Origin of the sequence: Plesiocystis pacifica SIR-1 (assembly GCF_000170895.1) — a bacterium.
GTDB classification, from domain to species: domain Bacteria; phylum Myxococcota_A; class Polyangia; order Nannocystales; family Nannocystaceae; genus Plesiocystis; species Plesiocystis pacifica.
Genome location: NZ_ABCS01000006.1, coordinates 1 through 57,318, shown reverse-complemented (window position 1 = coordinate 57,318; position 57,318 = coordinate 1). Strand labels below are relative to the sequence as shown.

Sequence of the window (57,318 nt, the reverse complement as noted above, 5' to 3'; positions counted from 1 at the left end):
GATCTGGTCCGGGCTGGCCTCGCCGAGTTCTTCGTAGACCGTCTGCGCCACCAGGTGTCGGATCTGGGGGGTCTCCAGCTTGGCCAGGGCGACGCATAGGACGTCGACGATGGCTTCGGAGAGGTGATACCAGAGGGCGCCGATGACCTTGGCGCGGGCCGGCGACTTCTCCCGAACCTGGTCCCGGAATGCTTCGAAGATCTGGTCGGGCGCACAGAGATCGTTGAAGAAGTCGACATACTTCTCCACGGGATCAATGCTCGACGACCGCACAGTGTCGGTAGCTGAGTCAAACATGGGGGCCTGTTGATGTCACAGGCCGCATAACATTAAAACGAGAGAACTACACAGATTAAATGTGCTCAAGATTTGTTGTTGGTTTTTTGGATCCGTTTTCTTCGCCTCGACACTTCTTCAGATCGTGCGGCTCGACTTCTCGCTAGAACCCGTTTTGGGGCCGGCCTGCGCGGCAGACCAAAGAGTCGGCACGCGATGCCCGTCGTCGCCGTCGCCGTGTTTCATCGACGTCTCCACTTCGCCTCACTCACGACCCATGGCGCGATTGCGCCCTATCTAGCGAGTCGCTTGCTAGCTAGCCAGCTAGTGCTTCGCGGGGGTCATCGCACCAGCCGGGATTGCGACCTCGAGCTTGTTGACCTTCGGCGGAAAAGGACAGTTGTAGTGCTCGCTATAGGCACACAGCGGATTGGTCGCGCGGTTGAAGTCGAGGCGCAGATCGTGGGCCTCGGCGCCCAGCTCGAGCTCGAGGTAGCGGCCGGCCGCGTAGCTGGTGCTGCCCGTGGTCCCGTCGCGAAAGGGGATCAGCACGGGCTCGAGCTCCCCGGGCGCGGGGGGCTCGGGGGCGTAGCCAAAGGCGACGAGCTCGAGGGCCTCGTCGCCGGTGAGCTCGGGCAGGCGAAAGCGCAGGGTCCCGGCGGTGTAGAGGGTCTTGGCCTCGCCCCGGGAGGTCTGCAGCTGCTGGGGCTCGCGGCTGGGCGCGGGCTCGAAGCGCGCGTCGGCGACGTAGGCCGCGTCCACGGGGTACCAGTCGATGCCGATAAACTCGAGGTGGGCCGGGGCGTCGCGGTCGTGGACGAGCACGCGCCAGCGTCCGCCCTGGGTCGAGAGCTCGAAGTGCCAGCGCCCGGAGAAGGTCGGGGTGATGTCCTCGAGGCCCTCGGGCTCGTGGACTTCGAGGATCGCGTGGGCCTCGAAGCGCTGCTGCGGACGCTCGCCGATGGTCACGAGCATGCCGTCTTCGGTGGCCTCGAAGCGGGCCCAGGGCGCCTTTTCGGCGTCCTCGAGCCAGCCCTCACCGCCCGGGGCGAGGCTCAGGCCCAGGCCCTCGCCGGGGCGCAGGTAGGTCCCGGACACGGCGGTCAGCATGGAGTGGGGCGAGGCCTTCAGCTCGGCGTCGAACTCGGTCTGGAAGGCGCTCGACTCGGGGCTGGGCCGGGCCGGGCTCGAGGCTTGGGGCTCGGGGGCGAGGGCGGGGCTCGGCTCGGCCGCGGTGCAGGCCGAGCACGCGAGGGCGAGGCTGAGGGCGTGGGCGAGCCTCGAGCTCACGGGGCCACCCGGATGTAGCGGGTGGTCGAGCCCGTGGCCGTCGGGGGGCGGTCGTAGACGGCCAGGTGCACGCGCCCGGCCGCGTCCACGGCGACGGTGCCCGCGTAGGCGAAGCTCGGCCCGAGCTCGGCGCTCTCGTAGCCCTCGACGCCCGCGTCGACGGCCCAGGCGACCCACAGCGCGCCCGTGGAGGTGTCTTCGAGGAGTTGCCAGTCGCAAAAGGGCAGGCCCATCATGGCGCACTCGGACACGTAGGTGCCGGTGTGGTGGATGCGGGTCCAGAACATGCGGACCTCGCCGCTCTCGCTCGCCGCGATCGCGATGGGGTGGTGGGTGACGTAGTCGTAGGCGCACTCGAGGTCGGGGCCGTCGGGCTGGAAGAGGGCGCAGTGGTCGGAGCCCTCGTTGGCGGCCAGGGGGAGGACGCCCCACACGTTCGCGCTGGGCGAGCTCGAGTAGGCGAGGCGCTCGCCCTCGTCGGTGGACTGGGTGTGCAGGATGTGCGGGCGGCCCTGGCTGAGGGCGAGGGCGAGGGCGCTGTTCTCGAGGGCGCCGGAGCCGTAGTCGGCCGCGACCTCGACGAGGCCCCCGGGCTGCTGGGCGACGACCTGCCACCCCGAGTCCGTGCCCCACGCGGCCAGCCACGGCGCGCCGTCGGTGACGGCGAGGGCGACGTGGGGGCCGGCGGGGCCCGTGGCCTCCCCGGGGATGAAGCTCTGCCCGTCCCACACGCCGTAGCGCGCCTGCTCGTCCGCGGTGCGGTAGCCGGCGTGGATCAGGCCGCCGGTGTCGCGGGCCAGGCCGTGGTTGAAGTGGTGCTGGCCGGGGATGCTCTCGAGCTCGGACCAGCTGCCGTCGCGGCTCCAGATCGACAGGCCGAAGCCGCCGTCGTCGATGAGCGCCGTGGGCTGCTGGCTCGCGGGCTCGACGACCAGGCCGCCCTGGGCCATGGGCATGGGCGTGTCTTCGACGGTCCAGCCCATGCCGTCGTCCGTGGCGTAGTGCCCGGTGTACTCCCCGACGGCGCGGCTGAACAGGACGTGGGGCTGGCAGTCCCCGCCCAGGGCGATGGCGGGGGCGCCGTTGCGGAACGAGGGCGCGTCGAGCTGGGTCTCCTCGGCGATGGCGCAGGGCGTGGGCTCGGGGCCGCACAGCGAGCCGGCGAAGGGCAGCTCGCCGTCGAGGCACTCGTCCTCGGTGGCGCCGGTGGAGGTGCCGGTCTCGGTCTCGCCGGCGCCGGTCTCGGTCTCGGTCTCGGTCTCGGTCTCGCCGGCGTCAGTCTCGGTGCCGGCGTCGGTCTCGGTGCCGGCGTCGGTCTCGGTTCCCGTCTCGGTGCTGGTCTCCGTGCCCGTCTCACCAGACTCGGACTCCGATTCGGACTCGGACTCTGTGCCCGCCTCGCCGACCTCGTCGTCCCCGCGATCGTCGGCGCAGGCGGGGGCGAGCGCCAGCGCGGTGAGGGCCAAGAGGGTGCTGAGGGTGACGCGGGCGCTGTCGGTGGTCATGGCAAGCTCGGTATGGCGCGAGCTTAGCAAGCCCGCGCCACACCGGCACGGTCACGAACGAGGCACGGGCCCCGGGGTCGACTCACAGGCGAACGGTCAAGCGGTCGCCCTCCACCTCGATGGTGTGGCGAGCTCCGCCCGAGAAGCTGCGCACGCCGGCCGGCGCCGAGAAGCGCACCCGACCGCGGTCGGGGGACAAGTTGTGGGCGGTGCAGCCCGGGCGCATCGACAGGTAGAGGTGCAGCGCGTCGTGGTTGTCGGAGACCTGGAGGTAGACCTGGTCGCCGCCGCGGATCGCCTCGCCGGTGGCGTGGGAGAGCTCCTCGAAGGCGCGCCGGGGCACGCACAGGCGCCCGTCGCCGTGGACGCTGGCGACCATCTCCGCGTTGGCCTGGGCGGCGGCGGCGGCGAAGCGCTGGCGCTCGAGGGCCGTGGGCGTGAACCCGGGGCGCGGGATGTCGACCTCGAAGTCGTGGCCGTTGCCGGCGCTGAGCGTGGGCGCGTAGACGAACACCTCCGTGTTCACCGGGGTGCGGCTGCGGCCGGTGGTCCGCCGGGGCACCTGGGCCGCGGGGCTGACCCGCCCGTGGGGGCCGTAGAAGTCGATCGAGCCGGCGTGGAACAGGTCCTTGACGAACTCGCCGAGCTCGGCGACCGCGAAGCGAAAGTCGGGCCGATCGTCGCGCAGGGCCTTGGCCAGCTCGCCCGAAGAAAAGGGCGTGTCGGTGCTGGTCTTGAGGTCGATCATCGTGCACACGGCGTCTTGCCAGGTGCGGTCGTTGGCGATGGGGGAGGGGGTCTGGGCTGCGGCTGCGGTGGTCATGGCGGTCCTGCGGTGGTTGGAGAAGCTCGGGGCGTGGGGCGGCGTGTGCACGGGGCTCACCGGAGGTTGCCCTCGACGACGTAGCGGATGCGCTGGTAGTTGGGGTTGAAGATGATGTGCTCGTCGTTGGCCAGGCTCGACACGTAGGTGTCGTAGGCCGCGACGCTGTCCTTGCCCTTGGGCGGGCTCGACCACGAGCCGCAGCCCCGGGCCATGAACGCGTCGCCCATGACGACGTCGCACAGGAACATGAAGAAGCCGCGGTCGCGGATGCTGCCGCCCTTGCACCAATAGCTGTTGCCGTGGCCGGTGTAGCCGTAGGACTTGCGCCAGTCCGTGGCGAAGTAGATGCCGTGGCCGAAGGCGGCGCCGGTGATCTGCGCGCCCGGGAGCGAGCGGGGCAGGCGGAGGTTGGAGCCGAGGATGGGGTGGATGTTCACGGCCCGGGTGCCGTGGATGCCGAGGAACACGTTGGCCTTCTTGGCGTGCGGCCCCAGGTCGGCCAGGTCGCTGCGCTTGTTGGGCTGGAGCCGGGCGTAGTCCTTGATCTTCGCGCGCGTGCGGCTCTTGGCGACGGCCTCGACGGCCTCGACGAAGCGCTGGTCCCGGTCGTCGCGGCGGACCTCGAAGATGTTCTCGATGACCAGCTTGCCCTTCATGTAGCCGTGGCGGTTGTTGGACATCGAGCGGTAGGTCGCGGCGATCCACTTGCCCTTGGTCGACTTGGGGTCGATCCAGGTCAGCTCGGCGTTGAGCAGCTTGTCGGGGTCGATGGCGTCCTGGTCCTTCTTGGACTTGGGGTCCACGCTGAAGTCCTCGTTCTCGAGGGAGCTGGCGAAGGCGTCGAGGTCGTTTTGGATCGACAGCACGTTGGCCGAGGACAAGATCGTGGCCACGGCCCGGCTGCGCGCGTTGCCGTTGCGCGGGATGACCCGGGGCACGAGGGCGGCGACGAGCTTGGACAGGGCGATGAGCTGGTCATCCTCGAGCTGGGCGTCGAGCAGGCGGGTCTCCCACTTGGTCTGGGACTCGCGCTTGCGCTGGGGGTGCTTTTTGGTCAGCGCGGCGATGCGCTCGAGGGCCGCGGGCAGGAGCTCGTCGCGGACCTCCTCGATGGACTTCATGGTCGGGACGATGCCGGTCGCGGCCGAGGCCGAGCGGGCGTACTCCTGGGTGCCGCCGACGAGATCGCGGGCGAGCTGGACGACCTGGGGCTGGTAGTTCTTGGCCGGCTTGGCCTTGCGCTTGCTGGCCTTCTTCGCCGTCTTCTTTTGGGCCGCGCTCTTCTTCTTGGCGGCCTGTTTCTGCGCGGGGCTCAGCCCGGCGTCGTCCTTGATGGCGTAGGCGTCGGGCAGGCCGCGCTCGCGGGTCGCCAGGGACTGGACGATGTAGGCGTCCTTGGCCTTGCCCTTGCTGTCGACCTTGGCGGTCCAGATGACCTTGGCGCCGACGGTCTGCTGGGTCAGCCGCGACACGTTCTTGGACCGGCACTGCTTGCGGAACACGGACCGCGCCTCGTCCTCGTCGTCGCAGCGCGTGAACATGAAGTCCATGCCGGACTTGGGGTAGGTCCCCGGCCAGCTCTTGCCGCCGCTGATGCGCCCCCACTCGGTGTAGACGAACCACTTGCCCCGGGCCTGGAGCACGCCCGCGTGGTAGTACTTCGAGCTGTTGCGGTTCTCGAACTGGTTGACGGAGGCCATGTCGGCGATGCCGACCCCGGCGTCGAAGTCTCCCTGGTCGCGGGCGGGTCGGCCCGCGTACTTGAAGTCCTTGGGGGAGTAGCCGGAGGGGAGTTGCTTGCGTCCGAGTTTGGTGGCCATTCGTTGTCTCGCGTCGTCTGGTCTTCGTGTTGGGGGTGGGCGTCGTCGCCCCGTCTCGAACACCAGCTTGGGGTGCTGCCCCTCGGACGGTCAGGGACGCTGGGGTCACCGGCGGATCACGGCGCGACGGCTCGTCACCGTTCGTCACGGCGGGCGCGACGAGGTGGGGGCGGGATCACGCAAACGCTCGAAGGCCCGCACGCAGCGGGCCTTCGAGGGGGTCGAGGCCAGGCCTCGGGCGGGGGTCTGGAGCCCCTACTCGGGCAGCGCGAGGCGGCGCCAGCTCAGGCCGCCTTCGTCCGCACGATGGGTCACCAAGTCCGTCCCCGGCTCGGGTCCGTCGACGAAGCCGGCGCAGGACCAGTCGACGCTGTCTTCGACGCGCCAGGCCTTGGTCTGGACGCCCTTTTGGTCGGCGCCATCGCTGAAGTTCAGCTCGACGACGGCGAGCTCGGTGCTCAGGGTCCCCGTCTCTGAATCGGTCTGGGCGCTGGGTACGAGCACGGCGACGAGGGCCGTGTTCGACTTGGGTCGGGCCACGGCGTCGCAGACCTCGGTGACTCGGACCGCGTCGACGACCCAGCTGCCCCCGGGGCGCCCGCTCGGGTCGAAGCTGGCGAGCACGAGCTGGTCGTGGAGCTGCTCGAAGTTCTTGCGGGCGGTGCCGAGGGCGAGCAGGCCGACGCCGGGCACGGCGAGGGCGCTGCGCAGCAGCTGGTTCTCGTCGGCGCCGGGGATGCTCAGCACGTCCTGGGCCACGTCGTCGCCGGCCATGCCCGCCCCGCCGTCGCCCGGGACGCGGGCCCACCAGGACTCGCCGAAGCCCTGGAAGCGCCCGCCGAACACGGCCAGCTCGGGGCTCGAGGGCAGCCGCAGCATGGCGCGGGCCTGGGTGTAGCCGACGCTGCTGACGTACTTTTGCCAGCGGGGCTGCCCGGCCTCGTCGAGGGAGGCGACCCACGCCTGGGCGTCGACGAAGCCCGCGACGACGGCGAGCTCGCCCGCTTGGGAAGCCGCGCCGGGGAGCACCGCGAACAGCTCGGTGGTGTTGGGCGTGTCGATCACGGTCTCGACGCTGAGCTCGCCCTTGGCCGAGGCCACGGCGAACCACGCCCGGGCGTCGAAGGCGAGGCCGCGGGTGCCGACGAGCAGCGCTTGGCCGCCGTTGCGAGCATCGTAGTGCGCGGCGTAGATCGAGCCGGGCTCGAAGGCCGTGGAGCTCGGCTGGGCGTCGGCCCCGGTGGGCGCGAGCCCGAGCCAGCGCTTGCTCGGCGCGGGGCCTCGGCGCTTGGTGCCGTCGAGGGCCTGACCCGCGAACAGCAGCGCGCCGTCGAGGGCGATGACCGCGTGGGGGTTGAGGGCGTCGCTGCCCTCGGGGTTGGCGAAGCGGCCCTCGCTCACGGGGGTGGTCGGGCGAAGGTCGAGGGCCGGGGGCGCGGGCAGCTCGGCCATGGCCGCGTCGACGGGCCCGGCCTTGGGCTTGGGCTCGGGGACCTTGCTCGCGTCGAGCTGCCGAGTCGCCTTCGGCTCGTCCTCGGCCGGGGCCTCGACCTTGGTCTCGGGCCCGGTCGCGGCCGAGCTGTGCGCGGGCTTGGGCGCGTCGCAGGCGGTCAGCGCCGCGAGCAGGAGCGGCGAGCAGGCGGCGCAGGCGAGACGGAGTCGGAGGCCAGGCATGGGCGCCGACGCTATCAGCCGTTGGCGGACGCGGCTAGCTGGTGCGGGCTCACGCGGGCGGCTCTGCCTGAGGTCGGTCGTCGCCCTCGTCGAGGTAGCCCTCGAGCGCGGCGACCCAGGCGTCGAGGGCCTGCTCGGTGTAGCCCTGGTCCATCAGCGCATCTCGCTCGCGGGCGAGGGCGCCGAGCTGGGCGTCGACGAGGGCGCGGGCGGTCTCGGGATCCTGACCGGTCTTGGCGAGCACGCGGGCGCGGGTGTGGGTGTAGTCGACGCGCGGGCCAGAGACTTCGCGGTCTCCGAGGGCGCCGGCCTCGACCGCCGCGCGGGCGGCCTCGATCGACGCGAGCGCGCTCGCCTGGTCGCCGGTCTCGAGCTGAGCGAGGGCGAGGGCGTCGAGCAGCACCACGCGGATCGGGTCGGCCTCGCCGACCTCGCTGAGGCGGATGTCGAGGGCCTCCTGGGCCACGGGGATCAGCTCGGCCCAGCGCCCCGCGTCGCGCTGGCAGCCGACCAGGGTGATGAGCACCGTGCTCATCTGGTGCGCCCCGACCCCGGGGCGCTCGGCGGCGTGGTCGAGGGCGCGGGTCAGGTCGGCCAGGGCGACGTCGTAGCGCTCGAGGGCGCACTCGTGGACGCCGACGAGGTGGAGGGCGACGAGGCTGCGCTCGTGCTCGGGCCCGAAGGCCTCGGTGAACGCGGCGAGGCTGCGCTCGTAGACGGGCAGGAGCTCTTCGGAGGCCGCGCCCTGCTCGTCGCGGCCGCGGGCGAGGTCGAAGCGGGCGGTGATCGTGTCGAGGTGATCGGGGCCGTGGGCCCGGGCCAGGATCCGCTCGCGGCGCTCGAGCAAGGCGACGGCCTCGTCGAGGCGTCGGAGGCTGCGCAGGTTCTTGGCGTGGGCGTTCAGGACGGGGGCGAGCTGGGGGTTGTCCGGCCCGAGCACGCGCTCGGCGATGGCCTGGGCGCGCTCGAAGTGGGGCGCGGCCTGGGTGTGTTGGCCGGCCATGTCGTGGGACTCGGCGAGGCTGCCGAGGGCGGCGTGCACGTGGAGGTGCTCTTCGCCATAAGCCGCCGCGAGCTCGTCCGTGAGCGCCTCGAGGGTCTGGATGGCCCCGGGGATGTCGCCGTCGTCGCGGGTCGCCTCGGCGGTGCGCAGGTCGATCATCGCGACCCTGGGGTGGGCGGGCCCGAAGCTCTCGACGGTGGCGGCCCGGGCCCGGGCGAGCACGGCCTGGGACTCCGCGCCGCGCCCTCGCAGGGCGTGGAGCTCCCCGAGGTGTTGGAGGGCCGCGGCGCGCTCGGGGTGCTGGGGCGGGTAGAGGGCCTCGGCGCGCTTGATCCGGGAGCTCGCGGCCCGCTCGGCCCCCTCGATGTCGCCGCCGTGGTGGCGGGCGTAGGCCACCGTCGCGCACAGGTGGATCTCGTCCTCCGGGCGCGAGCCGAGCCGGCGCACGAGGGTCCGGGCCTGGCGCAGCCAGTGCGCGGCCAGGGCGTCCTCGCCGTGCGCGGCCTGGACCCGGACGAGCTGCAGGGCGGCCTCGAAGGCGACGCGGTCGTGGCCGATGGCGTCGCCCTCGAAGTAGGCGGCCTCGAGGCGCTCGACGGCCTCGCTGTAGAGCGCGGCCTCGCGGGCGACGCTGCCCAGGGCGAGCAGGGCCTCGGCGTGGAGCGGGCCCTCGGAGGGGGCGCTGGCCAAGGTGGTGCGCGCGCGGGCGAGGGCGTCGAGGGGCTTGCCGGCCTGGCTCAGGGCGTTGACCTGGACGATCGCGCGGCGCAGTCGGCTGGCTCGCTCGTGCTGATCGGCGTCGAGGCCTCGGTCGGCCTGGCTGCTCAGCCACAGCGGGTCGACGCAGCGCTCGGGCGCGGGCAGCTGGGCCAGGGCTTCGACGGCGTAGGCAGCGGTGACCCGGTCGCCGGTCCCGAGCAGCTCGAGGGTCGCGTCGAGGTCGTCGAGCTGGGCGTCGAGGCAGGCGGCGGTGATCGACGCCGACACGCTGGTCTGAGCCTCGCCCCGGCGCTCGTCGCCGCAGGCCTTGGTCCGCAGCGCTCGCCAGCGCTTCGCCCACTCGTCGAAGGCCGCCTCGGACCGGCCCCAGGTGTCCTCGGCGAAGGCGGCCTCGGTGGTCAGCAGGGCCTCGCGGACCGCGGGCGCGGCCGCGCTCCAGCGCTGAGACGCGAGGGCGCCGGTGGCCTCGCAGCGCGCTTGCTGGGTGCGCTCGATGGACAGCGCGCCCACGCCCGCGGCCGCGAACACGGCCGCGATGCTGCCGGCGATCAGCCAGCGCTTGCGCCGGACGCTGGGATCGTCGGCGAGGGCCTGGAGCAGCTCGGTCATCGACGCCCAGCGATCGCTGGGGCGCCGCGAGAGGCCGCGATCGACGACCGCGGCGAGCCAGCTGGGGACCTCACGATCGCTCGGCCGCTCGCGCCGATCGCCGTTGGTGACCGACTCGCGGATCTCGTCGACGGTCCGCCCGCGGAAGGGCGGGACGCCGAACAGGGCGATGTGCAGGCACACGCAAAACGCGAACTGGTCGGCGGCCGAGTCCGCGGGCCGGCCGAGGAATTGCTCGGGGGCCATGAACGCCGGCGTCCCGACGATCGCGCCCTGGCGGGTGATGGGCGTGCGGAACACGTCCGAGTCCTTGAGGCTCGAGCTCAGCAGGGCGTCCTCGTGCTCGAGCTCCGGGTCGCTGCCCGAGCCGCTCTCGGTCGAGGTCCGGACCAGGCCGAAGTCGGTGACCTTGGCGACGCCGTCCGGGGTGATCAGCACGTTGTCAGGCTTGAAGTCCCGGTGGATCAGCCCCGCCGCGTGGGCGGCCGCGAGGCCCCGGCCGGCGCCGGTGAACAGGTCGACGACCTCGCGCCAGTGCCGGGACTTGGCCATCCAGTTGCGCAGGGTCGGGCCCTCGACGAACTCCATGGCGATGAACACGACCTCGTCGGGGCCGTGGCGGCCGACGTCGTAGATGGCCACGACGTTGGGGTGGGAGAGCTGGGCCATGGCCTGGGCCTCGCGCTGGAGCCGGGCCGAGGACTGGGGCTGGACCCGGCTGCGGCGCAGGAGCTTGATGGCCACGCTGCGGTTGAGCTCGTGGTCGAAGCCGGCGACGACCACCCCCATGGCGCCCGAGCCGAGGCGGCGCACGACCGTGTATCGGCCCACGGTGTCACCGGGCTCGAGGCTCCGCCGCCGCGTGCTGGGCGGCCTGTCCGAGTGCGCTCGTCCTCCCGTATCCATCGCCAGCACCGCGGGCTCGCGTCGTCGGCCAGTGTATCGCAAAGATTTCCGCCACTCGTGACCGTGTGATGCGGCCTGCTATCGTCTGCCCGTGGACGACGCCCGCGACCCCGCGCCCCGCTCCGAGCCCAGCGCCGAGGCGGCCCGTCGCCACCTGCCGCTGGCACCCACGGGCAACAGCTCGGCCGCGCGGGTGCTCGACGACTGGTACGTGGTCTGCACCCTCCGGGAGCTCCAGGCCCTGGGCGAGCGCCCGCTGGCGACGCAGCTGCACGGGACGCCGATCGTCGTGTTCCGCAACCGCGCGGGGGAGGTCGGCGCGCTCTTGGATCGCTGCCCGCACCGCAACGTGCCGCTGTCCGACGGCTCCGTGGACGGCGCGCTGCTGCGCTGCGGCTACCACGGCTGGGCCTTCGACACCGAGGGCGAGTGCCGCGAGGTGCCCTCGCTGTGCGGGCAGGCCGAGGGCAAGGCGCGCACGGTCCAGCGCTTCGCCTGCCGCGAACAAGACGGGCTCGTGTGGGTTTATGCGACCCCCGAGGTCGAGCCCGTCCGCGAGCCCTACGTGTTTCGGTGGATGCGCGACTCCGCGTTTCACTCGGGCATGGAGAGCTTCGAGGTCGAGGGCACGGTCCACGCAGTCGCCGAGAACGCCCTCGACGTCCCGCACACCGCCTTCTTGCACAAGGGCCTGTTCCGCAAGGCCGGGGGCGGCAACGAGATCGAGGTCGTGGTCCGGCGCTGGCGCGATCGGGCCGAGGCCGAGTACATCGGCGAGCCGCGCCCGCCGGGCCTCGCCGGCCGCTTCCTCGCCCCGGGCGGCGGCGTCGTCCAGCACTTCGATCGCTTCGTGCTCCCGAGCATCACCGAGGTCGAGTACCGCCTCGGCGAGCGCAGCCAGATCTGCACGGTCAGCGCCCTGACCCCGCTGACCGCCACACGCACCCGCTTGACCGCGGTCATCAGCTTTCGGCTCCCGCTGCCCTCGGCCGTGGTCTCGCCCGTGCTCGGCCCCGTGGCTCGGGCGATCTTCAAGCAGGACGCCGAGGTGTTGAAGCGCCAGGTCGAGAGCATCGAGCGCTTCGGCGGGGAGGCCTTCGCCAGCACGGAGCTCGACGCCCTCGGGCCGCAGATCCTCCGGCTGCTGCGCCAGGCCGAGCGCGGCGAGCGGGGCGTGGGCCGAGACGAGGGCGAGCCCGCCCACGAGCACCGGTTCAAGATGCGGATTTAGTCGCTGCGCTCGAGGACCGGGGGCTCGCCATCGAGGTTCAGGGGGAACGAGGAGTCGATTCGAGCATCGGCTCGGTTGTTCCACGCCCGCCGGACTCGGTTCAACGATCGGCTAGGGGCTGACCCGGCGCAGGTGGTTCTGGTCCGTGTGGTGGAACAGCTCCTCGCGCCCCTTCATGGCCAGCTGCGTGTCCTCGAAGTAGCTGAAGCTGCCGTCCTCGTGCACGGTGATCTTCAGCTCGTAGCGCACCGTCTTGAACTCCTCGATGAGGAATTTGTTGCTGCAGATGCCGTAGGTCTCGGAGCCGGCGTCGGCGGCGATGCTCCACTCCTTGGCGTCGGGCTCGACGGTGCCGCCGGCGAGCACGGTGAGCCCGCGGGGGACGATGAAGCAGCGCAGCACCTGGTTGTTGGCGGCGTCCCACAGCCAGTAGCCGTTCTCCTGGTGGAAGGGCTGGTCCTCGGGCGCGCCCTCTCGCCAGGCCATGGTGAAGTACTCGAGGCCGTAGAGCACCTGCTCGTGGTTGTCCACGCGGCCGATGGGCTCGAGCACGAGGCGCTCGCGGTACTTGCTGTTGCGGGTCTCTCGGTCGGTCTCGGCGCGGTCGTCGGGGGCCACGTCGGCGCCGCTGCCCCCTTCCCACGTGCCCACCAGGGCGGCCAGGGGTCCGAGCTTGGTGATGTTCTCGTCGGTCATGGTGTCTCCGTGTGCGGCGCCCGGCCGTGCCGGCGCGGGCGCAGTCTACAGGGAGAAGGGGGCGCTCACGAGTGCAGGCCTGCTAGCGCGGCTCGAGCCGCGCGAGGCCGATGGCCGCCTCGGGCCCGCCGCTGTAGAGCAGGTAGATCTGCGCGTCCTCGTCCTCGAACACGTAGGGGTCGCGCAGCGCGTTGACCTCGGACTCCGCCCCGTTCTTGGAGATCGTCGGCTCGAGGTTGGCGCCCTCCCAGTCTTGCTCGGGGAAGAGCAGGCGCTGGTGCACCCACCCGCGGGGATCGTCGTCGAGCACGGCGGTGTCCCACTGCGCGTAGTCGGGGCTCGCCGCGGTGTCCATGGTGGTGGCGTAGATCGACTCGGGCATCTCGCCGCGGCTGGTGTAGTAGACCTCCAAGGTCGCGCCGTCGGACTGCCAGCGCACGGCGAAGTGGCGGGGCGCGCCGGTGCGCGGCTCGTTCTCGCCGTAGGGCGCGGGCTCGCTGCCGTCGAAGCCGGCGTACCAGCGCGGCGCCGCGGCCCCGACCGCGCCGAAGTTGGCGTGGAGGTCGTCCCAGACCGGGTTGCCGCCGCCTTCGACGACGCCCTCGGCCCACTCGACGTGGGTCCACGGCCCGCTCCACGGGGCCTCGCTGGTGCTCGGGCCCTTCCAGATCGGGCCGTAGTTGGTGAACGCGTACCAGGTCTCGTCGACGATGAAGGTCCGCATGTAGGCGTTGGCGAGGGCCTGCTGCTTGACGCCGTAGCTCGCCCCGCTCGCGTCTTGGCCGGGCTCGCCGGCGAGCCCCGACGCGACCTCGTCGCCGCCGTTGAAGTTGAGCCCCGTGCGCGAGCTGGCGACGTAGGAGACCTGATACCAGGTGTCGAACCACTTGTCCCCGTCGACGGACTCGGGCTTGCCCGTGGAGTTGTTGACGTGGAAAAAGAGCAGCACCCGCTCGTTCTCGGCGTCGACGACCACGTCCGGGGAGGCGCAGTCGCTGGGGTTGAGCTGGTTGCCGTTGGTGAACACCACCTCGCTGGTCACGTCGAGCACGCCGTAGCCGTCGGGGCCGTCCTCGGTGTTGTAGAGGTGGTAGGGCCCCTCGATGTCCGCGGCCCAGGCCATGCGGATGTAGCGGCCGTAGTGGCTGGCGAAGTAGAGGTAGTACTGCGCGCTCGGGTCGGGCTTGTCGGCCTCGTCGACCCAGGGGGGCACGCGGATCAGCGAGGGGCCGTTGATGTTGTGTCCGCCGAGGTACTTGTCGGCGTTGCTGTTTCCGCCGCCGTCGAGGCCGGCGTCGATGAACATCTGGCGGGAGATGATGGGCTCGCCGCCGTTGAGGCGCGCGGCGACGAAGGGGCCGTCGGTGGCCGGGGGCTCGCCGGTCTCGGTGCTGCCCTCGGTCTCGGTGCTGCCCTCGGTCTCGGTCTCGGTCTCGGTCTCGGTCTCGGTCTCGCCGGCCTCGGTGTTGCCCTCGGTCGTCGACTCGCCGTCCGTCGAGCCGTCGGTGTCGGTGTCGGTGTCGGTGTCGGTGTCGGTGTCCGTGCCGGGGTCTTGGGTGTCCGTCGCCTCGCTGCCCGCCTCGTCGTCGGTGTCGGTGTCGGCCGCGGAGCCGTCCGAGCAAGCGGCGAGGGTGAGCCCGAGGGACAGGCTCATGGAGGAGACGCCCCCGAGGGCGCGCGACAGTCGAAACAGAATTTTCATCGCCATGATGTCCGCTGGTTGGGTGAGGTCGGTCCGCCTAGCCGACGGGGTCACAGATGCCGCCTTCGCCGATCTGCGCCTGGGTCCGGAAGGTGTTGAGCTTGGTCCAGTGCTTGGGCTCGACCTGGGGGATCGTGCCGTCTTCGCGGACGTTGGTGACGTGATAGGTGTGCTGGTTCCAGATCCGCCGCGCGGGGACCCAGCGGTCCTCGACGTCGCGGTAGGCCTGGAGCACCGGCGTGACGCCGTTGTCGACCTTGGTGGTGATCAGCAGCTCCGCCGATCCGTCGTTGTCGATGTCGGCGACGACCGGATACTCGATCCAGGTCGCGCTGTGTCGGGGGACCTGCATGAGCACGTTGCCGACGTCGTCGAACACGTACAGCTGTTGCTCGCCGCCGTAGATCGCCTGGGCCGTGCCCGAGCCGAGGAAGTCGAAGGCGGTGCCGCCCGCCTGGCCGCTCCAGTCGCCGATGGGCTCGATGAACACGGTCTCGAGGCTGGGGTCGTAGACGGCGAAGTGGTCGATGGTGCTGACCGCCATCTCGACGCCGCCGTCCATGTCGAAGTCGTGGATCGCCAGCGGGCGGTTCCAGTCGCTCGCCTCACCGCTGGGCCGCTGGTCCTGGTAGACCACGCTTCCGTCGGTCTCGATCAGGGTCAGGCCCTGGCTGGCGGCGATGATGACCTCGGGGGCGCCGTCGTCGTCGAGGTCCGCGACCTGGGCGTGGGCCGAGGCGCCCCACTGCGAGCTCACCTCGTACTCGGGGAACTCCCAGATCAGCGCCCCGTCGTGCTCGAAGGCCGCGTGCCCGACGAGGATCTCGAGGTCCTCGTCGCCGTCGAGATCGGCCATGGTCGTGGCGCTGTAGTGGCCGTAGAGGGGGTTGCCGTTGACGTAGTTGGCCCACAGCTGGGCGCCCTCGTGATCGAAGAGCTGGACGCCCGCGGCGATCTCGACGTCGCCGTCGTTGTCGACGTCGGCGAGGGCGATGGCGCCGTCTTGGTGGCTGTCCCAGGTGGTGTCGGACAGCCACTTGAGCGCGCCGTCGTGCTCGAAGGCCGCGAGCCGGGGCTGGCTGGTGCCCATGGCGTAGGCGGCCGCGACGACCTCGACGAGGCCGTCGCCGTCGATGTCGCCGAGCGCGGGCGTGACCCCGCCGATCACGGGGTGGGCGAACTCGAAGTGGACCTGGCCGGTCTCGCCGTCGAGCAGGTACATCGTGCCGGGATCGGTCTCGAAGTGGGTCCCGATGACCACGACGTCGGGCACGTCGCACAGGTCGATGGTGCCGTTGTCGTCGTCGTCGGTCATGTTGGCGACGAGGGGGATCGTGATGATGTTGGTGTGACCGGGCGGCGTGAACGACCACTGGATGTCGGGGTCGAAGCTGCCGGGGGGCGCCGAGTCGTCGCAGTCGCCGACCACCCCCGACTCGTCGTCGACGACCACGCAGGGATCGATGGGGCCGTCGTCGCCCTGGTCTCCCTGCTCGCCGATGTCGAACTTGGTCGCGCCGTCGTCGTCGTCCTCGCTGCCCGCGCTCTCGGTCTCGGGGCTGGCCTCGTCCGCGGCGTCGGTGCTGGCCTCGTCGTCCGCGGCGTCGCTGGCCGTGTCTCCGCCCGCCTCGGTCTCGTAGCCGCCCCAGCTCAGGCTCCCGACTTCGCTGTCGACCCGGCAGCCCAGACAGGCGATCGAGGCGACGATGAGCACTTCGAGTTCGATTCGCATGGACTTCGAGGGGGCCTTGCGAGCCAAGGCGATCAGATGTGCGCCGTTGAGCTTGCTCACGGGAAGATGTCTGATCAAAGCGTCGAGCGTGTGCCCCATGACTACGAGTGGCCTCGACTGCGATCGATTGTGGCACCTGGCCGGTGATGGGAGCGCGCGCGAGCGAGGGCGATGAGATCGCGGACGTCCGCGGGGCCGTCACGGGTGACGCCGCGGCCATGCGCAGGGTGCTGCGCCGCCTCGGCCCCCACGTGCTCAGGACCTGCCGGCGGATCCTCGGTCCCGGACCCGACGCCGAAGACGTCGCCCAGGAGGCCTTCATCCAGATCGTGCGCGACTTGCCCGAGCTGCGCGCTCCCGAGGCGGTGGTCGCGTGGGCGAACCGCGTGACGGCCCGGCTCGCCGTGCGCGCGCGGGTCGCTCGAAGCAAGCGGCGCCCGCTCGCGCTCGAGCGCGAGGTCGCCTCGGGCGTCGGCGACCCGAGCACGAAGGCCTACGTCGAGGAGGTGCTCGATCGGCTCGGGGAGCTCCCGGCCGAACAGAGCGAGGTGCTGGTGCTGCGCTCGATCCTCGGGCACAGCGTCGAGGAGGTCGCCGAGGCCACGGGGGCGCGGGCGAACACGGTCCGCAGCCGCCTGCGGATCGCGCGTGAGAAGCTCATGGCGGCGGTGGAGGAGCGACGATGAGCGAGCACGAGCGCTTGGATGAGCTGTTCGCCGAGCACGCGTGGGACGACGCCCCGCGGCCGGGCGATGACGATCGCGTCGAGGCGATGATCGAAGCTGCGATGCCGGCGGCCGCCGTCGTCGGTGGTGCGAGCGCTGCCGCCGTGGGGTCCAAAGTGGGCGTCGGTAAGGCCGGGCTGCTGGCTGTGCTCGCTACGATCCTCGTCGGGGGTGGCGTCGTCGCGCTGCTCTCGTCGCAGCGCAGCCCGGGGCCGACGGTCGCGCCCGCCGTGGAGAGCACGACTGCGGTGGACCCGGCCCCGGCTGACCCGCCCACGTCGTCGCGCTCGACGACGCTGGCGGCCATCCAGCCTGAACCGGAGCCGGAGCCCGAGTTGGAGCCCGAGCTGGAGCTCGAACCCCAACCGGAGCCGGAGGCTCGCCCGAAGCCGCCCCGTCCTCCGAGCGATCCGGCCGAGCTGCTCGAGGCTGCGAACGTCGCGCGCCGAGCCGGCGAGTACCCGCGCGCGCGCTCGCTCTACCGCCAGCTGCGTCGAGAGCATCGCGGCACGCGCGAGGAGCTCGCGGCGCGGGTCAGCCTCGGCAAGCTGGAGCTCGATCACCTCGGCCACCCCGAGCGCGCGCTCGATTGCTTCGACGACTACCTCGCCGACCGGCCAGAGGGGACGCTCGCGGAGGCGGCCCTGGCCGGTCGAGCGCGGGCCCTCGGCGCGCTCGGGCGTAGCGAACAAGAGCGCGCGGCCTGGACGAAGCTGCTGGTCGCGTTCCCGGACACGATGCACCGGAGTCGAGCGCAGCGCCGCTTGAGCGAACTTCAGCCCTGAGTCGTGGACGTGGGGCAGGGAGGGCGTGGCGTCGTCCACGACGGCTAAAATGGACAGGGACTGTGAAAACTTCACAGTCCCTGAGTCGCGGACGTGGGGCAGGGAGGCGTGGCGTCGTCCACGACGGCTAAAATGGACAGGGACTGTGAAAACTTCACAGTCCCTGAGTCGCGGACGTGGGGCAGGGAGGCGTGGCGTCGTCCACGACGGCTAAAATAGACAGAGGGGCGGACAGGACTTGTTCTGGCCGACCCTCTGAGTTGTATCGTGGGCCATGCCGCTCCCGCTGCTGCTCGCCGCGCTCGTGGCCCTCGGGCCCAGCGCGGAGCCGCCGAGCGAGCAGGTCCGAGTCGTGCTGTCTTCCGAAGCCGCGCCGATGCGGCCGACCCTCGAGGGCTTGCTCGGGGGCTTCGAGGTCGAGCTCGCGTGGGAGGAGGCGGAGCGGCTCGACCCGCGGCTTCGCCTCGATCGAGAGCTCGACGCGATCGAGCTGTGGATCGAGACCGAGGCCGGCTCGACCTTGGTCTACGTCGTCGACGGCCGCCACGGTCGCGTGCTGCTGCGCCACCTCGACACGCCCGAGGGCCTCTCCGCGGTCGAGCGCGAGGAGATCGGGCAGCTCGTCGAGAGCAGCGTCGAGGCGCTCTTGGCCGGTGCCGAGATCGGGATGACGCGCGAGCAGCTCGAGTCCGAGCTGGAGCCGGAGCCTGAAGCCGAGCCCGAGCCCGAAGCCGAGCTGGCGCCGGCCCCAGCCCCCGAAGTCCCCCGCCGACGGGCGTGGACCCTCGACACCGCCGCGCTGGGTCGTGGGTACGGCCTCGGCGAGGGGGCGATGCACTTCAACCTCGGTCTGTGGTTCGCGGCGACCCGGGACCTCGGGCCGCGGCTGGGGCTGGGCCTCGGGGTCGAGGCGGCCGCGCTCCTCCCCCACACCTTGCCGGCTCCGCCGCAGTCGACGCTCGCGGTGGAGTTCGTCGGGGCCCAGGCCACGACGCTCGCGCGGCTGCGCGTCGATGTGGCGAAGGCCGCGACTGCGGCGAAGGTCTACCTCCCGATCGAGCTCGGCGCGGGCCTCGAGCTGCGCCACACGACGATCACCGCCCTCGCGCCCCAGGCCGATCCCGGCGATCCGCGGGTCGAGCTCGAGCCCAGCCTCGCGCTGCGAGCGGGCGTGGGCGGGCGGATCGGCCCGCGCGACGCCCTCGCGTTCGAGCTCAAAGCCTCCCTCGACCTCGGCCTGCGACCGCTGCGCTACGTCGCCACGGACGACACGGTGCTGTTCGAGCCCTGGACCGCGCGCCCGGGCTTCGTGCTCGTCATCGGCTGGTCTCGCCAGGCGCGCTGACGCGCTGGCCAGAGCTCTCGAGGCTGAACCAGCGATCGGGCATGCCCTCGCCGACGAGGTGCGCGAGGGTGAAGGGGTGCAGGCCGACCTCCGCGGACACGCGCTCGGCGAACAGCGAGGGGCCGAAGCTGCGGACCACGATGTGCGCCCCGGGGTAGCGCTTGACCAGGTCGAGGGCGGCGTGGAGGTTGCCCCCGTCGTCCCCGGTGCCGACGACGATGGTCGGGGCCCCGGACTCGCGGCTCACGGCGGCGTCGACGGCCGTCCACACCGCGGGGTGGCCGAGGTGGCCGTCGATCACCTCGCGGTCGTAGGCGGGGTCGAAGCCGACGGTGGCCCCGAAGGTGTCGGCGTGCACGGTGGCCTCGAGGTCGACGATCACGACCACGCCGAACTTGCCCAGGGCGTGGGTCTGGAGCTGGTGGAGCACGGTCTGGCCGAAGCGCCCGAAGCCCACGAGGATGACCTGATCGAGGTGCTCGGTGGCGTCGAAGCGGGCCAGGAGGTGCTCTTGGACCAGGTGGATGGCCGCGGCCTCGAGCTTGTTGAAGGTCTCGTAGCCGGCGGCGTGCTCGGCCTCGGGGATGGCGTGGAGGAAGCCCAGGTCGGACACGTGGGCGACGACCTTGCCGCGCAGCTCGGGCAGGGAGGACACGATCTTGGCGGCGGCGTCGAGGTTGACGAAGTCGCGGCCGGTCAACAGCATGACCCGGCGGGCGCGGGCCAGGTGCAGGGCGCCGAGGATCTCGTCGCTGCCGATGTCGCCGATCACCGGGAGCGCGCGGTAGCTCTCGACGAGCTCGCTCAGCCGCGGGTTGGTGGGGTCGCGCTCGACCACGACGATGGGCACCCGCGGGTTGCGGGCCCGGAGCCGGCGGACGTAGAGCAGGCCCAGGCGCCCGGCCCCGACCACGATCACGTGGCCTCGGATCCGGCGCAGGCGGAAGGTGACGGGGCTGAGCATGCGCAGGGCGGTCTCGACGAGCACACCGGCGGTGACCACCGGCGCGGCGAAGTAGCTCAGCCACAGGGCCGCGCGCGCGGGCAGGGGGCCGGCGACGGGCGGGCCCAGGTCGATGCCGCCGACCACGAACAGGCTCAGGGCGTAGTAGGCCCGGGTCGCGACCCCGGCGGCGAAGTTCTCGCGGAGGTCGCCCAGCTCGCGCTCGCTGACCTCGGCGCCGCCCATCATCGCCAGCCAGGCGACGAGGAAGACGAGCACCGGGAGGGCCACGCGGGCGAGGACGTTGCGCGGCGGTTCGGGGCCGCGCGTCGCCGACGGGAAGGTCGACATGGGCGCAGCTTACACCGCCGGGGCAGGGGCGGGAGGGCCTACTCTGGGGCTCGCTCTGGGCTGAGATCGCGGCACGGGAGCTCGCCCTTGGGGCAGCTGCCGGGGCAGCACTCGACCGGCGCCCCGTCGAGGGCCAGGAGCAGCTCGGGCGAGCGGGTCCGCCGGCGCGCGATCTTGCGGTAGCGGATGGTCCCGTCGGGGTCGATGATGTAGACCGCGTGCAGGGCGAGCTCGGGCTCGTCGACGTTGCGCAGGCCCCAGGCGTCGATGACCTGCATCTTCGGGTCGCTGAGCAGGGTGAAGTCGGTGAAGCCCTTCTTCTTCGCCCACTGCGCGCTGGTCTGGGGCGGGTCGACGCTCAGGGCGAGGACCCGGGCGCCGCGGGACTGGAAGGCTTCGATGTTGTCGTGCAGCTCACCGAGCTGGGCGTTGCAGGCCGGTCACCAAAAGCCGCGGTAGAACATGAGCACGACGGGCCCCTCGGCGAGGGCGTCGGACAATTTTTGGGTCTCGCCGGTGTGCGCGGTCAGCTCGAAGTCGGGGGCGCGCTGACCCTGGGCGGGGGCCTCGGGGGCCTTGGCGTAGTGGCCGTAGCGGACCTCGCTCAGGGCCAGGAATTCCCCGGGAGCGGGCTGGCTCATCCCGGGCGAGCTCGCGCTCGCGGGGGTGCTCGAGGAGCTCGAGGCGGGCGAGCAGGCGAGGCCGAGGGCGACCGCGAGGGCGCCCGCGCCCAGGACCAGAGGAGGGGCGTGCCGAAGCATGGCACCAGGGTACTCCACGCCCGAGGGGGTGCACGCCGTCGGGACTCGCGACGGCGTCGTCGCGTGGCTGGGGTAGGGTGGGCGGACGATGAGCCGAGTACACGCGTTTTCGATGGTGATGGCTTGGGTCGTGCCGCTGGCGCTCTCGGGCTGCGGCGACAGCTCGGGGGCGGAGGCGGAGGCCGAGACCGGGAGCGAGAGCGAGGCCGCGGACGAGGCGGAGTCGAGCTCGGGGACGGACTCCTCGGGCGAGGCCGGGAGCACGGAGAGCACGGAGAGCTCGGAAGCGACGGAGAGCTCGGAGGACACGGACAGCTCCGAAAGCTCGGACACCACGGAGACCGAGACTGGGGAGGACACCGAGACCACCGACACCACCGGCGATCCAGAGACCTGCGGCAACAGCCAGCTCGAGCGCGGCGAGGCCTGCGACGACGGCAACACCGAGTCCGGCGACGGCTGCAGCTCGAGCTGTCAGACCGAGTGCGGCTACCTCTGCCTCGAGCTCGGCGAGGCCTGCATCTCCGGCTTCAACGCGGTCCAGTGCGCCTCGCCGGGTCCGCCCTTCGGCCAGCCGAGCCCCATCGCCAATACCTGCCAGCTGGCGACCCTGTCCGTCGACGGCAGCCACATCGCGCTCAGCCCCGAGCTCACCCTCGACGGCGCGCCGCAGCACCTCGACGCCATGTACACCGGGCCCAGCAACGGCGTGTTCGGCTTCGCGGGCGACACCCAAGACATCGACGCGGGCAGCCGGCTGGTCGCGGTCGACACCGAGACGGGCGCGCTCAGCCCCCTCGGCCCGAGCCTCGGGGTGTGGGTCATGGGCGCGGCGATGAGCGACCAGGGCGAGCTGTGGGTCACGACCTTCGACACCTACGAGCTCAACGCGACCAGCGAGGTGCACATCGCCCAGGTCGACCCCAGCTCCGGCGAGTTCCTCTCGGGCCCGACGCTGCTGTTCGAGGGCGACGAGCCCGTCGCGGTGTGGTCGATCCACGTCAGCGACGTCGCCTTCCGCTTCGACGGGGCGATGTTCGTCTCGGCCAACGACGCTGGCCCGCCCCCGCCCGAGCCCGTGAGCCGCTACCTCGAGGTCGACCGCGAGACGGCCACGGTGGTCTCGGTCGTCGAGGGGCCCGCGGACATCTACGCCGCGGGCATCGTGTTCGTGGGCGAGGCCGACGAGATCATCGCCATGGACATCCGCGGCGACGACGACATCTTCAGCCTGGATCTGGCCCAGCCGCCGACCCTCGCACAGGCCCTGCTCTACGCGGACCCGATCGAGACCAACAGCGGGACGGCGGACCTGGCCGGCTGCGCCAAGCTCAACCCGCAGTAGCGCGTGGGTCCGGCGGGCTCAGCCGTCCTCGGGCCAGGGGTGCAGCGTCGTCCCCACCCAGCCCACCGGCGGCGCGGGCTGATCCCAGGAGTTGCTGCTGGCGGTGAGCTCGACCCACAGGCAGCCGTCGGGCTCGGCCTCGTGGACCGTGAGGTCGACGGTGCCCTGGATGCTGCCGTGCCACCACTCCCACAGCCCGGGCTCGCTGAGGTAGCCGGCGAAGGGCAGGCCGAGGTGCGTGGCCGGGAGCGCCTCGCTGGCGGGGATGTCGAGGTCGATGTCCCAAAAGTGCTCGGGGCCCTCGTCGATGAGGCGCAGGCGGATCAGGCCCGCGCGCGGATCGAGGAAGGCGCCCGCGCTGTCGACGTCGATGAGCGGCTCGCCCCCGCCGTTGGTCGGTCCATCGTCGCAGCCCAGGGGCGCGGTCGGGAAGGGGTCTGGGGGCTCGGGCTGGCTGTCGTACTTGGTGCCGATGTCGAGCTTGAGGCCCTCGTCTTCGCTGGCGTCGCCCTGCTCGTCGTCCTCGTCGCTCGAGAGCTCGTCGCCCTGCTCAGCGGCGTCGTCATCGTCGGCCGCGTCGTCGGCCTCGTCATCGTGGACCGTGTCCTCGCCGGACACCTGCACCGGGACGGCGCAGGCCATCGAGAGGGCGAGGACGAGGGCGGCCGGGCGAGGGCGGACGCGTACCATCGCCCGAGTGTAGCGCGGCTAGCCGCCCGCAGCTTGGACGTCGAGGGGTGCTGCGCCGGTGGTCTTGGCCCACCGCCGCGGGGAGTCTCCAAAGTGCTTGCGAAACTCGCGGCTGAACTGAGAGGCGCTGGTGTATCCGACGGCGTCGGCGGCTTGGCTGACGGCTTGGCCGCCGACGATCAACATCGCCGCGTGGCTCAGCCGCAGGGCCTTGATGAACTGCAGGGGCGAGAAGCTGGTCGCGGCCCGGAAGCGGCGGTGGAACACGGCCCGGCTCATGCCCGCCCGCTGGGCGAGCTCGTCTACAGACAGAGGATCATGGAGGTGTTCGCGGATGTGGTGGAGCACCCGCGTGATGTCCTGGGCGGCGCCGAAGCTCTGGCGCATGAGCGGGCCGGCCTGGCCCGCGAGGATGGTGAACAGCAGCTCGCGCATGCGGCCCTTGGCCAGCACCCGCAGCGCCACCGGGTTGTCGAGGAGCTCGAGCAGGCGCACGACGGCGTCGAGGAAGGCCGCGTCCGCCTCGACCACGGCCAGGCCCGGGCTGAGCGCTCGCGTCGAGGCGCTGCGGGGGCGGGCGGCGGCCTCGTAGGCGACGAGGGTCTCGGCCATCGCGGGCGTGTCGAGGTCGAGCAACACGCCGAGCACGGGCTCGTCTGGGCTGGCGACGGGCACCTCGGCCTCGACCGGCAAGGGCATGGCGACGCACAGGTAGTGGTCGGCGTCGTAGGTGTACGCGACGCCCCCGAGGTAGGCGCGCTTGCTGCCCTGCGCGACGCAACACATGCTGGCCGGATAGACCGCGGGCAGCCGCTCGACGGGCTGGTTGACTCGAAACAGGGACAGACCCGCGATGGGCGTGGCCGAGAGCCCGTCGGGCCCGGCGTGTCGCTCGACCAGCGCTCGCAGCCTGTCTTGGTCCATGGCTTCAGTCATTACAGGAGTCGTGCTCAACGTAAAGGGCGGCGACACGAATAGGCAAGTATTCGAGAGGAATTCGCCCTGCTTCGGTGCGGTGTTGGAGAGCTATAGACCATTGAGTATGAGCGCGAAACGAGCCAATCCTTTCGGTGCGCAGGGCTGGACGCCCGAGCGCCTGGGCAGCCTCGCAGGCAAGACCTACCTGGTCACGGGCGCCAACGCCGGTGCGGGCTTCGAGGCGACCCGGGTGTTCTTGTCCAAGGGCGCCCGCGTCGTGATGTTGAACCGCAACCCCGCGAAGTCGGCCGCGGCCCTCGAGGCGCTGCGGGCAGAGTTTGGGGCCGAGGCCGAGGTGTCCTTCGTGAAGATGGACCTCGCCGTCCTCGACTCCGTCCGCGAGGCCGCCGCCGAGGTGCTCGAGCAGGTCCCGCGCATCGACGCGCTGATCTGCAACGCCGCCATCGCCCAGGTGGCCAAGCAGCAGATCACCGTGGACGGCTTCGAGAGCCAGATGGGGGTGAACTACTTTGGCCACTTCCTGCTGTGCGGGCTGCTGTTCGAGCGCCTCGAGCAGTCGAAGGGGCGGATCGTCGTCGTCGGCAGCGGCGCCTACAAGATGGGCCTGAAGCGGATCAAGTTCGAGGACCTCAACTTCGACGAGAAGTACACGCCGTGGGACGCCTACGCCCAGAGCAAGCTGGCGCAGATGATGTTTGGCTATGAATTGCAGCGCCGCGTCCAGGCCGCGGGCAAGCACGTGGAGGCGCACGTGTGCCACCCCGGCGCGTCACGGACGAACTTGCTCAAGGACACGGCCAGCCCCTTGCTCAAGGCTGTCTGGGGCGTGCTCTCGAGGGTCATCGCCCAGTCCGCCGAGCGCGGCTCGTGGCCCGAGGTGATGTGCGCCGCGCAGCCGGGGCTGAAGCCCGAGACGCTCTACGGCCCGACCAAGCGGGCCGAGACGGTCGGCCCGGTGGGCGAGTGCGACCTGAACGCGGTCGCGCTGGACCGGGAGATGGCGACCAGGCTGTGGACGCTCTCGGAGCAAAAGACCGGGCTGAGCTGGTCGCTCTAGCCCGGAGCAGGTCAGCGAGCCACGCGGACCGGGCGGGCCTTGGCGAGCTCGCGCAGGACCTTGGGGTCGATCGAGACCAGGAGCCCCCGAGAGCCGCCGTTGATGTAGACCTTGGGCAGCTCGAAGATGCTGGCCTCGGCGTAGACGGGCAGGGCCTTGCGGGTGCCAAAGGGCGAGGTCCCGCCGACGCGGTAGCCCGAGTGCTTCTCGGCCACGGCGGGCTCGCAGGGCTTGGTGCCGCGGACCCGGAGCACGCGGGCGAGCTGCTTGGCCGAGACCTCGCGGTCGCCGTGCATCAGGACCACGAAGGGGTTGCGGCTGTCGTCCTCGAAGATCAAGGTCTTGATCACGGCGTGCTCGTCGACGCCGAGGGCCGCCGAGCTGGCCTGGGTCCCGCCGCGATCGACGTAGTCGTAGTGGTGCACGCCAAATTCGACGCCCTCGTCGCTGAGCAGACGGACCGCCGGGGTGCTGGGCAGGCGATCGGGGCGGCGGCCCATCAGCTGGGATCCTCGAACTCGGGGGCGCGCTTTTGGAAGCCGGCCATGACCGCCTCGAGCTGGTTCTTGCTGCCGAGCAGGGGCAGCTGCAGCTCGGTCTCGAGCAGCAGGGCGTCGGCGTCGGACAGCTCCGGGGCCCGGGCCCACAGCTGCTTGGACGCGCGCACGGCCTCGGGGGAGCGGGCGGCGATGGTCTCGGCGAGCTCGCGCGCGGCCGCCAGGGGGTCGTCGGCCAGGCGGGTGACCAGGCCCAGGCGCTGGCCCTCGACGGCGTCGAACTTGCGGCCGGTGAAGGTCAGCTCCTTGGCGACGTCGAGGGGGACGAGGCGCCCGAGGGTCCGGGTGATGCTCATGTCGGGGATCAGGCCCCAGTGAATCTCGCGGACCGAGAGGGTGCTCTCGGGGTGGGCGATGCGGATGTCCGCGGCCAGGGCGATCTGCAGGCCGCCGCCGATGCAGGTGCCGTGGACCGCGGCGATGACCGGGGCGGGGACCTCGGTCCACACCCAGGCCACGCGCTGGGCGAGGTTGGCGATCTGCGGCTCGGGGCGCGCGAGCAGCTTGTCGCGGACCGCCGCGCCCCCGGCCATGAAGGCCTTGAAGTCGAGGCCGGCGCAGAACGAGGCCCCCTCGCCGCGGAGGATCACCACGCGCACGTCCTTGCGCTCGCGCAGGGCCTCTCCGGCTTCGACGATGGCGTCGAACATCGCCGGGTCGAGGCCGTTGTGTTTCTCCGGCCGGTTGAAGCTGACGGTGGCGACGCCAGCCTCGACTTCGCAAGTCACGCGCTCGGTCATGGGCGGAGCCTAACAGGCTGGTCCGAGCGTGGGGTGCGAAGCGCGGTGGCCCCGCGGCCGAGCGGTCAGGGGCTCGCGCCTTCGAGCGCCAGGTAGGTCGGCCCGGGCTCGTCTTGCCAGGGCAGCACGCGAGCCTCGCCCGCGTCGAAGTCGACGACCGCGAGGGCGTTGGCGCCGGGCAGCGGGACCAGGGCCGTGCGCGACTGCGCGTCCACCGAGACGCCGAGGGGGAAGCCCGACACCGGGATGGTGATGCTCTGGAGCAGGACGCCGTTGTCGATGTGGTAGCGGGACACCTGGACGCCCGCGCCGACGAGGGCGGTGACCACGATCTCATCCTCCGCCAGGCCCTTGGCGCCGGCGTAGGGGATGCCGTCGAGGTCCTCGACCGCGAGGGTGTCGGCGTCGATGGGGTAGCTGACGTCGAGCAGGGTGTAGTTGCCCGAGTCGCCGTTGCCCCCGAAGGAGCGGACGACGACGGCGCGGCGCTCGAAGTCGTCGAGGAAGAAGATCCACGAGGGGTCGCCGGCGAGGTAGAAGGTCGTGTGCAGGCCGCCTTGGGGGTCGTCGAGGAAGGCGACCGCGCCCGCCTGACCCGCGGCGCAGCTGACGATCAGCCGCTGGCCCGTGGCCTCGATGTCGATCTGCTCGGGGCGCTCGGCGGTCTCGTAGGCGGTGACGCTGAAGTCCTGGAGGTCGACGCGGTCGACGCTGAAGCCCGGGACCGACTCGCCGCCAAAGTTGGCCGTCCAGGCCGCGGAGCCGTCGGGCTCGACGGCGATGCCCATGGGCAGCTCGGTGGTCTGGATGTCCGCGAGCACCGTGCCGGTGTCGAGCTCGACGACGAGCAAGCTGCCGGTCTCGGGCACGCTGCCGATCGGCGCGCCGACCAGGGAGCCCACGGGCCCGCCAAAGAAACCGGGCGCGACGGCGACGAGGGCCCGGGTGCCGTCGGGGGTGAGCTCGACCTCGAGGGGGCCGGGCTCGTGGCCCGGGAGCTCGATGGTCTTCCACAGCGCGTCCTCGCGGGTCTGCGCGCCTGCGAGCAGCGCGGCGTGGTCGACGAGGGACAGCCGGTGCGCCCGCCAGTCCGCGGTCACCACCAATCGCTCGGGCCGCTGTTCGCCGACGCCCGTGGTCGAGGTCGTCGCGTCGGTGTCGGTGGTCTCGGTGTCGGTGGTCTCGGTCTCGGTGTCCCCGCTGGACGCCTCGGCCTCGTCCGCGCCCGCGCCCGCGTCTGTGCCCGAGGCGTCCCCGCAGCCTGTCAGGGCGACGAGCAGGGCCATCCCCCACGGCGATGAGCTCGACCTCCCCCCACGACGACGCATGCGGCCAGCTTATCAGCATAGACTCCCCAGGTGCTCACCGTCGCCGTCGCCGGAGGATCGGGCTTCATCGGTCGCCACGTGGTCGACCACCTGCGCGCCCAGGGCTGCCGCGTGGTCGTGCTCGCCCGCGGGCTCCGGGGGCTCGAGGGCGAGGGCGTGGAGCTGCGCCGGGTCGACTTCGCGGGGCCCTGGAGCGAGCAGGGCGCGTCCTTGCTCGCGGGCTGCGACGCCGTGGTCAACCTCGTGGGCATCAAGCGCGCCGGTCGGGGCTCGGGGCTGAGCTTCGAGGCGGCCCACGTCGAGCTCCCCAAGGCCCTCGCCGAGGCCGCGCGAAGGGAGGGCATCGAGCGCTTCGTGCACGTGTCCGTGGCGGGGGCGCGCCGACACCCGCGCTCGACCTACCTGGACACCAAGGCCCGGGGCGAGGCGGCCGTGCGCGAGGGCTTTCCGGCCGCGACGATCCTCCGCCCCGGGGTGGTCTACGGCCGCGGCGACGACATGCTGCGCAACCTCGCCGACAGCGTCCGCGCCGCGCCCGTGTTTCCGGCGCCCCGACGCCCGCGCAGCGCGACAGGCACAGGCACGGGCACGTGGGCCGAGCTGTGCCCCGTCGCCGTCGAGGACGTGGCCGAGGCGGTGTGGCGGGCCGTGGAGGGCAGGGGCCAGGGCCAGGTCCTCGACGTCGTCGGTCCGCGGACCACCTTGCCGCGCCTGGTCGATCGGGTCGCCAGCGCGCCCGCGCTGGGGGTGCGCTGCTGGACCGCGCCGGTCCCCGCGTGGGCGCAGCGCCCCGCGGCGCGGCTGATGGAGGCCCTGTTCGCCGACCCGCTGATCACCCGCTCGCAGCTCGAGCTGCTCAGCGAGGGCATCGCCGGGGATCCCGAGCCCGCGCGGGCGGCCCTGGGCGTCGAGCCCCGCGAGCTCGACGCGGCCGCGGTCGACTCGGCCCTCGAGGGGGTCCGCTGGCGCTTGCCGAGCGTGCGCCTGGTCCCCGACGGCGCGGCCCGGGCCGAGCTCGCCGCGTCCCTCGGCGGCGCGCGCAAGCCCAGCCGCCTCGCCGTGTCGATCTTCGCCCTCGTCGCCGTGCTCACCCTGCTCGCGGGTCCCTGGGCGATCGAGTCGATCTGGCTGCGCATGGCCGCGGCCGAGGTGGCGCTCACGGCTCTGGCGCTCGCGCTCCTGCCGGTGGACTGGCGCGCCTTGCTGAGGCCCACGGTCCCGCGCCTGGCCTGGGGTGTCGGCGCGGGGCTGGTGATGTGGGCGGGCGCGTGGGGGGTCGCGCGGGCTCTCGCCGAGGTCGCCCCGGGGCTGTGGAGCGAGAGCGCGTCGCTCTACGCGTGGACCGGCGAGCTGCCCCTGGCGGCCACCCTGCCCCTGCTCGCGGTGATCGTCGCTGGTGAGGAGGTCGTGTGGCGCGGAGCCCTGGGCCTGGGCCTGATGGCTGCCCTCGAGCCCGATCGTACCGCCGCGCGAACGTGGCTCGCGTGGCTGGCTGCGGGGCTCTCGGCCGCGCTCTTCACCCTCGCCCACCTCACGACCGGGCCGCCCTTGCTCGCGCTCGCGGCCACGCTCGCGGGGTTCGCGTGGACCTGGCTGGCGATCCGCACGCGCAGCTTGTTCGCGCCGCTGATCTGCCACCTGCTGTGGGACGCGACGCTGCTGTGGCTGACGCCGCTCAGCCAAGGCGGCGCTTGAGGCCGCGGGGTGCTTCCCCTAGCATTGTGGCGCATGTCACAGTCGCGCCCGTCCACCGCCGTCCGCCAAGCGACCTACCCCGCCGGTTTCCCCGATGGCTGGTACCGCCTCGCGGCGTCCAAGGATCTCGAGCCCGGCAAGATCGAGTACCGCGAGTGCCTGGGTCGGCAGCTGGTCGTGTACCGCAGCCAGGACGGGCGCTCGGTCCACGCGATGTCGGCCTTTTGCCCGCACCTGGGCGCGAACCTGGCCCACGGCTGCGTCAAGGGCGAGCAGCTCGAGTGCCCCTTCCACCAGTGGCAGCTGCGCCCGGACGGCAAGGTCGGCCACGTGCCCTACACCAACAAGCTGCCGGTGCGGACCCAGCAAGAGACCTGGCCGATCCGCGAGAAGCACGGCCAGGTGTTCATCTACTACCGCGGCGGCGGTCACAAGGCCTGCGCGCTGGACGAGGTGCCCTACGAGATCCCCGACATCCCCGAGGTCGAGGACGGCCGCTTCGTCCACCGCGGGGTCCACGACGCGGGCACGGTGAAGATGCACCTCATCGAGTTCGCCGAGAACTCCGTGGACTTCGCCCACTTCGCGCCCGTCCACGGCGAGATGTTCATCCCGTGGACGGCCATCAAGGTCCCCGGCATCCAGATCGAGCACGTCGCCGACTGGGAGCCCGACCCCGAGCAGCCGCACATCGCCTACTTCAAGAACGACGCGGTGCTGCACATCCTCGGCCGCAAGGTCGACAAGACCAAGGCCAAGGCGATGATCACCTTCATCGGCCCGGGCTCGGTGGTCACCTTCCGGTTCAAGATCCCCGACGTCGGCGAGATCGTCATGTACCAGACCCACCTGCCCCTGAGCGAGATGGAGCAGAAGGTCGACTTCACCTGGTACGCCGACAAGTCCATCCCGCGGATGCTCGTGTCCTACGTCGTCGGCAACTGGGTCTCGCAGTGGGCCAACGACATCGACATCTGGGAGAACAAGGTCTACCTGGACAAGCCCGCGCTGGTGAAGGGCGACGGCCCGGTGCACCGCATGCGCCGCTGGTACCGGCAGTTCTACCCGGAGACCCGCGGGCCGACCGAGGCCGGGGCCGAGTCGGCGGCCGAGTGAGCCGGCCCGGGCTCGACCGGGCGCGACAAAAAAACACGGGCCGCCCATCGTCGATGGGGGCCCGCTGTCGTTGGGACTGGCGACTGGTCTCGAGCGCGTAGGGTCGGTGGAGGGAGGTCAGGCCGTCTGGACCTCGAGCGCCCCGTGGCGGGTCATGAAGTCGAGGATGGCCTGGGTGCCGGAGAACTCCGAGGAGACCTCCATGGTCACGAGCACCTGGCCCTCGTCCATGGCGTTGGCCATGGTGCGGATCTCATCGCGGGACTCCGAGGCCCCGGCGACGGCCCCCGCGGTCACGCCGAAGATCGTGCCGCCGATGCTCATGAACACCCACTCGGTCCAGCCCACGCTGAGCTCGGCGTTGGGGATGAGGATCAGCCCGCCGATGACGGCCCCGGCGATGCCGACCAAGAGCGCGCCGTTGATGGCTCCGCGCAGGGCCGAGGTGCCGCGCATTTGGATGTCCTCGTCGCGGAGACCATCGGTATGCACGAAGGCGCTGAGCTCCCGGGAGCCGAACTCTTGCTCGACTGCGGTGATGGCCTGGTCGGCAGCCTGTTGATCTTCGAACACTCCAAATACGATTTCACTCATTGTTGCGGGACCTCCTGAATGCACTTTGTCGATCGAGGCGCGAGCCCACAAGCGAAGCGAGTGCCGCAGGGGGACAGGTGGACGGTAAAGCGTGCGGTGTGAGCTGGACGGGGACGGTCAGCGCACGGGGGACGGGGTGTCGCGGCTTGGGTGACGATTTGGGTCACTCGAAAGGGACCAAGACTGCGTGTCCGGCAACACATGCATGGTTGGCCATCGAGTGCGCGCAATCCGTGCCGGCGAGGCGACGGAGACGGCGGACACCACGGAGGAGACGGCCGACGAGACCACCGCCGACGAGACCACCACGGAAGAGGGCGTCGAGCCCGAGTGTGGCAACGGCGAGGTCGAGGACGGCGAGGCCTGCGACGACGACGGCTGCAACAACATGTGCATGGCCGGATCCTGCGGCGACGGCATCGTCCAGGAGGGAGGGCGTGGCGTCGTCCACGGCGGCTAAAGTAGACAGAGTGTCGGCCAGAGCTCGTTTTGGCCGAGACTCTGGGAAGGGGCGGAGCCTGCGGGCTTCGCCTTTTTTGTTTCCCGGTTGGCCCTGGTAGAGTTCCGCGATGCGATCGCGGGCGCGCGCGTGGGTCTTGGGCAGCTTGTCGGTGGTGGTGACGGCGGCCTGTGGAGATTCGGGCGGGGAGGAAAGCGAGGCGCCTGCCGAGGACGAGGTCGGCAGCACGGACACGGACACCGAGACCGAGACGGGCACCGAGACCGAGACGGACACCGAGACCGGCACGGACACCGGCGAGGCCTCGCTGCTGCGCACGGTCACGGTCACCCTCGACGGCGAGCCCGTCGAAGGCGCGACGGTGATCCAAGGCGGCACCGGCGAGCCCTACTTCACCGACGCCGCCGGCCAGGTCGTGGTCACCCTCGACGACACCATCCCCGGGGACCTGGCGCTCATGGCCACGCACCCCGAGGCGCGGACCATCGGCCAGTCGGTCTACGTGGATCCAGCCCTGGCCCAGGACGCGCTGCTCTTCGAGCTCACGCGCATCGCCGTCGGCGACAACGAACTCTACCCCTACAGCCCGCCCGGCGTCCCCGGGGACAACGGGACCACGGCGGAGTGCGGCCACTGCCACGTGCGCATGAAGCTCGACTGGTACGACTCGCCCCACCGCCAAAGCGCGAGCAACCCGGCGGTCCAGGACGTCTACGCCGGCGCGGCGGCGGCCCTCGACGACCAGGCGAGCTGCGAGGCGGCGGGCGGGAGCTGGTGGTCGGGGCTGGTCCCGGGGAGCGCCGAGCAGGCGCCGCGCTGCTACCTGGGCGCGGGGGCGCTGCCCGACCTGAACCCCGACTGCGGACAGGACGCGGCCTGCGACACCGTGGCCACGGAGTTTGGCCAGTGCGCCGACTGCCACGCCCCGGCCATCGAGGGGCCCGCAGGCGGCCGCAGCTTGCTCGAGGCCACGGGCACGGCCTACGAGGCGGGGGTCCACTGCGACCTGTGCCACAAGGTCGAGGGCGTCGAGCCTGGGGCCGCTGCGGGGGTCGCGGGCTGGCTGCACCTCAACCGGCCCCTCGAGCGCAGCGACAAGATCGGCCTGGGCGAGTGGGAGGTGCTGACCTTCGGCCCCTACGTGGACGTGCCCAACCCGCGCATGGGCGCCTCGCCGCGGACCCATTTTTTGACCGGAGAGTTCTGCGGCAGCTGCCACCAGCTCGACCAGCAGGCCCTGGTCCCCGGGACCAGCTTGGACCCCGGGCGCTGGCCCGAGGGCACGCTGCCCGTGCACAGCACCTACGAGGAGTGGAAGGCCGGGCCCTTCGGCGACATCGCGCCGTGCTCGAGCTGCCACATGCCGGCGGAGACCGAGTACGCCAACTCGGCCGACCTGACCGCGGACTTCTTCGCCATGCAGGGCGTGGCGCGGGGCTGGGTCCGCCCGCCGGGGGCGACCCGGCGGCACAGCTGGGTGGGCCCGCGGACCCCGAGCTCGGGCATGCTGGAGCTGGCCGCGGCGGTGTTCATCGACGCGAGCGTCGAGGGCGGCGTGCTGACGGCCGAGCTGACCGTGCGCAACGTCGGGGCGGGCCACGCCATCCCCACCGGCGAGCCGCTGCGCTCGATGCTGCTGTTCGTATCGGCGCGCTGCGGCGACGAGGCGCTCGCGGCCGTCGGCGGCGACGTCGTGCCGGACTTCGGCGGCGCGCTCGATCGCCAGCCGAGCCCCGCCGACTGGAGCTCGTGGCCCGGGGCCGAGGTCGGCGACGTGGTCCGGGTCCTCGACGCGCTCGGTTGGGTCGACTACGAGGGCTTCGGCCCCTTCGGGGACGGCAGCTTCGACGCCGCGGCCAAGGGCCTGCCGCGCTACGGCTTCGTCGGCCAGGCCACGGTGGTCGCGGTCAACGGCGACCAGGTCAGCTTTGACCAGCCCCTGCCGGCGGGCGACCTGGCCGTGCGCGGGCGGCCGGCTCCGCTCTCGGGCGGCGACGCGACCGTCCCCGAGGCCGTCGCCGGCGCGCCGGGCTTTGGCTTCGCCCGGGTCCTCGCCGACGCCGAGGGGGCGACCATGGCTCCCCACCACCGCGCCGTCGACGTGCGCTCCGACAACCGCCTGTTGCCGCAGACGGAGTGGACCTCCACGCACCTGTTCGAGAGCGCCTGCGCCGAGCCGGTGGTCGAGGCGACCCTGGTCCACCGGGCCTACCCCGTGGCCCTCGCGACCGAGCGCGGCTGGGACAACCCGCAGCAGGTGATGGTCGAGGTGAGCCTGTGAAGAGGTCGAGCTGCTTGCCGTTGGCGGCGGCGGTCCTGGTGTTCGCCTGCGGGGGCGACGACGCGACGCCCTCGACGGACGAGGTCGGCGAAGCGGCGGAAACGGGGGCGGACGCGGAAACGGAAACGGGCACCGAGTCCGAGACCGACACGGAGCCCGAGCCGGACCTGCCCACGGAGCCCGAGCGCGGCAGCCTGTTCTCGCCCGCCGAGGCCGTCGACCTCGACCCCGCCCCGGACGTCGTCCACGTCGAGCTGACCGCCGCGCCGCACAGCTTCGAGATCGCCGGGGAGATGGTCGATGGCTGGGCCTACAACGGCCAGGTCCCCGGCCCGACCATCCGCATGCGCCGCGGCGACGCCCTCGTCGTCGACTTCCACAATGACCTCGAGGACCCGACCACGGTCCACTGGCACGGCCTCCACGTGCCCTTCGAGATGGACGGGGTGACCTGGCAGGGCGCGCCCGTCGAGCCGGGCGGCGACTTCGTCTACACCTTCACCCTCGATCAGGCGGGGACCTACTGGTACCACCCGCACGTCGACACGGAGCGCCAGGCCGACCTGGGTCTCTACGGCGTGCTGATCGTCGAGGACCCCGACGAGCCCGTGGCCGACCGCGAGCTGGTCGTCGTGTTCGACTCGTGGGGGGAGCACGACGCCGACAGCGAAGCGGGCGGGCACCACGGCCTCGACGGCGCCGACCTGACCTGGACCACCAACGGGCTCATCGACCCGCTGTTCGAGGCCAACGCGGGCGAGTCGATCCGCCTGCGCGCCGTCAACGTGGCCAACGCGGGCTACGTCGATTTGACGTGGACCACCGGAGGCGAGCCGGGCGTGCGCCAGATCGCCTCGGACCAGGGCCTGCTCCCCGAGCTCGTCGAGGCGCCCTCGGTCGTGCTCGCGCCCAGCGACCGGGCGGACTTCGAGTGGCTCGTCGGCCCGGACTTCGCCGGCCTCGAGGTCCTCAACCAGCCCTACTCCCTGCTCGGCGCCCCGAGCCAGGGCGAGCCCCTGCGCCTGTTCGAGGTCGAGCTAGCCGAGGGTGGTACGGGCGAGCCCGCCCCCGGACCGCTGGCCTGGCCCTTCGACGGCCTCGAGCCGACCCCCGACCCCGGCGCCGGCGTCACCGACGTGCTCTACGCCTTCCACGGCGACCCACACACCGGCGACTGGACCATCAACGGCGAGCTCTTCCCCGACATCACCATCGAGAGCCTGAGCCTCGGCGCGTGGTCGGTGGTCGAGCTGCGCAACGTGTCCCAGGCCGCGCACCCCTTCCACCTCCACGGCCACGCCTTCGAGGTGCTCAGCGTCGACGGCGAGCCCCCGCCGTGGCGCATCGTCGAGGACACCTTCGACGTCCCGCCCTACGCGACCGCGCGCCTGGGCCTGCTCCCGGACAACCCCGGGGACTGGATGGCCCACTGCCACATCCTGCCCCACGTCGAGGGCGGGATGATGACCGTGCTGCGCGTCGAGTGAGCGGCGCCTACTCGATGTCGATGGGGTAGCAGCAGCCCGTCGAGCAAAAGAAGCCCTCGGGGCAGTCGGCCGTGTTGATGCACGAGTCGAAGCCCTCGGGGCAGGACGGCTCCTCGCAGTCTTCGTCGAGCTCCGAGGGGTCCTGGCCGAAGCACAGCTCGCACTCTTCGGGCACGCAGGGGTTGGCGCAGTCCTCGTAGAAGGTGCAGTTCTGGCAGCCGTCGAGGTTGTCCAGGGAGCAGTTGGGGCTCGAGTCGAGGTAGATGAACTGCCCGTCGACCTCGCAGCAGCCGAAGCAGTCGCAGCCGTTGGGCACGTTGGGCACGCAAAAGTCGAGGCAGTCTTGCTCGAGCTGAACCATGCACATCGCCGGGTTGAACTCCGGGTCGTACTCGCAGCCGATCTCGGCCCCGGGGTTCTCGGGGTCGCACTTGAGGTTCCACTCGCACTTGTCGTCGCCCGAGCCCGAGTTGCTGTCGAAGTAGCAGTCGGCCTTGCAGTCGTTGTTTTGGCCGGGGAGGTCGGTCTGGAAGCTCGACTCGTTGTCGTCGCAGGGCGAGATGCACTCCGGATCGTCGAGGTCGACCTTGCCGTCGCGGTCGTTGTCGATCTCGTCGCCGCAGGCGTAGACCTGCCCGCCGCACTCGATGGGCCCGGGCGGGAAGGTGCAGTCCGCCTGGCAGCCGTCGTCGTCGACGGTGTTGCCGTCGTCGCACTGCTCGCCCTGCTCGAGGATCCCGTTGCCGCACTCGCTCCCGTTGCCGGTGGTCGAGTCGGTCGTGTTCGCGGTGTCCGTGGTCGAGTCGGTGTCGGTGGTGCTCGCCGTGTCGCTGCTCTCGCCCGAGGAGCCGCTCGAGTCCGTGCCCAAGGTGCTGGCGGTGTCCGTCGCCGCCGTGTCCTCGCCGACCTCGTCGTCGCCCGAGGGGGTCGACGAGGGGCAAGCGGTGAGGCTCAGCCCCAGGCCGAGGCCCAGGGCGATTCCAAAGATGCTCGATTTGGGGCAGGCCATGAGGATGGGACTCACCCTATCCCAATGTCACTGGGGGTCAATGGGGAAACAACAGCCCGCCTGGCAAAATTCTCCCACGGCGCAGTCGGCCTGCTCGAGGCAGGGGGTCACGTCCTCGGGGCAGGTGGGCTGGTCGTTGCACTCCTCGGGCAGGTCCTCGGGGTCCTGGCCAAAGCACAGCTCGCACTCCTCGGGCACGCAGGGGTTGGCGCAGTCCTCGTAGTAGGTGCAGGGCTCGCAGCCGGCGAGGTTGTCGATGGAGCAGCTGGGGCTCGAGTCGAGGTAGACGAACTGCCCGTCGACCTCACAGCAGCCGAAGCAGTCGCAGCCGTTGGGCACCAGGGGTTGGCAGAAGTCGAGGCAGTCCTGGGGCAGCATGGCGTCCGAGCAGTCGAGGTCGGGGTCGTACTCGCAGCCGATCTGCGCCCCGGGGTTCTCGGGGTCGCACTTGAGGTTCCACTCGCACTTGTCGTCGCCGCCGCCGGAGTTGTCGTCGAAGTAGCAGTCGCCCTTGCAGTCGTTGTTTTGGCCGGGGAGGTTGGTCTGGAAGCTGCTCTCGCTGTCGTCGCAGGGCGAGATGCACTCGGGATCGGCCAGGTCGATCTTGCCGTCGAAGTCGTTATCGAGGCCGTCGCCGCACTGGTAGATCTTGTTGCCGCACATGATCACCTCGTCGTCGGGGTTCTCGATCAGGCACAGCGAGGAGCAGCCGTCGCCGTCCTCGGTGTTGCCGTCGTCGCAGCCCTCGTCGGGGCCGACGTTGCCGTCGCCGCAGACGTTGAGGGTGCAGTCGCCGAGGCAGGCGAACTCGGGCCCGTTGTCGGCCCCGTCGTCGCACTCTTCGCCGGCTTCGACGATGCCGTTTCCGCACACGGCCTCTTCGCCGGTGGTGTCGGCGGTCTCGTCAGCGGTGGTGTCGCTCGTCGTGGTGTCCGTCGCGTCGGTGGTGTCCGTCGTGTCGGCGGTGTCCGTCGTGCCCATCGTGGTGTCGCCCGTGCCGGCCTCGGTGCCGCCGTCGTTTGTCGTCGAGCTCCCGGCCTCGTCGGCGTTGGTCTCGCTGCCCTCGCCGCTGCCGCCTCCGCCATCGTCGCCGCGACAGGCCGAGAGGGAGAGCGGGAGACAGGCCAGGGCCAAGACGAGCGCACGGGTCGACTTCATGAGGGAGAGCCTAGCCTCCTTCGGCATCTGGTGCCGTCGGGAAACGGGCTTTGCCTGGCCCAGAAACGCGTTTTTTTGCGTTCTGGGCCACGCAGGCGCGTTCAGTTGCCGTGCTTGCGTCGGAAGGTGTGGACGGCGTTCACGAGCATCTCGACCTCGTGGGCGTAGAGCTCGCCGCCGATGTCCCCACCTGGATTGATCTTGAAGGTCGCCGCGTTGCGCTCTTGCACGAGCTCGAACAGCTCGCTGCCGTGGACCGGTACGTAGTCCCAACCGCGGGGCTGCCAAAGTCGCAGGGAGTCCCAGTCGCTGAAGCCCGCCAGGGTAGGCCGGCCGCTCGGATGGTCCTTCAGGTCGAAGAAGGCGTCGGCTTCGTCGGCGTCGTCCCCGACCTCGGGGTCGAGGGGCACGAGGAAGGTCGCGTTGAGCATCCGCGTGTACATCCCGCGCCGGGTGTCCTCGTCGAAGGCCCGGTCCTTCGCGACTTTGCGCATGGCGTCGACCAGGTCGACGTTCTCGGGGTGCACCCTTTGGTCGCGAACGAGGTTGATGTCGGGCTGCCCGTCGATTCCGTAGACCCGCGTGAAGATGTCGTCGAGCTCCTCGGCGATGCGCTCGACGTTCGAAGGCGCCCGCTCGAGGGCCCGCGTCCAGTTGCGCCGGCTGCTGCCGCGCTTTTTGAAGCCCATGTCACGCAGCAGCTGCCCGCGCTCGGAGCTGAGCTTGAGCTCGGGGGGTAAGGAGGCGCTGGTGATCGCCTCCTGAACGACCCGCCCATCGTGGCGGGCGACGGTCAGCACGTAGACGGGGCCGTGCGAGATGACGAGCCTGGTCTCGCGACTGTCCGCTTGGACGGTTTCACGCAGCGCCGCGAGAAAGCGTGCACGCCGGGGTGGGGAAGCTGTCTCGGACTCGGACACGAGCAGCGAGGGTAGCAGTCTTGACATGGGTCTCACCCGAGTGGCCGTTCACGGCGCGTCTACGGCACCGCAGGGAGGTGTTGCCTGACCGTGATGATCCGATGGCCGAGTTTGGCCACCCGGTGGTGGCGAAGCGACCAACCAAGATTTCGCACCGCTTTTACGCGCGGGGTGAATGAAATCGGCGAAGGTCGTGACCCCGTTACTCGAACCGAATTCTCACCGAAGCCGACGGGGAGGTGTGATGCCCATCCGCGCCTCGCCGATGGTGAGCCAGCCCTCGATGTCGAGTGTGCTTTTGCCTGGACATGGCAACACCTGCTCCAACACAATGCCCCACGTTGACGATCGATTGCGGTCGTCAAAGGTGGCGACTGCATGAGGCGACTCCATGATCGGTGAGGTGCTCAGCTTCCTCCGCCGGCAGCTCGACAGCGAGCTGAAGGCCGGCAGTGAGGACGAGGCCGCCAGCGACAAGGTCGTGTTCGTCGACGGCGACAAGATGGACCCCCTGCAGTTCAAGCTGGGGGCCGTCACCTTGATGTTGATCAACGTGGAGGAGGAGCGGGTGCTCCGGCCGGCGGACCGCTACGCCCGGCGCAACCCCGACGGCACGGTGTCGCGCTCCTTCCCCGACATCCGCCTGAGCCTCAACCTCTTCTTCGTCGCGCGCTTCAAGCTCTACGACGAGGCCTGGCAGCAGCTGTCACAGGTCATCGGGCACTACCAGTCCAAGCCGGTCTACGACCGGACCAACACGCCCGGGCTGCCCGCGGGCGTCGAGAAGCTGATCTTCGAGCTGCGCACGCTCAACTTCGCCGAGCAAAACGAGATCTGGAACGCGCTTCGCATCTGCCACCACCCCTCGGTGCTGTACCGGACCAACCTGATCGTGGTCGAGGACAAGGCCGTGGCCACGCCCGGCGTCGAGGCCGGTGAGGCGCAGCGCAAGATCGGGGGCAGCGCATGAGCGGCGGCACGCACCGGCGGCTGTGCGCCATCGAGCTCAGCCACGGCTACGTCCTCGACGGGCTGTGCTCGAGCTTCGTGCTCACGCCCACCGAGGACACGGCGCGCCGGCTCGCGGGTCACCGCATGTTGCTGCGCCGCCGCGCGGGGGCCGTCGACGTGCTCGTCGAGGTCCACGAGCAAGACGGCAGCGAAGTACCGCTGATCCACATCCGCCCCGATACGCAGCTCGACTTCGTGCTCGCGCCGGCCGACGCAGACTGGATCCGCTACACCGACGCCTCGGCGTTCACGGCCCTCGAGCGCCCGACCCTGCGGCCGGGCGAGGAGGCGGGGGCGCTCGAGCTGGCCGAAGGGGCCGCGGACGCGGAGGCCCTGCCCCGCGGCGCCCTGGCCCGCGTCGAGATCACTGGCCTGGACGACGGCTGGGTGGCCGCGCCGCCGACCTACACGGTCGCGCTGGCGGCCGCCCGGGCGCGCTGGATCTTCTATTATCTCGGCGAGGGCGTGTCGGCCTCCGAGGCCCCCTCGATCGTCGACTCCGATCCGGCGCGGGCAGACGCGCCCATCGAGTTCGCCGTCGAGGACGCCACCGGCGAGGGCGACCGCGTCGCGGCGGACCTGGCCGCGCGCTTCCCCGACCGCCCGCGCTTTCGCCTGGTGTCCAGCGAGGACCTGGCCTGCGTCGACACCCCGCGGCGCCACCTGTCCCTGCGCCGGGGCGACGACGTGCTCGTCGAAGAGCTCCCCAACCCTTCCCTCACAGACCAGTCCACCGTACTCATCGGTGGGCAGGTCCATGAAACCCTGTATCGAGTGCTCAACTCGTAGGCGCTCGAAGTCCCAAGACCGACAACCGCAACTGCGCACAGCAATTCGACCGCGCACTCGAGAGGCAGCGACGCCATGCCGTACAAGACACCCGGTGTTTACGTAGAAGAGATCTCGACCTTTCCGCCCTCCGTCGCCGAGGTCGCTACCGCGATCCCGGCCTTCATCGGCTACACGGCCAACAGCAACGGCAGCGTGGAGGTCGCCCAGATCAGCACGCTGCTCGAGTTCGAGAGCCGCTTTGGTGGCGCGAAGGCGGCCACCTTCACGGCCGCGACGAGCGACGGAGCCCTGGCCGGCATCAGCCGCGAAGGCGACGACGGGAGCAACCCCGTGCACTTCCTGCACGAGGCCCTGAAGCTCTACTTCAAGAACGGCGGCGGCCGCTGCTACATCATCTCCGTCGGCAGCCACCGCGACGCGCCCAGCATCGACGGCTTCAGCGCGGGCCTGACCGAGCTCGAGCGCCACGACGAGCCCACGCTCATCGTGTTCCCCGAGGCCGTCAGCCTCGACGCGGCCGACTACCACAGCCTGTGCCAGGACGCCCTGGCCCAGTGCAACAAGCTCCAGGACCGCTTTTGCATCTTCGACGTGCCCGGCGGCGACGTGGACAGCTTCCGCGGCGGCGTGGGCACCAACTACCTCGCCTACGGCGCGGCCTACCACCCCTACCTCCAGACCTCGCTGAGCTACAGCTACGACGCCAGCTCGGTCACCGTCGAGGGCGTCGGCGAGGCGGCCCGGACCGCCGACTTCGGCGGCTTCGTGGTCCGCTACTCGGGCGACGCCGCGTCCCCGGCCGCCGACACCAACAAGGGCAGCGCCGAGGACTCCGTCAGCTTCGCGCGCGACGGCGACACCCTCAAGATCGGCAACGTGGACGGCAAGGACGGCTCCGTCGTCGCCGACGCCTTCTCGGCCTGGGCGGCGGACAACGCCGCGGACGCGGCGGGCTTCTCCGTCAGCGCCGCCTCCGACCCGGCCGCCGAGATCCCCGTGACCTCGAGCAACGTGGCCCTGACCGCCGACGGCGACGGGACCGCGACCATGGCCTCGATCCAGCAGACCAACACGGCGCTGTGGAACGACATCAAAAAGGCGATCGGCAACCAGCGCGTGATCATGCCGCCGAGCGCCGCGATCGCGGGCACCTACGCCTCCGTCGACCGTGACCGCGGCGTGTGGAAGGCCCCCGCCAACGTCAGCCTGTCCTCGGTCATCGGGCCGACCCAGCGCATCACCGCCGAGGAGCAGGAGGGGCTCAACGTCGACGCCACCTCCGGCAAGTCGATCAACGCGATCCGCTCGTTCACCGGCAAGGGCACCCTGGTCTGGGGCGCCCGCACCCTGCTCGGCAACGACAACGAGTGGCGCTACGTCCCCGTGCGCCGCCTGTTCATCATGATCGAGGAGTCGGCGCGCAAGTCCACGGCCTTCGCCGTGTTCGAGCCCAACGACGCCACGACCTGGCTCAAGGTCAAGGGCATGCTCGAGAGCTACCTCTACGGCCTGTGGGAGCGCGGCGCGCTCCAGGGCTCGACCCCCGAGGCGGCCTACTTCGTCAACGTCGGCCTGGGCAACACGATGACCTCCCAGGACGTGCTCGAGGGTCGCATGATCGTCGAGATCGGCATCGCCGCCGTCCGTCCCGCGGAGTTCATCGTGCTCCGCTTCTCCCACAAGCTGGCCGAGGCCTGAGCCTGGCACCCACCTGAACCGAAACGCGCGAGGCGATCATGGCAGTCACCGAAGACACCATCCGCAGCGATTACCCGCTGCCCGTATACAACTACCGCGTCGAGATCGACGGGGAGACCGTGGCCTTCTCGGAGGTCTCGGGCCTGAGCATCAACTACGAGGTCACCACCTACAAGGAGAGCCCGACCAGCAGCAACGCCGCTGGCCCGCGCATCATCTTGATGCCCTCGCAGATTCAGCAGCCGACCGTGTCGCTGAAAAAGGGCCTGGTCCGCAAGACCAGCATTGCGCTGCTCTACAACTGGATCAACTCGACGGCCACCAACGTGATCGTCAAGAAGGACATCGTCGTGCGCCTGTGCGACGAGACCGGGACGCCCGTGGTCAGCTGGACGGTGCACAACGCCTTCCCGACCAAGCTCGACGCGCCGACCTTCGACGCCAACTCGAACGACGCGGCGATCGAGAGCATGGAGCTGCGCGCCGACAAGATCACGATGGCCGAGAGCTGAGCGGACCGTGGCCCAGGGCGTCGAACAGCAACTGGGCAGCTACCCGCTGCCGGCCTACAACTTCCGCGTGGTCGTCGACGGTCAGTCGATGGCGTTCACGAAGGTTGGGGGCCTGCAGCGGGAGCATCAGAGCGTGATCTACCAGCACGGCCTGAGCGACTTCGAAGGGCCGACCTTCATCAAGTACTTCCGCGACAAGTACGTGGACCTGAGCTTCGACCGCGGGGTGGCCCCGGGCTCGGCCCAGTGGCTCTACGACTGGCTCGAGAGCGACGACGCGCGCAGCATGGAGATCGACCTGCTCGACGCGGCCGGCGAGGTCGTGGTCCGCTGGACCGTGGCCAAGGCCTTCGTCGTCAAGGTCGGCGCGCCGAGCTTCGACGCGAGCACCGGCGAGGTCGCCGTCGACAACGTGACCGTCAAGGCCGCCGGCATCCAGGTCAAGGAGAAGACCGACTAATGGCCGCTCCGCCCTTAGGCTTCCGCTTCCTGGTGACCTTCTTCATCGGAGGCATCTACCCCAACGTCGTCGACCTGCGCTTCAAGCGGGTCGGGGGCCTCGAGACCAAGGTCAACACGACCACGGTCACCGAGGGCGGCCAGAACCTCTACACCCACAGGCTGCCCAACCGCATCGACTACGGCAACCTGACCCTCGAGCGCGGCTACGTGATCGGCTCGCCGCTCAACATCGAGCTCAACATCGCCCTGTCCACGGGCTTGTTCACGGCCTCGAACGCGATGGTGACCCTGCTCGGCGAGAGCGGCGTCCCCCTCGGGGCCTGGTTCTTCATCAAGACCTACCCCGTTCGCTGGGCGACGAGCGACCTCAACGCCGATCAGGAAGAGGTCGTGATCGACACCATCGAGCTGTCCTACACCCGCATGCAGGCCCTGAGGATCTGAGCGTGACCGTCGAGATCAAGCAGCTGGTGGTCCGCGCCGTGGTCGACGCGCCCGCCCCGGACAGCCGCCCGGCGAGCGCCGAGCACCCGGGCCTGAGCGCGGCCGAGCGCGCGCACCTGGTCGACGAGCTGACCGAAAAGTGCGTGCGCCAGGTGATGCGCAAGCTCGAGCGTAGGAGGCGGCGCTGATGGGCTTCAGCTTCAAATTGGCCAAGCTCGAGGTCGAGGCCTACAAGGACCCCGAGCGCAAGACCAAGGTCAGCCTCGTGCCCTTCGCCTCGACCTTCCAGGCGATGTACAACCCCGAGAGCTTCTCGCTCAAGTACGAGAGCGAGTACCAGAAAGCGCAGGCCATCGGGGAGGGCTCGCACCCGGCCCGCTTCATCCGCAGCGGCCCCAAGGTCCTCGAGCTCAAGCTGGTCATCGACGGGACCGGGGTCGGCACGCTGCCGCTGCTCGACCTCGACATCCCGCCGCTGGGCGACGTCGCCACCCAGGTCTCCAAGTTCGTCGACCTGTGCTTCGTCCGCAACGGCGAGATCCACGAGCCCGCCTACCTGCGGGTGATGTGGGGCTCGGGCCCGCTGGGCGCGGGCTTCGACTGCCGGCTCAAGTCGGCGACGGTCAAGTACACCTCCTTCGACCGCGACGGCGCGCCGCTGCGGGCCGAGCTCGACGTCAGCTTCGTCGAGGACCTCGACCCGCCCAAGCTCGCCGCCCAGACCCGGCTGAGCTCCCCGGACCTCACCCACCGGCGCGTGGTCAAGGCCGGCGACACCCTGCCGCTGCTGTGCGCGGAGATCTACGGGAGCTCCAAGCACTACCTGCGCGTCGCCGAGATCAACGCCCTCGACGACTTCCGCGTGCTGGTGCCCGGGACCGAGCTGCGCTTCCCGCCGCTGACCAAGCAGACCGTCAAGTCCCAGTCCAAGTCCAAGGCCATCGGCAAGAAGGGCGGCGCGGGCTAGTGGGCGCGGTCCCTCTGCTCGCCGACGGGGACGGCAACGCCCTCGACGGGACCGCGACCGCGGCCCTGCGCTCTTTCGAGGTGCGCAAGGAGCTCAACCGCATCCCCCGGGCGACCCTCGAGTTCTACGACGGGAGCGTCAAGGACCAGCACTTCGCGCTCAGCGAGCTGCCCGAGTTCGCGCCCGCGGGCGAGCTCGCGATCGGCGTGCGCGACGAGGAGGACTCCGAGCACCTGTTGTTCCTGGGCAAGGTCGTGCGCCAGGCGATCCGCTCGGGCGGGCGCGGGGGCACGCTGCGCGTCGAGCTCGAGGACGCCGCCGTGACCTTGACCGGGGAGCGCAAGACCGTCGTGCATCGCGAGATGAGCGACGACAAGATCATCACCGACATGCTCGGCGCGGCGGAGCTCGGCGTCGGCGAGGTGCCGGCGACCAAGCCCGTGCACGTCGAGCTGCTCCAGTACCAGATCACCGACTGGGACTTCTTGCTGCTGCGCGCCGACGTGCTCGGCCTGCTCGTGCGGGTCAGCGACGGCACCGTCGATCTGGTCGCGATGGGCGCCAGCGCCCCCGATGCCGAGAGCCTCAGCCTCGACGTCAACGCCGGCGGGGTCCACGAGCTCGAGCTCGAGTACGACGCCAGCAACCAAAATTCGGAGTACCAGGCCATCGGCTGGGACGCGCAAAAGCAGGCCCGCCTCGACCCGGTGCCGGGCACGGAGCCCACGGCCTACGCCTCCGACGCGCCCGAGTTTGGGGCGGAGCTGGGCCTGGAGGCCTACAGCCTCGAGGCCGGCCTGCCCCTCGACCCCGACGAGCTCAGCGCCTGGGCCACGGCGCGCGCGGCCAAGGCCCGGCTGGGGGCGATCCGCGGGCGCGTGGTGGTGTCCGGCTTCGCCCCGGTCAAGCCCCTCGACGAGCTGACCCTCAGCGGGGTCAGCGAGGCCTTCGACGGCACCGCCCTGGTCACCGGGGTCATCCAGCGCTTCGACGACGATCACTGGACCACGGAGCTGACCCTCGGCCTCGACCCCGAGTGGTTCGCGCGCACCCCCGACATCAGCGAGCCCCCGGCCAACGGCCTGCTCGCGCCCATCGCCGGCCTGCAGATCGGCATCGTCAAGGCCCTCGAGCAGCCCGACGGCGAGCTGATGGTGCAGGTCGAGCTGGCCAGCGTGCCCACGGACTACGGCCCGGTGTGGGCGCGCATGACCTTCCCCGAGGCCGGGGTCGAGCGCGGCCAGCTGTTCTACCCCGAGGTCGGCGACGAGGTCGTGGTCGGCTTCGTCAACGGCGACCCGCGCTACGCCATGGTCCTCGGCTCGACCTACTCGGCGGTCAACAAGCCGCCGCCGGTCATCGGCACGCCGACGGCCGAGAACAACCTCAAGGGCATCGTGACCCGCTCGGGCATGACCTTGCTGTTCGACGATTCTCTCCCCGGCGTGGTGCTGCAGACCCCCGGCGGCGGCATGTTCGGCATCGACGACGACAACGGCGCCGTCGTGATCACCGACCAAAACGGAAATTCCATCGCCCTCGAAGCGAGCGGCGTCACCATCACCAGCGCGGGCACCTTCGACATCGCCGCCGAGGGGGCCGTGACCATCAAGGGCGCCTCCGTCGACATCGCGTCGAGCTGAGCCCGGGCTGAGCTAGCCAACCCCAGACGACTCCAAGATTCCCATGAGCGAAGAGCAGACCATCAACCTCGAGCTGAGCCTCGACGACGTCAACAAGATCCTCGAAGCCCTGGGCTCGCTGCCCTTTTCCCAGGTCTACCAGCTGATCGGTTCGATCCAGCGCCAGGCTCAGGGCCAGCTGGGCAGCGAGCAAGCCCCCGCGACCAACGCCGAGGGCTGAGCCCTCCCGCCTCTCCACCTCCCTGTCCCACCGGAGTCCGCCATGGCCAAGACCGAGCGCACCGCAGACGGCAGCACCGTGCCCTTCCTGGGCACGGGCTGGGGCTTCCCGCCGACCTTCACCTTCGGCGGGGCCGAGCTGGTCACGACCACGGGCGTCGAAGACATCCACCAGAGCCTGCAGATCCTCTTGGCCACGCGCCTGGGCGAGCGGGCGATGAGCGAGGACTACGGCTGCAACCTCGACGAGATCGTGTTCGAGGAGGTCGACCAGCGGCTGATCAACCGGGTCACGGCCATGGTCAACGACGCGATCCTCTACCACGAGCCGCGCATCGAGCTGCTCGACCTCCAGGTCAGCCAGGACGCCAAGCAGGCCGAGCTGCTGCTCATCCGCCTGAGCTACCGCGTGCCCGAGACCAACTCGCGCTTCAACATGGTCTACCCCTTCTTCCTCACCGAGGCGACGGAGGTCCAGTTCTGATGGACGTGATCGTGCTCGACGGGGACGCGGTGGTGTTCGAGGACAACTTCTCCGGGGCGATGCTCGACATCCCCCAGGACGGGTCGATCAAGGGCTCGGGCTTTTTGACCATCGAGGGCGCCAAGACCTGCGTCGAGGGCGACGAGAAGACCGTGATGGTCTCCGGGGTCATGTACAAGACGGCGGCCTTCTCCATCCAGGGCTCCGGGATGATCACCCTCGAGCCCATCGACTCGGGCCACCTGACCTCGGTCTCGGGCACCGGCGGCAAGCCGATGATCCTCGTCGGCGGACCGCTCAAGTCCAAATTCACCGTGCTCGCGCCGGCGCAGCAGCCCAACCCGCCGGGGCCCAACCTCATGGACAACACGCTCTCGTACAAGGGCTCTGGCGAGTTCTCGCCGGCCAACGAGATCTGCAACGCGGAGTAGCATGGCCCGGCGAAAGATTGCACTCAACGCGGCTCGCCGCGACGGCTCGAGCCAGGCCAGCCGCCGGCTCCAGGCCCTCGCGCCCGGCTACGCGCAGGTCGACGAGCGCGGCAGCGAGGAGCTGCTGGCCTTCGCCCGGGCCTACGCCGAGCAGCTGCGCTACTACGACCTCGACGACGCGCCGGTCGGCGACTGGCGCGGGCTGTTCGACCACGACGAGCTCGAGGTCGCCGACTTCGTCGCCTACGTCCAGGACCCCGAGGCCTTCTCCGGGCCCAAGGCGCGCTGGCTGGCCCGCCCCCACCTGGTGCTCTTCCTGACCTTCGTCGAGCTGCTCGGCTGGGCCCGGGAGCAGCTCAACCAGCTGACCGAGCGCCACCTCGACTACTACTTCGAGGAGGTCCTCGGCCAGGTCCGGCGGGCGCCCGAGGCCGACCGCGTGGCCGTGCTCGTCGAGCTCGCCTCGGGGGTCTCCGAGCTGCGCATCCCGGCGGGCACGGAGTTCCAGGCCGGCCTCGACAGCAGCGGGAAGCCGCGGATCTACAAGAGCGAGCGCGACCTGTTCGCGAACCGGGCGAGCATCGCCGAGCTGCGCTCGGTGTTCGTCGACTTCGAGCGCACGACCTTGCACAGCGTGTCCGCGGACCGGGACCTCAGCGAGGCCGAGCGCTTCGACGCCATGCTCCAGCTGTCCCTGGGCGAGCCCAAGCCCGGCGACCCCGTGGCCAAGTTCCAAAACGCCGCGGTCAACGTCAGCTACTGCGCCGCGCGGCGCTCGCTGCTGCTGTTCCCCAAGACCCGCCTGGGCCTCGAGTTCCACGAGCTGCGCACGCTGATGCGCCTGCGCGAGCGCCGGGGCCCGGCCGCCGACAGCGAGTGGGAGCAGATCAACGAGCTGATGCAGGTCGACACCCCGAACCCGCGGGACTTCGACGACAACCTCGAGGCCGTGGTCGGCGAGCTCAACTACGACGGCCTGCCCCAGGTCGAGACCATCGACGAGCTCTACTACCTGCGCGATCGCCCGGACGTCGCGGCCTTCATCGACGACAAGCTCTTCTTTGGCCGCGAGGCCTTCGAGGAGATGATGCGGATCAAGCTGCGCATCGACGGCGAGTGGGACGAGATCAACCGCCTGCTCGAGCGCGGCGGCCGGCGCCTGCGCAAGGTCCTGAACTTCAGCCTCGAGGCCCAGGTCGAGGCCAAGTCTGGCGAGGGCAGCTTCGACCCCACGGACTTCGACACCAACCTGGCGACGGCCGTGCTCAAGTGGCAGCCGCCGTGGCCCGACAAGACCACGGACCTCGACAGCTACTACGCGCGGCTGACCGCCTTCGAGGAGCACATGGCGATGGCCGCCGAGCACCTGCTCACGGTCTGCAACATCGCCCGCCGGGCCAAGCAGCAGACCACCACCGAGCAGGACTGGCCGCGCCTGGTCCGCTTCTTCGACGAGGCCCACCGCGACCAGCTGATCAACAAGCGCCGCGACGCCATCGAGGCCGCCCGCGAGGACATGGCCGAGATGGACGGGCTGCTGGCCTCGGGCCGCTTCGTGCTCGACATCGCCGAGGAGGACACCGCGTGGCCGGCCCTGCTCGCGCGCTTCGGCTCGCTCGTGGACCCCAGCCAGGTCGAGGCCCTCGACCGCTTCCACGGCCAGCTCGCCGACCCCGACGTGCCCCAGCTGCTGACCTGGGACGACGTCGACCGCATCCTCGAGCTGGCCTGGCGCCAGCGCACGGGCCTGGTCATCGGCAGCGTCGAGCTGTTGTCGTGGCGCAACCTCTACGCCCACGAGGACGCCACCGAGCTCCTCGTCGACAGCGGCCTGGACGTACCGCGCTGGCTGACCTTTGGCCAGCGGGCCCCGGACGCCACCGAGGACGTGGTCCCCGAGCCGCTGCTCGGCACGGCCCTGCGCTCGCCGCTGCTCGCCCTGCGCTCGGGCCAGCGCCGGGTCGTGGTCACCATGGGCTTCGAGACCGAGGGCTTCGACGAGGCCCGGATCGAGGCGGCCCTGGCCGAGGACGCCCTGCGCATGCAGGTGAGCACGGAGAAGGCCTGGGTCGACGTCGAGATCGTCGACGCCAAGGTGGTCGGCGGCGCGCCCAACGACGACTACTACAGCCTCGCCGGGGTCCTGCGCGAGCCCGACGAGGATCGGCCGGCGCTGCAGCTGACCATCGAGGTCGACGAGACCGTCGATCCCTTCGCGCCCCTGAAGACCGACGTCGAGGCCAAGGGCGAGCGCTGGCCGACGCTGCGCATGATGCTGCGCCAGCTGTGGGACTCGGACACCCTGTCTTACCGCGCGGCCTACGAGGCCTTCAGCGGCGCGCACCTGAACGCCCTGCACCTGCGCGTGTCCGTGGAGGAGCTCGACGGCCTGCGCCTGCGCACCGACGAGCGCAAGGTCGACGCCAAGAAGCCCTTCGAGCCCTTCGGCCGCGACCCCGTCCCCGGCGCGCGCTTGTACTTCAGCCACCCGGAGCTCGTGCTCGGTCGCCTCGAGCAGCTGCGCATGTCCATCGAGTGGATGGGTCTGCCCGACAACCTCCTCACCCACTACACCAACTACCCGGCGATCACCGGCTACGGCGACTTCAAGGCCTCCTTCGGCCTGGTCAACCAGGCCCTCGAGGTGTCCTTTCAGCAGATCCAGCTGTTCGCCAAGACCGTCGACCAGACGCCGGTGGGCACGGACAGCCTGCGCAGGATCACCATCGGCGACCTGCCGGGCAAGCTGGCCACGGCCAACTCGGCCTTCGACTATTACGCGCGCACGGACGTGCCCGAGCGCGGCGACCTGCGCTACGACCCGCGCTACTTCTACCTCGAGCTCGACGGCGACTTTGGCCACCGCGACTACTCGACCCTGGCCGCGCGCAAGGGCCGGGAGATGGCCGCGGCCATCGCCAAGGGCGTCGACCTGACCGGCGAGGGCGCGACGGCCAAGTACGAGGTGCCCGCCCCCTACACGCCCAAGATCAAGCGCATCCGGGCCGGCTACACGGCGGCCCTCGAGCTGCGCTACGACGGCGGCGCCGAGCTGGGCGTGACCGGGGACGACCAGCTGATCCACGTGCACCCCTTCGGCCAGTGCCCCGCGCCCGAGGTCGAGGTCACCGAGCTCGGCGATCGCGGCCCGCGGGCCCTGCCGGACTACTCCAACGCCGGCGAGCTCTACATCGGCCTGGCCGACCTGAGCCCGAGCCAGCGCCTGTCGCTGCTCGTGCAGGTCGCCGAGGGCAGCGCCGACCCGGACGTCGAGGGCGCGCCGGTGCGCTGGAGCGTGCTCGACGGCGACGAGTGGGTCAGCCTCCACGACGGCCGCCTGCGCCTCGACGCGACCCGCGGGCTGATCAACTCGGGCCTGCTCGAGTTCGACCTCGACCCCGTCGAGCCCAGCGAGCAGCTGCCCAAGACCGCCTACTGGCTGCGGGCGAGCATCGCCCGCGACCCCGACGCGGCCTGCGACACCCTGGCGATCCACACCCAGGCCCTCGAGGCGGTGTTCGACGACCGGGGCAACGCCGCCGACCACTACGAGACGCCGCTGGCCGCCGAGAGCCTCGATCGGCTGATTCGGCCCAACTCGTCCGTGGCCAAGGTCATCCAGCCCTACACCTCCTTCGGCGGCCGACCCACCGAGGAGGCCTCGAACTTCCGCGTCCGGGTCAGCGAGCGCCTGCGCCACAAGCAGCGCGCGCTGACCCCCTGGGACTACGAGCAGCTCGTGCTCGAGCGCTTCGCCACGGTCTACAAGGCCAAGTGCCTGCGCGCGAGCGCGGGGGCTTCGGGTCAGGGCGGGGCCGGCAAGGTCCGCGTCGTGGTCGTGCCCGACATCCGCGCCCAGCTGCCCCGCGACCCCTTCGAGCCCAAGGCGCCGTCGAGCCACCTGGCCGAGATCCAGGAGTACCTGCGCGCCCACGCCCCCGACCACGTCGAGGTCTCGGTCACCAACCCCGAGTACGTCGCCGTCATGGTCCGCCTGGGCGTGCGCTTCAACGAGGGCATCGACGAGGGCTGGGCCTCGCGCCAGCTCAACGAGGACATCAAGCGCCTGCTCTCGCCCTGGGCCTACGACGACGGGGCCGAGCTGAGCATCGGCGGGCGCATCTACGCCAACAGCATCATCGACTACGTGGATCGGCGCGACTACGTCGACTACGTCGCCGAGCTGAAGCTGTTCACCAGCCTCGACGGCATCGACTTCTCCATGGCCCCCGACCTGTTCTCGAGCAGCGGCGAGGGCTACTACGTGGGCGGCGAACGGGACGATCAGATCCTCGTCGCCGCCCGTGACCACCAGATCGACATCATCACCGAGCGCTACCAGCAAGAGGCCTTCACCGGCCTCGAGTACATGAAGGTTGAGCTCGACTTCATCGTGGGCTGATTCACCCCGGGACTTTCGACATGGCCATCGACACCAAAAACCGCAGCGAGCTCAAAGCCTACTTCGTCAAGAACGCGATCCCGACCGAGTCGAACTTTTCCGACCTGATCGACGGGCAGCTCAACCAGGCCGACGACGGCGTGTTCAAGCTCGGCGACGAGCCCCTGAGCGTGGTCGCGGCGCCGGGCGACCAAAAGCGCGTGCTCCGGCTCTACGAGAACTACCCGGCGCAGCAGCCCAGCTGGACCGTGAGCCTGATGCCGCGGACCAACCCCGGCAACAAGAACACCGCGGCCCGGGGCCTGGGCTTCGACGCCCCCGACGGCAGCAACCGGCTGTTCCTCGCCGCCGACGGCAAGCTCGGCGTGGGCACGACCAAGCCCACGGACAAGCTGACGGTCCACGGCGGCGACGTGCGCATCGAGGGCGGCAACTACCGCCGGCTCAAGGTCGTGTCCGACACCTACTGGGCCGGCATCGAGATCGTCGCGCGCAACACCGACGGCAAGGGCGGCCGCCCGCACATCGACTTCACCCACGGCGACCTCGACAACCCCAACTTCGGCCTGCGCCTGTCGGCGACGAGCAACACCCAGCTCATGCTCGAGGGCGGCAGCCTGGGCGTGGGCGTCAACCCCAGCAAGGCCCTCGACGTCAACGGCGAGGCGCTGGTCCGCAACAACCTCCAGGCCAACAAGGCCCTCTACGTCAAGGAGGGCCTGATCCACAACGGCCAGCGCGGCGGGCACGAGAACACCGACGGCTCCTACTACCGCAAGGGCAACCAGGTCTACATGACCCTCGCGGACTGGCTGCTGCTGCGCAAGCCCAACGACGGCGACACCTGGGGCATCGCCCTGGGCTCCAACGGCGAGCTGCGCACCAAGCAGGGCCTGTCCGTGGGTGAGGGCAACCGCTCGAACCACATGGACTACGACGGCGCGTGGTACCGCAAGGGCAACGAGAACTGGATGACCGTCGACGGCTGGGTCTACTACCGCAAGCCCAAAGACGGCGACAACTGGGGCCTGCGCATCCACAACAACGGCCACGTCGAGACCAAGAACTGCTTCCACTTCGGCGCCGGCGATCGCGGCAGCCACATCGACGCCGACGGCGTGCTCTACCGCAAGGCCGGCCAGGCCTGGCTGACCGTCGACGACAACTTCTACATCCGCGACAGCGGCCAAAAGAACGACGAACGCAAGTTCCACTTCGACACCAACAACGGCAACCTGCACGCGAGCCGGGGCCTCTACTGCGGCACCGTGGTCGGGATCGGCAACTGGCGCATCGTCGAGGACGGCAACCACCTCATCTTCAAGCGCGGCAACCTGACGATCATGCGCCTGTCGATCGACCACGACCGCATCCAGTTCTACCAGGACCGCAACTACAAGGCGCCCTACTGGTACTTCAACTCCAAGGGAAGCACGGGCCGGCACAAGGGCTGAGCCCAGCCGCTCCCAACCGCTGAAGTCCTGCTCCTCCCCGCACCGCCTGCTCCGCCATGGCCAACTCTTCGTCCGAGACCGTCGACACCGGCCCCTTCCCGCACTCCGCGATGGACTACGCGGCCCTGCGCGCCGAGGGCCTGCGTCTGCTCGGCGAGCTCGCGGGCGGGCAGTGGACGGACTTCAACAGCCACGACCCGGGCATCACGATCCTCGAGCAGGTCTGCTACGCGATCACCGATCTGGCCTACCGGATCAACTTCTCCATGCCCGACCTGCTCGCGGGCGGGGGCTACGACGCCCACGCGAGCTTGCCGAGCGCGTCGACGGTGCTCAGCTGCGCCCCGGTCACGACCTTGGACCTGCGCAAGCTGGCCATGGACGCGGGCGGGGGCAGCAACGCGTGGATCGAGGCCGGCAAGCCCGAGTGCGCCTTCTTCTTCCACGAGTCGAGCGGGGAGATCCACCTCGGCCCGGACCCGAGCGCGGTCGAGGACGGCGCGGTGGTCATGCGCGGGCTGCATCGGGTGTGGCTGCCCGCGGGGCAGCTGAGCAGCGAGCAAGCCCGGGCGAGCTCCCTGGCTCGGCTGCACGCCAACCGGCCCCTGGCGGAGGACATCTCCGTCGAGATCCTGCGCAGCCAGCCGATCTGGATCGAGGCCTCCATCGAGGTCGAGGGCGGCCGCGCGGGGCACCAGATCCTCGGCGACATCATCGCCAACATCGAGGCCTACTTCGCGCCGCGGGTCGGCTTCGAGGACATGAGCCAGGGCGCCAAGCGCTGCGACGCCCACGGCGAGGAGCTGTTCGACGGCCCCGTGCTCGAGCGCGGCTTTTTGTGCGACGCGATGCTGGCGTCCCGCGGGCGTCGGCGGGAGGTCTACGCCTCGGACATCATCCGGGTCATCGCCGACGTGCCCGACGTGCGCGCGGTCCGGCGGGTGACCCTGGCCAAGTCGGCCAACGGCAAGGGCGAGCGCTGGGCCCTCGAGGTGACCGAGGACGCCATCCCGACCCTGGCCCCGAGCTCGTCGATCACCCTGCTGCGCGACGGCCTGCCCCTGCCCCTGGACAGCGACGCGAACCACAAGGCCCTCGCGGCCGCCCGCGCCGAGAAGCTCGAGCCCGTGCTGCCGCTGGCCGAGCGCGATCGCTGCGTGGTCGAGGGCCGCGACCGCGACCTGGGCCGCTACCACTCGGTGCTCGAGCACTTCCCGCTGACCTACGGCGTGGGCCCCTTCGGCCTGCCGCCCTCGGCCTCGCCCGCGCGCCACGGCCAGGCCAAGCAGCTCCAGGCCTACGTGCTGCTCTTTGACCAGCTCCTGGCCAACAGCTTCTCGCAGCTGGCCCACGCCCGCGAGCTGTTCTCGCACTTCGGCGAGGCGCCGCAGACCTACTTTGGCCAGGTCGTCACCGACGAGGTCATCGAGCTCGACCGCCTGCGCGACGGGACCCCCGAGGCGCACCAGGCCTGGCTCGAGCGCGCGGTGGTCGACACCGCCGTCGACGACCTGGGCTCGCTCGAGCGACGCGCCCGCTTTTTGGGCCACCTGCTCGCCCGCTACGCCGAGCAGCTCGACGAGGTCGACATGGACCTGGGCATGGCCGCCGAGGAGCGGACCCTGGCCGACATCCGGCGCAAGCTGGCCTTCCTGCGCCACTTCCCGCGCCTGTCCTCGCGCCGCGGCTCGGGCTGCGACGTGTTCGAGCCGCGCTCGGTCTCGGGCCTCGTCGATCGCCTGCGCCTCGAGCTCGGCCTCGACGAGCACGGCGACGGCTCCGAGGCCTTCGTGGTCGTCGAGCACGCCCTGCTCCGGCCCATCGACGAGGACCGCAACCAGCAGGGCCGCGAGGGCGAGGAGTCCGTGCCGCTGCTCGTCGACGTCGAGCGCGGCGACCCCTACTCGCTGCAGCTGACCGTCGTGCTCAACGGCGGCGCCCAGGGCAAGTCCAAGCGCGGGCGGCAGATCTACGGCCAGCGCGTGGAGGCGCTGATCATCGAGCACGCCCCGGCGCACATCGAGGTCACCGCGCTGTGGCTGACGGACGAGGCCAAGTCCAAGGACTGGTCGAACTTCAGCCGGGACTACCGGGCCTTCCGCGACACCCTCGCCGACTACCGGCGGCTCCGCGCCCTGGGCACGGGCGCCGACGAGGCCCGGGCCCTCGACGTCCAGCTGCGCCTGCGCGACGCTCGCGACCGCGTCGTCGAGCACCTGGGCCTGGGCGGCACCTACCCCCTGCGCGACATCCCCCTGCCCGAGCTGCTGATCATCCCGGCCGACACCTCGACGCAGATCCAGCTCGGCTACACCCAGGCGGGCGTGCGCTACGTGCTGTGTGACGGGCGCACGGGCGAGCCGGTCAAGAGCGGCAAGCAGGGCTTCGAGCTCGTCGGCGACGGCGGGCCCATGGGGCTGACCACGCCGGTCGTGCTCGAGGACCTCAGCTACAAGATTCAAGCGGTCAAGCCCGCCGGGCTGTTCACCAAGACCGGCGCGCGGGCGGCCTGGCTGCACACCGAGGTCACCCTCAAGGAGGGCGTGGACCCGACCCTCGACGCGGCCATCGTCGCGCCCTTGCTCGACACCACCATCGACAACCCCAAGTCCACCGACGCGCGCGTGGTGTTCTGGGGGGCGACGGTTCAGGTCGAGATCTACGAGAGCCAAGAGGGCGTGCTCTACTCCCTGGTCGACCACGCCGACCACGACCGGGTGCTGTCGGAGGCCGAGGTCGTGGGCACGGCCGAGACCATCGCGCTGAGCTCCGTGGCCTTCGACGAGGACGTGGACCTGCGCGTGCTCGCCCGCAAGCCGCTCGAGGCCGGCGAGGAGGAGGCGCGCACGGGCCTGCTCGACATCGTCTTGCCCCTGCGCGTCCGGGCCAACCCCAACGTCGCCGTGCAGGTGGGCGCGGGGCTGATCCACTACGGCGCCTCGGCGACGCTCAAGGTGGCCAAGAGCCAGCACAGCGCGCGCTACCGGGTCCACCACCGGCCGACCTTCGAGCTCGACTACTACCTGGGCGATCCGGCCAAGGCCGACACCGTGCCCGTCAGCGTGGGCGGCAAGCGCGAGGTCCAGGTCTCGCGCCCGCCCTACGCCGAGCACTGGACCGCCGTCCCGCGCATGGTCGACATGGGCCAGCTCAACCACGGCAACGGCAAGACGCTGAGCTTCACGCACGCCATCGACCACGGGCAGACCTACATCGTGCGGGCGCTCAAGACCCACCAGCTCGGGCCCCTCGACGCGCCCAGCAAGGGCCTGCGCGATACCCAGGTGCAGCTGAAGCAGGCCCAGGCCGTGCTCGTGCGCCCCAACCCCAAGCCCTCCCTGGTGCTGCGCGTGGTCCGGAGCGAGGCCCCGACCGTCGAGCTGTTCGGCGGCGAGGGCGGGGTGTTCTACGAGCTGGTCAAGACCGGGGGCAAGGCCACGGTCAGCCAAAAGGCCTTCTTCCACCAGCGCGACGAAGAGAACGCGACCCTCAACCACGGCGTCGGGCAGCTGCGCGTCGGCGGCGACCTGGTCATCGCGCGCGACGTGGGGGTTCCGGGGGTCAGCGGCGACCTGGCCAAGCTGGCCGCGGCCACGCCGGTGCTCGACGTGAGCGGGGCCCTCGACGGGACGCGCTGGAAGGTCGTCGCCAGCCGGGCGATCACCGAGGTCAGCGTGGACCTCGAAGGACGCGCGCGCGTCGTGGCCGTCCCCGAGCTCGACACGCCGCCGATCCAGGCGGGCCAGACCGCGGTGGTCACCGTCGTCGCGTCCGTGGCCGGCGACCGCTACCAGCTCTTCGACAGCCTGGGCGAGGCGCTGACCGAGGCCGCCGACGGCGACGGGGAGGACCTGGCCCTGAAGGCCGAGGGCCTGAGCGCGTCGACGGACCTGTTCGTCTCGACGCGCCCCGTGGCCGATGACCCCATCGTCGTCGAGCAGTGGATCCCGGTCCGCCTCGAGGTCACCCCCGCCGGCGCCTGAGCTCGCCGTCGCCGTGTCTGAGTCGTCTCGCCATCGCATCGCCCAGCTCGAGGTCGAGCTGGAGGTCACGGGGGGCGCGCCGGCCCGGGCGCAGGCCCGGGGCCAGGCCTTGCAAGAGGCCGTGTCTCAGCTCGTCCGTCGCCAGCTCCGCGGGGTCATCGATCGCGTGGCCAGCGAGGCGAGCGAGGGGCAGCGGCTGCGCATCGATCGCCTGGAGCTGGACCTGGGTCGGCTGCCCGAGGCGGGCTTCGAGGCGGCCTTCGTTCGCGCCTTCGAGGCGGCGCTGCGCCGCGCCCTGGGCGACGCCGCCGCGCGCGAGCGGGCCGAGCGGGCGTCGGCGGGGGAGGGCTCGGCCGCGGCGCTGGCCCGGTCTGGCTCGGCGCTGGCTTCGGCCTGGGAGATCGTCGAGGTCTACGCGTGGACGGGGCAGCTGCCGTGGTGGGCCGAGCGGGGGGCGCCCGACCTGGTCGCGCGCTCCCTCGCGCTCCTGGCCGACGCGCCCGATCCTCGGGTCCGCGCGCAGCTCGGCGGCCTCGTCCT

48 protein-coding genes and 1 pseudogene (1 of these 49 only partly in view) are annotated in these 57,318 nt (G+C 70.9%); 27 read left to right on the top strand and 22 right to left on the bottom strand.

The annotated features are described in order from the left end of the window. From PPSIR1_RS04535 to PPSIR1_RS04505, 7 genes are all read right to left on the bottom strand, one after another. On the bottom strand, positions 1-249 hold the 5' end (the start) of the coding sequence (locus tag PPSIR1_RS04535) for an iron-containing redox enzyme family protein (protein ID WP_045115367.1). 450 nt of this gene lie to the left of the window's left edge; 249 of the gene's 699 nt are visible here — the first part of the coding sequence; its start codon is at positions 247-249; its stop codon lies off the left edge, out of view. 351 nt (positions 250-600) lie between these two features. Further along, on the bottom strand, positions 601-1,566 hold the full coding sequence (locus PPSIR1_RS41820) for a DUF1684 domain-containing protein (protein ID WP_006969810.1): 966 nt from the start codon (positions 1,564-1,566) through the stop codon (positions 601-603). After that, entirely contained in the window at positions 1,563-3,071 is a 1,509-nt protein-coding gene (locus PPSIR1_RS41815; RefSeq protein ID WP_006969809.1) for a hypothetical protein, read from the bottom strand. Before PPSIR1_RS41815 ends, PPSIR1_RS41820 begins: the two co-directional genes overlap by 4 nt. A gap of 82 nt (positions 3,072-3,153) precedes the next feature. Next, positions 3,154-3,945 carry a hypothetical protein gene (locus PPSIR1_RS04520; protein ID WP_157595190.1) on the bottom strand — a complete coding sequence of 264 codons (792 nt, stop codon included), beginning with the start codon at positions 3,943-3,945 and terminating at the stop codon, positions 3,154-3,156. Positions 3,946-3,950: 5 nt separating this feature from the next. Continuing rightward, a complete protein-coding gene (locus PPSIR1_RS04515; RefSeq protein WP_006969807.1) occupies positions 3,951-5,717 on the bottom strand; it encodes a hypothetical protein in 1,767 nt (588 codons plus the stop codon). Positions 5,718-5,972: 255 nt separating this feature from the next. Then, positions 5,973-7,391, bottom strand: a complete 1,419-nt coding sequence (locus tag PPSIR1_RS04510) for a hypothetical protein (RefSeq protein ID WP_006969806.1) — start codon at positions 7,389-7,391, stop codon at positions 5,973-5,975. 49 nt (positions 7,392-7,440) lie between these two features. Continuing rightward, complete coding sequence (locus tag PPSIR1_RS04505) at positions 7,441-10,554, bottom strand: protein kinase domain-containing protein (RefSeq protein WP_198154456.1); 3,114 nt, start codon at positions 10,552-10,554, stop codon at positions 7,441-7,443. Between the two features lie 166 nt (positions 10,555-10,720). Here PPSIR1_RS04505 and PPSIR1_RS04500 point away from each other — a divergent pair, with 166 nt between their 5' ends. Further along, complete coding sequence (locus tag PPSIR1_RS04500) at positions 10,721-11,860, top strand: aromatic ring-hydroxylating oxygenase subunit alpha (RefSeq protein ID WP_006969804.1); 1,140 nt, start codon at positions 10,721-10,723, stop codon at positions 11,858-11,860. A gap of 111 nt (positions 11,861-11,971) precedes the next feature. Here the strand turns inward: PPSIR1_RS04500 and PPSIR1_RS04495 are convergent, their stop codons facing one another. The 3 genes from PPSIR1_RS04495 to PPSIR1_RS04485 all read right to left on the bottom strand — a co-directional run bounded on the left by PPSIR1_RS04495 (position 11,972) and on the right by PPSIR1_RS04485 (position 15,990). After that, positions 11,972-12,556 (bottom strand): heme-binding beta-barrel domain-containing protein, encoded by a 585-nt coding sequence (locus PPSIR1_RS04495; RefSeq protein WP_006969803.1) that lies wholly within the window; start codon positions 12,554-12,556, stop codon positions 11,972-11,974. Positions 12,557-12,638: 82 nt separating this feature from the next. Next, complete coding sequence (locus PPSIR1_RS41810) at positions 12,639-14,210, bottom strand: hypothetical protein (RefSeq protein ID WP_006969802.1); 1,572 nt, start codon at positions 14,208-14,210, stop codon at positions 12,639-12,641. Positions 14,211-14,295: 85 nt separating this feature from the next. Continuing rightward, on the bottom strand, positions 14,296-15,990 hold the full coding sequence (locus tag PPSIR1_RS04485; protein ID WP_157595188.1) for an FG-GAP repeat domain-containing protein: 1,695 nt from the start codon (positions 15,988-15,990) through the stop codon (positions 14,296-14,298). A gap of 146 nt (positions 15,991-16,136) precedes the next feature. On the opposite strand from PPSIR1_RS04485, the gene PPSIR1_RS41805 reads away from it, so the two are divergent. The 3 genes from PPSIR1_RS41805 (at position 16,137) to PPSIR1_RS04470 (ending at position 18,845) form a co-directional block, all read left to right on the top strand. Beyond that, positions 16,137-16,676 (top strand): RNA polymerase sigma factor, encoded by a 540-nt coding sequence (locus PPSIR1_RS41805; RefSeq protein WP_006969800.1) that lies wholly within the window; start codon positions 16,137-16,139, stop codon positions 16,674-16,676. Then, positions 16,673-17,500 (top strand): tetratricopeptide repeat protein, encoded by an 828-nt coding sequence (locus PPSIR1_RS04475; protein ID WP_006969799.1) that lies wholly within the window; start codon positions 16,673-16,675, stop codon positions 17,498-17,500. The genes PPSIR1_RS41805 and PPSIR1_RS04475 overlap by 4 nt, the downstream gene beginning before the upstream one ends. Positions 17,501-17,774: 274 nt before the next feature. After that, on the top strand, positions 17,775-18,845 hold the full coding sequence (locus tag PPSIR1_RS04470; RefSeq protein WP_006969798.1) for a hypothetical protein: 1,071 nt from the start codon (positions 17,775-17,777) through the stop codon (positions 18,843-18,845). Here the strand turns inward: PPSIR1_RS04470 and PPSIR1_RS04465 are convergent. From PPSIR1_RS04465 to PPSIR1_RS51100, 3 genes and pseudogenes are all read right to left on the bottom strand, one after another. Further along, positions 18,817-20,139, bottom strand: coding sequence for an NAD-binding protein (locus PPSIR1_RS04465; protein ID WP_006969797.1), 1,323 nt, complete (start codon positions 20,137-20,139; stop codon positions 18,817-18,819). The genes PPSIR1_RS04470 and PPSIR1_RS04465 overlap by 29 nt on opposite strands. Positions 20,140-20,177: 38 nt before the next feature. After that, positions 20,178-20,567 (bottom strand): annotated as a pseudogene (locus PPSIR1_RS51105) (peroxiredoxin family protein); the annotation flags it as partial. 12 nt (positions 20,568-20,579) lie between these two features. After that, positions 20,580-20,900: a redoxin domain-containing protein gene (locus PPSIR1_RS51100; RefSeq protein WP_198154455.1), complete on the bottom strand. Its 321-nt coding sequence runs from the start codon at positions 20,898-20,900 to the stop codon at positions 20,580-20,582. A gap of 88 nt (positions 20,901-20,988) precedes the next feature. On the opposite strand from PPSIR1_RS51100, the gene PPSIR1_RS49095 reads away from it, so the two are divergent. Beyond that, entirely contained in the window at positions 20,989-22,245 is a 1,257-nt protein-coding gene (locus tag PPSIR1_RS49095) for a myxococcus cysteine-rich repeat containing protein (RefSeq protein ID WP_198154454.1), read from the top strand. 18 nt (positions 22,246-22,263) lie between these two features. On the opposite strand, the gene PPSIR1_RS04450 is transcribed toward PPSIR1_RS49095, so the two are convergent. Then, positions 22,264-22,935 (bottom strand): hypothetical protein, encoded by a 672-nt coding sequence (locus PPSIR1_RS04450; RefSeq protein ID WP_006969793.1) that lies wholly within the window; start codon positions 22,933-22,935, stop codon positions 22,264-22,266. A gap of 18 nt (positions 22,936-22,953) precedes the next feature. Next, positions 22,954-23,859: an AraC family transcriptional regulator gene (locus PPSIR1_RS04445; protein WP_006969792.1), complete on the bottom strand. Its 906-nt coding sequence runs from the start codon at positions 23,857-23,859 to the stop codon at positions 22,954-22,956. 118 nt (positions 23,860-23,977) lie between these two features. On the opposite strand from PPSIR1_RS04445, the gene PPSIR1_RS04440 reads away from it, so the two are divergent. Continuing rightward, complete coding sequence (locus tag PPSIR1_RS04440) at positions 23,978-24,931, top strand: SDR family oxidoreductase (RefSeq protein WP_006969791.1); 954 nt, start codon at positions 23,978-23,980, stop codon at positions 24,929-24,931. Positions 24,932-24,942: 11 nt separating this feature from the next. On the opposite strand, the gene PPSIR1_RS04435 is transcribed toward PPSIR1_RS04440, so the two are convergent. From PPSIR1_RS04435 to PPSIR1_RS04425, 3 genes are all read right to left on the bottom strand, one after another. After that, positions 24,943-25,431 carry an aminoacyl-tRNA deacylase gene (locus PPSIR1_RS04435; protein ID WP_006969790.1) on the bottom strand — a complete coding sequence of 163 codons (489 nt, stop codon included), beginning with the start codon at positions 25,429-25,431 and terminating at the stop codon, positions 24,943-24,945. Continuing rightward, entirely contained in the window at positions 25,431-26,228 is a 798-nt protein-coding gene (locus PPSIR1_RS04430; RefSeq protein WP_006969789.1) for a crotonase/enoyl-CoA hydratase family protein, read from the bottom strand. Before PPSIR1_RS04430 ends, PPSIR1_RS04435 begins: the two co-directional genes overlap by 1 nt. Positions 26,229-26,293: 65 nt before the next feature. Continuing rightward, a complete protein-coding gene (locus tag PPSIR1_RS04425; RefSeq protein ID WP_157595187.1) occupies positions 26,294-27,556 on the bottom strand; it encodes a YncE family protein in 1,263 nt (420 codons plus the stop codon). Between the two features lie 30 nt (positions 27,557-27,586). Here PPSIR1_RS04425 and PPSIR1_RS41785 point away from each other — a divergent pair, with 30 nt between their 5' ends. Both PPSIR1_RS41785 and PPSIR1_RS04415 read left to right on the top strand, forming a co-directional pair. Further along, positions 27,587-29,251 (top strand): NAD-dependent epimerase/dehydratase family protein, encoded by a 1,665-nt coding sequence (locus PPSIR1_RS41785; RefSeq protein ID WP_006969787.1) that lies wholly within the window; start codon positions 27,587-27,589, stop codon positions 29,249-29,251. A 33-nt stretch (positions 29,252-29,284) separates the two neighbouring features. After that, positions 29,285-30,367, top strand: coding sequence for a Rieske 2Fe-2S domain-containing protein (locus tag PPSIR1_RS04415; RefSeq protein ID WP_006969786.1), 1,083 nt, complete (start codon positions 29,285-29,287; stop codon positions 30,365-30,367). A gap of 117 nt (positions 30,368-30,484) precedes the next feature. Here the strand turns inward: PPSIR1_RS04415 and PPSIR1_RS04410 are convergent, their stop codons facing one another. Then, entirely contained in the window at positions 30,485-30,940 is a 456-nt protein-coding gene (locus PPSIR1_RS04410; protein ID WP_006969785.1) for a hypothetical protein, read from the bottom strand. A 241-nt stretch (positions 30,941-31,181) separates the two neighbouring features. Between PPSIR1_RS04410 and PPSIR1_RS04405 the strand changes: the two genes are divergently transcribed. The 3 genes from PPSIR1_RS04405 to PPSIR1_RS04395 all read left to right on the top strand — a co-directional run bounded on the left by PPSIR1_RS04405 (position 31,182) and on the right by PPSIR1_RS04395 (position 35,189). Further along, positions 31,182-31,421 (top strand): hypothetical protein, encoded by a 240-nt coding sequence (locus PPSIR1_RS04405; protein ID WP_157595186.1) that lies wholly within the window; start codon positions 31,182-31,184, stop codon positions 31,419-31,421. A 109-nt stretch (positions 31,422-31,530) separates the two neighbouring features. Next, complete coding sequence (locus tag PPSIR1_RS04400; RefSeq protein WP_006969783.1) at positions 31,531-33,702, top strand: hypothetical protein; 2,172 nt, start codon at positions 31,531-31,533, stop codon at positions 33,700-33,702. Positions 33,703-33,716: 14 nt separating this feature from the next. Continuing rightward, positions 33,717-35,189, top strand: a complete 1,473-nt coding sequence (locus tag PPSIR1_RS04395; RefSeq protein WP_157595185.1) for a multicopper oxidase family protein — start codon at positions 33,717-33,719, stop codon at positions 35,187-35,189. A 7-nt stretch (positions 35,190-35,196) separates the two neighbouring features. On the opposite strand, the gene PPSIR1_RS04390 is transcribed toward PPSIR1_RS04395, so the two are convergent. The 3 genes from PPSIR1_RS04390 to PPSIR1_RS04380 form a co-directional block, all read right to left on the bottom strand. Further along, a complete protein-coding gene (locus tag PPSIR1_RS04390) occupies positions 35,197-36,198 on the bottom strand; it encodes a DUF4215 domain-containing protein (RefSeq protein WP_006969781.1) in 1,002 nt (333 codons plus the stop codon). A 27-nt stretch (positions 36,199-36,225) separates the two neighbouring features. Further along, complete coding sequence (locus PPSIR1_RS04385; RefSeq protein ID WP_006969780.1) at positions 36,226-37,356, bottom strand: hypothetical protein; 1,131 nt, start codon at positions 37,354-37,356, stop codon at positions 36,226-36,228. A gap of 101 nt (positions 37,357-37,457) precedes the next feature. Then, on the bottom strand, positions 37,458-38,276 hold the full coding sequence (locus PPSIR1_RS04380; protein WP_157595184.1) for an SseB family protein: 819 nt from the start codon (positions 38,274-38,276) through the stop codon (positions 37,458-37,460). Between the two features lie 403 nt (positions 38,277-38,679). On the opposite strand from PPSIR1_RS04380, the gene PPSIR1_RS04375 reads away from it, so the two are divergent. The 16 genes from PPSIR1_RS04375 to PPSIR1_RS04305 all read left to right on the top strand — a co-directional run. Beyond that, positions 38,680-39,246, top strand: a complete 567-nt coding sequence (locus PPSIR1_RS04375; protein WP_157595183.1) for a Pvc16 family protein — start codon at positions 38,680-38,682, stop codon at positions 39,244-39,246. Further along, complete coding sequence (locus tag PPSIR1_RS04370; RefSeq protein ID WP_006969777.1) at positions 39,243-40,076, top strand: hypothetical protein; 834 nt, start codon at positions 39,243-39,245, stop codon at positions 40,074-40,076. Before PPSIR1_RS04375 ends, PPSIR1_RS04370 begins: the two co-directional genes overlap by 4 nt. A gap of 75 nt (positions 40,077-40,151) precedes the next feature. Beyond that, positions 40,152-41,777 carry a phage tail sheath family protein gene (locus tag PPSIR1_RS04365; protein ID WP_006969776.1) on the top strand — a complete coding sequence of 542 codons (1,626 nt, stop codon included), beginning with the start codon at positions 40,152-40,154 and terminating at the stop codon, positions 41,775-41,777. A 38-nt stretch (positions 41,778-41,815) separates the two neighbouring features. Continuing rightward, positions 41,816-42,289 carry a phage tail protein gene (locus PPSIR1_RS04360; RefSeq protein WP_006969775.1) on the top strand — a complete coding sequence of 158 codons (474 nt, stop codon included), beginning with the start codon at positions 41,816-41,818 and terminating at the stop codon, positions 42,287-42,289. A gap of 7 nt (positions 42,290-42,296) precedes the next feature. Beyond that, on the top strand, positions 42,297-42,749 hold the full coding sequence (locus tag PPSIR1_RS04355) for a phage tail protein (RefSeq protein ID WP_006969774.1): 453 nt from the start codon (positions 42,297-42,299) through the stop codon (positions 42,747-42,749). Next, on the top strand, positions 42,749-43,195 hold the full coding sequence (locus PPSIR1_RS04350) for a phage tail protein (RefSeq protein ID WP_006969773.1): 447 nt from the start codon (positions 42,749-42,751) through the stop codon (positions 43,193-43,195). Before PPSIR1_RS04355 ends, PPSIR1_RS04350 begins: the two co-directional genes overlap by 1 nt. Positions 43,196-43,197: 2 nt before the next feature. Further along, positions 43,198-43,383, top strand: a complete 186-nt coding sequence (locus tag PPSIR1_RS04345; protein WP_006969772.1) for a DUF5908 family protein — start codon at positions 43,198-43,200, stop codon at positions 43,381-43,383. Beyond that, entirely contained in the window at positions 43,383-44,162 is a 780-nt protein-coding gene (locus PPSIR1_RS04340; RefSeq protein ID WP_006969771.1) for a CIS tube protein, read from the top strand. Before PPSIR1_RS04345 ends, PPSIR1_RS04340 begins: the two co-directional genes overlap by 1 nt. Further along, positions 44,162-45,805: a type VI secretion system tip protein VgrG gene (gene vgrG, locus PPSIR1_RS04335; RefSeq protein WP_006969770.1), complete on the top strand. Its 1,644-nt coding sequence runs from the start codon at positions 44,162-44,164 to the stop codon at positions 45,803-45,805. Before PPSIR1_RS04340 ends, vgrG begins: the two co-directional genes overlap by 1 nt. Positions 45,806-45,848: 43 nt before the next feature. After that, entirely contained in the window at positions 45,849-46,025 is a 177-nt protein-coding gene (locus PPSIR1_RS49090; protein ID WP_006969769.1) for a hypothetical protein, read from the top strand. Positions 46,026-46,067: 42 nt separating this feature from the next. Beyond that, complete coding sequence (locus tag PPSIR1_RS04330) at positions 46,068-46,508, top strand: GPW/gp25 family protein (RefSeq protein ID WP_006969768.1); 441 nt, start codon at positions 46,068-46,070, stop codon at positions 46,506-46,508. After that, a complete protein-coding gene (locus tag PPSIR1_RS04325) occupies positions 46,508-46,939 on the top strand; it encodes a hypothetical protein (protein WP_006969767.1) in 432 nt (143 codons plus the stop codon). The genes PPSIR1_RS04330 and PPSIR1_RS04325 overlap by 1 nt, the downstream gene beginning before the upstream one ends. A 1-nt stretch (position 46,940) precedes the next feature. Further along, positions 46,941-51,341, top strand: a complete 4,401-nt coding sequence (locus tag PPSIR1_RS04320; protein ID WP_006969766.1) for a baseplate J/gp47 family protein — start codon at positions 46,941-46,943, stop codon at positions 51,339-51,341. 20 nt (positions 51,342-51,361) lie between these two features. Next, entirely contained in the window at positions 51,362-52,795 is a 1,434-nt protein-coding gene (locus PPSIR1_RS04315; protein ID WP_006969765.1) for a hypothetical protein, read from the top strand. A 56-nt stretch (positions 52,796-52,851) separates the two neighbouring features. Beyond that, positions 52,852-56,778: a hypothetical protein gene (locus tag PPSIR1_RS41780; protein ID WP_006969764.1), complete on the top strand. Its 3,927-nt coding sequence runs from the start codon at positions 52,852-52,854 to the stop codon at positions 56,776-56,778. Between the two features lie 13 nt (positions 56,779-56,791). Further along, positions 56,792-57,318 (top strand): contractile injection system tape measure protein (locus PPSIR1_RS04305; protein ID WP_006969763.1); only part of this gene is annotated, 527 nt, incomplete at its 3' end.

Coding starts and splice junctions, on each gene's coding strand:
- PPSIR1_RS04510 (WP_006969806.1), bottom strand. CDS start 7,391: ATGCCTGGCCTCCGACTCCGTCTCGCCTGCGCCGCCTGCTCGCCGCTC.
- PPSIR1_RS04360 (WP_006969775.1), top strand. CDS start 41,816: ATGGCAGTCACCGAAGACACCATCCGCAGCGATTACCCGCTGCCCGTA.
- PPSIR1_RS04315 (WP_006969765.1), top strand. CDS start 51,362: ATGGCCATCGACACCAAAAACCGCAGCGAGCTCAAAGCCTACTTCGTC.
- PPSIR1_RS04415 (WP_006969786.1), top strand. CDS start 29,285: ATGTCACAGTCGCGCCCGTCCACCGCCGTCCGCCAAGCGACCTACCCC.
- PPSIR1_RS04350 (WP_006969773.1), top strand. CDS start 42,749: ATGGCCGCTCCGCCCTTAGGCTTCCGCTTCCTGGTGACCTTCTTCATC.
- PPSIR1_RS04495 (WP_006969803.1), bottom strand. CDS start 12,556: ATGACCGACGAGAACATCACCAAGCTCGGACCCCTGGCCGCCCTGGTG.
- PPSIR1_RS04320 (WP_006969766.1), top strand. CDS start 46,941: ATGGCCCGGCGAAAGATTGCACTCAACGCGGCTCGCCGCGACGGCTCG.
- PPSIR1_RS51100 (WP_198154455.1), bottom strand. CDS start 20,900: ATGCTTCGGCACGCCCCTCCTCTGGTCCTGGGCGCGGGCGCCCTCGCG.
- PPSIR1_RS41780 (WP_006969764.1), top strand. CDS start 52,852: ATGGCCAACTCTTCGTCCGAGACCGTCGACACCGGCCCCTTCCCGCAC.
- PPSIR1_RS41815 (WP_006969809.1), bottom strand. CDS start 3,071: ATGACCACCGACAGCGCCCGCGTCACCCTCAGCACCCTCTTGGCCCTC.
- PPSIR1_RS04435 (WP_006969790.1), bottom strand. CDS start 25,431: ATGGGCCGCCGCCCCGATCGCCTGCCCAGCACCCCGGCGGTCCGTCTG.
- PPSIR1_RS04440 (WP_006969791.1), top strand. CDS start 23,978: ATGAGCGCGAAACGAGCCAATCCTTTCGGTGCGCAGGGCTGGACGCCC.
- PPSIR1_RS04425 (WP_157595187.1), bottom strand. CDS start 27,556: ATGCGTCGTCGTGGGGGGAGGTCGAGCTCATCGCCGTGGGGGATGGCC.
- PPSIR1_RS04340 (WP_006969771.1), top strand. CDS start 43,383: ATGGGCTTCAGCTTCAAATTGGCCAAGCTCGAGGTCGAGGCCTACAAG.
- PPSIR1_RS04465 (WP_006969797.1), bottom strand. CDS start 20,139: ATGTCGACCTTCCCGTCGGCGACGCGCGGCCCCGAACCGCCGCGCAAC.
- PPSIR1_RS04365 (WP_006969776.1), top strand. CDS start 40,152: ATGCCGTACAAGACACCCGGTGTTTACGTAGAAGAGATCTCGACCTTT.
- PPSIR1_RS41805 (WP_006969800.1), top strand. CDS start 16,137: ATGGGAGCGCGCGCGAGCGAGGGCGATGAGATCGCGGACGTCCGCGGG.
- PPSIR1_RS04470 (WP_006969798.1), top strand. CDS start 17,775: ATGCCGCTCCCGCTGCTGCTCGCCGCGCTCGTGGCCCTCGGGCCCAGC.
- PPSIR1_RS04400 (WP_006969783.1), top strand. CDS start 31,531: ATGCGATCGCGGGCGCGCGCGTGGGTCTTGGGCAGCTTGTCGGTGGTG.
- PPSIR1_RS41810 (WP_006969802.1), bottom strand. CDS start 14,210: ATGAGCCTGTCCCTCGGGCTCACCCTCGCCGCTTGCTCGGACGGCTCC.
- PPSIR1_RS04390 (WP_006969781.1), bottom strand. CDS start 36,198: ATGGCCTGCCCCAAATCGAGCATCTTTGGAATCGCCCTGGGCCTCGGC.
- PPSIR1_RS04330 (WP_006969768.1), top strand. CDS start 46,068: ATGGCCAAGACCGAGCGCACCGCAGACGGCAGCACCGTGCCCTTCCTG.
- PPSIR1_RS04485 (WP_157595188.1), bottom strand. CDS start 15,990: ATGCGAATCGAACTCGAAGTGCTCATCGTCGCCTCGATCGCCTGTCTG.
- PPSIR1_RS04475 (WP_006969799.1), top strand. CDS start 16,673: ATGAGCGAGCACGAGCGCTTGGATGAGCTGTTCGCCGAGCACGCGTGG.
- PPSIR1_RS04445 (WP_006969792.1), bottom strand. CDS start 23,859: ATGGACCAAGACAGGCTGCGAGCGCTGGTCGAGCGACACGCCGGGCCC.
- PPSIR1_RS04385 (WP_006969780.1), bottom strand. CDS start 37,356: ATGAAGTCGACCCGTGCGCTCGTCTTGGCCCTGGCCTGTCTCCCGCTC.
- PPSIR1_RS04325 (WP_006969767.1), top strand. CDS start 46,508: ATGGACGTGATCGTGCTCGACGGGGACGCGGTGGTGTTCGAGGACAAC.
- PPSIR1_RS49095 (WP_198154454.1), top strand. CDS start 20,989: ATGAGCCGAGTACACGCGTTTTCGATGGTGATGGCTTGGGTCGTGCCG.
- PPSIR1_RS04430 (WP_006969789.1), bottom strand. CDS start 26,228: ATGACCGAGCGCGTGACTTGCGAAGTCGAGGCTGGCGTCGCCACCGTC.
- PPSIR1_RS04450 (WP_006969793.1), bottom strand. CDS start 22,935: ATGGTACGCGTCCGCCCTCGCCCGGCCGCCCTCGTCCTCGCCCTCTCG.
- PPSIR1_RS04370 (WP_006969777.1), top strand. CDS start 39,243: ATGAGCGGCGGCACGCACCGGCGGCTGTGCGCCATCGAGCTCAGCCAC.
- PPSIR1_RS04515 (WP_006969807.1), bottom strand. CDS start 5,717: ATGGCCACCAAACTCGGACGCAAGCAACTCCCCTCCGGCTACTCCCCC.
- PPSIR1_RS49090 (WP_006969769.1), top strand. CDS start 45,849: ATGAGCGAAGAGCAGACCATCAACCTCGAGCTGAGCCTCGACGACGTC.